31 protein-coding genes and 1 pseudogene (1 of these 32 running past the window's edge) are annotated in these 57,671 nt (G+C 65.6%); 16 read left to right on the top strand and 16 right to left on the bottom strand.

Annotated elements, in window-relative coordinates; all coding sequences use genetic code 11:
• From EPO50_RS23270 to EPO50_RS23260, 3 genes are all read right to left on the bottom strand, one after another.
• Positions 1 to 2 carry a 2-nt sliver of a DUF2189 domain-containing protein gene (locus EPO50_RS23270; RefSeq protein ID WP_296347970.1) on the bottom strand. It extends 871 nt beyond the left edge of the window, so a 2-nt sliver of its 873-nt coding sequence is all that appears in the window; only part of the start codon is in view: it crosses the left edge, with 2 bases visible at positions 1 to 2; its stop codon lies off the left edge, out of view.
• A 154-nt stretch (positions 3 to 156) separates the two neighbouring features.
• A complete protein-coding gene (locus EPO50_RS23265; RefSeq protein ID WP_296347968.1) occupies positions 157 to 1,086 on the bottom strand; it encodes an aminotransferase class IV in 930 nt (309 codons plus the stop codon).
• A gap of 14 nt (positions 1,087 to 1,100) precedes the next feature.
• Complete coding sequence (locus EPO50_RS23260; protein WP_296347966.1) at positions 1,101 to 1,874, bottom strand: GntR family transcriptional regulator; 774 nt, start codon at positions 1,872 to 1,874, stop codon at positions 1,101 to 1,103.
• 141 nt (positions 1,875 to 2,015) lie between these two features.
• On the opposite strand from EPO50_RS23260, the gene EPO50_RS23255 reads away from it, so the two are divergent.
• The 6 genes from EPO50_RS23255 to EPO50_RS23230 are packed head-to-tail and all read left to right on the top strand — an operon-like array spanning position 2,016 to position 7,899.
• Positions 2,016 to 3,326, top strand: coding sequence for an aspartate aminotransferase family protein (locus EPO50_RS23255; protein WP_296347964.1), 1,311 nt, complete (start codon positions 2,016 to 2,018; stop codon positions 3,324 to 3,326).
• The gene (locus EPO50_RS23250; RefSeq protein WP_296347962.1) at positions 3,327 to 4,298 is read left to right on the top strand and encodes an ABC transporter ATP-binding protein; all 972 of its coding nucleotides are present in this window, start codon (positions 3,327 to 3,329) and stop codon (positions 4,296 to 4,298) included.
• A 22-nt stretch (positions 4,299 to 4,320) separates the two neighbouring features.
• Complete coding sequence (locus tag EPO50_RS23245) at positions 4,321 to 5,349, top strand: extracellular solute-binding protein (protein WP_296347960.1); 1,029 nt, start codon at positions 4,321 to 4,323, stop codon at positions 5,347 to 5,349.
• 12 nt (positions 5,350 to 5,361) lie between these two features.
• Positions 5,362 to 6,180, top strand: a complete 819-nt coding sequence (locus EPO50_RS23240) for an ABC transporter permease (RefSeq protein WP_296347958.1) — start codon at positions 5,362 to 5,364, stop codon at positions 6,178 to 6,180.
• On the top strand, positions 6,177 to 6,983 hold the full coding sequence (locus tag EPO50_RS23235; protein ID WP_296347956.1) for an ABC transporter permease: 807 nt from the start codon (positions 6,177 to 6,179) through the stop codon (positions 6,981 to 6,983). Before EPO50_RS23240 ends, EPO50_RS23235 begins: the two co-directional genes overlap by 4 nt.
• A gap of 10 nt (positions 6,984 to 6,993) precedes the next feature.
• Positions 6,994 to 7,899, top strand: a complete 906-nt coding sequence (locus tag EPO50_RS23230; RefSeq protein WP_296347954.1) for a hydroxymethylglutaryl-CoA lyase — start codon at positions 6,994 to 6,996, stop codon at positions 7,897 to 7,899.
• Between the two features lie 27 nt (positions 7,900 to 7,926).
• Here the strand turns inward: EPO50_RS23230 and EPO50_RS23225 are convergent, their stop codons facing one another.
• Positions 7,927 to 8,433, bottom strand: a complete 507-nt coding sequence (locus EPO50_RS23225; protein WP_296347952.1) for an invasion associated locus B family protein — start codon at positions 8,431 to 8,433, stop codon at positions 7,927 to 7,929.
• Between the two features lie 128 nt (positions 8,434 to 8,561).
• Between EPO50_RS23225 and EPO50_RS23220 the strand changes: the two genes are divergently transcribed.
• The 4 genes from EPO50_RS23220 (at position 8,562) to EPO50_RS23205 (ending at position 34,938) form a co-directional block, all read left to right on the top strand.
• Positions 8,562 to 9,158 carry a LysE family transporter gene (locus tag EPO50_RS23220; protein WP_296347950.1) on the top strand — a complete coding sequence of 199 codons (597 nt, stop codon included), beginning with the start codon at positions 8,562 to 8,564 and terminating at the stop codon, positions 9,156 to 9,158.
• Positions 9,159 to 9,271: 113 nt separating this feature from the next.
• A complete protein-coding gene (locus EPO50_RS23215; protein WP_296347948.1) occupies positions 9,272 to 10,297 on the top strand; it encodes a GlxA family transcriptional regulator in 1,026 nt (341 codons plus the stop codon).
• A 133-nt stretch (positions 10,298 to 10,430) separates the two neighbouring features.
• Positions 10,431 to 11,444, top strand: a complete 1,014-nt coding sequence (locus EPO50_RS23210; RefSeq protein WP_296347946.1) for a hypothetical protein — start codon at positions 10,431 to 10,433, stop codon at positions 11,442 to 11,444.
• A gap of 169 nt (positions 11,445 to 11,613) precedes the next feature.
• Positions 11,614 to 34,938, top strand: coding sequence for an autotransporter-associated beta strand repeat-containing protein (locus EPO50_RS23205; protein WP_296347944.1), 23,325 nt, complete (start codon positions 11,614 to 11,616; stop codon positions 34,936 to 34,938).
• Between the two features lie 21 nt (positions 34,939 to 34,959).
• On the opposite strand, the gene EPO50_RS23200 is transcribed toward EPO50_RS23205, so the two are convergent.
• From EPO50_RS23200 to EPO50_RS23185, 4 genes are all read right to left on the bottom strand, one after another.
• Positions 34,960 to 36,177 carry an MFS transporter gene (locus EPO50_RS23200; protein ID WP_296347941.1) on the bottom strand — a complete coding sequence of 406 codons (1,218 nt, stop codon included), beginning with the start codon at positions 36,175 to 36,177 and terminating at the stop codon, positions 34,960 to 34,962.
• An 82-nt stretch (positions 36,178 to 36,259) separates the two neighbouring features.
• Entirely contained in the window at positions 36,260 to 37,174 is a 915-nt protein-coding gene (locus EPO50_RS23195) for a LysR substrate-binding domain-containing protein (protein ID WP_296347940.1), read from the bottom strand.
• Between the two features lie 88 nt (positions 37,175 to 37,262).
• The gene (pbpC, locus tag EPO50_RS23190; RefSeq protein ID WP_296347938.1) at positions 37,263 to 39,308 is read right to left on the bottom strand and encodes a penicillin-binding protein 1C; all 2,046 of its coding nucleotides are present in this window, start codon (positions 39,306 to 39,308) and stop codon (positions 37,263 to 37,265) included.
• A 9-nt stretch (positions 39,309 to 39,317) separates the two neighbouring features.
• Positions 39,318 to 44,291 (bottom strand): alpha-2-macroglobulin, encoded by a 4,974-nt coding sequence (locus EPO50_RS23185; protein ID WP_296347936.1) that lies wholly within the window; start codon positions 44,289 to 44,291, stop codon positions 39,318 to 39,320.
• Positions 44,292 to 44,452: 161 nt separating this feature from the next.
• Here EPO50_RS23185 and EPO50_RS23180 point away from each other — a divergent pair, with 161 nt between their 5' ends.
• The gene (locus EPO50_RS23180; protein ID WP_296347934.1) at positions 44,453 to 44,884 is read left to right on the top strand and encodes a DUF1489 domain-containing protein; all 432 of its coding nucleotides are present in this window, start codon (positions 44,453 to 44,455) and stop codon (positions 44,882 to 44,884) included.
• A 21-nt stretch (positions 44,885 to 44,905) separates the two neighbouring features.
• Here EPO50_RS23180 and EPO50_RS23175 read toward each other — a convergent pair whose 3' ends face one another.
• Together EPO50_RS23175 and EPO50_RS23170 are read right to left on the bottom strand one after the other, a co-directional pair.
• On the bottom strand, positions 44,906 to 46,105 hold the full coding sequence (locus EPO50_RS23175; RefSeq protein ID WP_296347933.1) for a peptidoglycan -binding protein: 1,200 nt from the start codon (positions 46,103 to 46,105) through the stop codon (positions 44,906 to 44,908).
• A gap of 6 nt (positions 46,106 to 46,111) precedes the next feature.
• The gene (locus EPO50_RS23170; protein WP_296347931.1) at positions 46,112 to 47,257 is read right to left on the bottom strand and encodes a flagellar motor protein MotA; all 1,146 of its coding nucleotides are present in this window, start codon (positions 47,255 to 47,257) and stop codon (positions 46,112 to 46,114) included.
• 175 nt (positions 47,258 to 47,432) lie between these two features.
• Here EPO50_RS23170 and EPO50_RS23165 point away from each other — a divergent pair, with 175 nt between their 5' ends.
• The gene (locus EPO50_RS23165) at positions 47,433 to 48,323 is read left to right on the top strand and encodes a LysR family transcriptional regulator (RefSeq protein WP_296347929.1); all 891 of its coding nucleotides are present in this window, start codon (positions 47,433 to 47,435) and stop codon (positions 48,321 to 48,323) included.
• Here the strand turns inward: EPO50_RS23165 and EPO50_RS23160 are convergent.
• From EPO50_RS23160 to EPO50_RS23150, 3 genes are all read right to left on the bottom strand, one after another.
• A complete protein-coding gene (locus EPO50_RS23160; protein WP_296348412.1) occupies positions 48,320 to 49,093 on the bottom strand; it encodes an inositol monophosphatase family protein in 774 nt (257 codons plus the stop codon). The genes EPO50_RS23165 and EPO50_RS23160 overlap by 4 nt on opposite strands.
• A gap of 142 nt (positions 49,094 to 49,235) precedes the next feature.
• Positions 49,236 to 49,805: an elongation factor P gene (gene efp, locus EPO50_RS23155; RefSeq protein ID WP_296347927.1), complete on the bottom strand. Its 570-nt coding sequence runs from the start codon at positions 49,803 to 49,805 to the stop codon at positions 49,236 to 49,238.
• Between the two features lie 107 nt (positions 49,806 to 49,912).
• Entirely contained in the window at positions 49,913 to 50,263 is a 351-nt protein-coding gene (locus EPO50_RS23150) for an MmcQ/YjbR family DNA-binding protein (RefSeq protein WP_296347925.1), read from the bottom strand.
• Between the two features lie 44 nt (positions 50,264 to 50,307).
• Between EPO50_RS23150 and epmA the strand changes: the two genes are divergently transcribed.
• Positions 50,308 to 51,303 carry an EF-P lysine aminoacylase EpmA gene (epmA, locus tag EPO50_RS23145; protein WP_296347922.1) on the top strand — a complete coding sequence of 332 codons (996 nt, stop codon included), beginning with the start codon at positions 50,308 to 50,310 and terminating at the stop codon, positions 51,301 to 51,303.
• Positions 51,285 to 52,232 carry a phosphotransferase gene (locus tag EPO50_RS23140; protein WP_296347921.1) on the top strand — a complete coding sequence of 316 codons (948 nt, stop codon included), beginning with the start codon at positions 51,285 to 51,287 and terminating at the stop codon, positions 52,230 to 52,232. Before epmA ends, EPO50_RS23140 begins: the two co-directional genes overlap by 19 nt.
• Here EPO50_RS23140 and thiE read toward each other — a convergent pair.
• The gene (gene thiE, locus EPO50_RS23135; protein WP_296347920.1) at positions 52,229 to 52,885 is read right to left on the bottom strand and encodes a thiamine phosphate synthase; all 657 of its coding nucleotides are present in this window, start codon (positions 52,883 to 52,885) and stop codon (positions 52,229 to 52,231) included. The genes EPO50_RS23140 and thiE overlap by 4 nt on opposite strands.
• Before the next feature lie 141 nt (positions 52,886 to 53,026).
• Positions 53,027 to 55,948: an autotransporter outer membrane beta-barrel domain-containing protein gene (locus tag EPO50_RS23130; protein ID WP_296347919.1), complete on the bottom strand. Its 2,922-nt coding sequence runs from the start codon at positions 55,946 to 55,948 to the stop codon at positions 53,027 to 53,029.
• Positions 55,949 to 56,070: 122 nt separating this feature from the next.
• Here EPO50_RS23130 and EPO50_RS23125 point away from each other — a divergent pair, with 122 nt between their 5' ends.
• Positions 56,071 to 56,472, top strand: a complete 402-nt coding sequence (locus EPO50_RS23125) for an avidin/streptavidin family protein (protein WP_296347918.1) — start codon at positions 56,071 to 56,073, stop codon at positions 56,470 to 56,472.
• A gap of 61 nt (positions 56,473 to 56,533) precedes the next feature.
• Positions 56,534 to 57,073 carry a DUF2569 family protein gene (locus EPO50_RS23120; protein WP_296347917.1) on the top strand — a complete coding sequence of 180 codons (540 nt, stop codon included), beginning with the start codon at positions 56,534 to 56,536 and terminating at the stop codon, positions 57,071 to 57,073.
• 99 nt (positions 57,074 to 57,172) lie between these two features.
• Here EPO50_RS23120 and EPO50_RS23115 read toward each other — a convergent pair.
• A pseudogene (locus EPO50_RS23115) lies at positions 57,173 to 57,671 on the bottom strand (fructose-bisphosphate aldolase); the annotation flags it as partial.

The following is a 57,671-nucleotide window of genomic DNA, read 5'->3' as shown; positions in this document are numbered from 1 at the left end:
ATGACTGCCTCCTTGCGAACGAAAGTCCGAAGGTCGCGGGCCAATCACGATCACCACGGTGATCACGACGGTACGCGATCTACCACGAGGGAGGAGTCTACGCCTGTTGGAAGGCCGAGTCGCCCCCTTCGCGTGCGCCGCGAAGGGGGCATCTCGCTACTGCGAGAACTTGAGGTACTGGGCCACGAAATCGCAGCCGACGCTCTTGGCATAGGCGTCGATCAGCTTCTTGGTGATCGGGCCCGGAATTTTGCCATCCGCCACCGGGGCGCCGTTGAAGCTCCTGACCGGCAGGATGCAAAGGCTGGTCGAGGTGAGGAACATCTCCTCCGCATTGGCGGCATCGAACATGTCGATGTCGCCCGGCGTGCAGGAGATGCCGAGCTGCTTGGCCATGTCGATGGTCATCTGCCGGCTGACGCCCGGCAGCACGTAACGCTCGGACGGCGTGAAGAGTTCGCCCTCGCGTACGATGAAGATGTTGCTGCCCAGGCCCTCGGCCAGGTTGCCGTTTTCATCGAGCAAGACCGGCCAGGCGTCTGGGTTCAGCGCCTTGATCGGCTTCTCGGCCATGATCATGTTGAGATAGTTGTGCGTCTTGGCGCGCGGCGAGAGCATCGACGGCGCGGTGCGGCGCACGGTCGTGGTCATGACGTCGGCGCCCGTCCGGTAGAGCTTGCCGCGGGTCTTGAGCGGCAGCGGCAGCACTTCGATCACGACGTTGGGGCCGGTGTGATCCCAGCCTTCGTCGCCCACGGCATCGACGCCGCGGCTGACGCGCTGGCCGATCCACCAGTCACCGGCGGCTTCGCGCAGATGCTCGTTACGCGCCACGACCTCCTCGCTGTGTGCCACCATCTCCTTGGGGCCGATGCCGGGATCGATCTGCAGGTAGCGCAGAGAGCGGTAGAAACGGTCGATATGCTCCTTCAGGCGGAAGGGGGCGCCCTCGAAGGTGCGCGTCATGTCGAAGGCGCCGTCGCCGTATTTCCAGCTCCGGTCGCGGAAAGGGATCATGACCTGGTTCTCGGGCATGAACTGGCCGTTGAACCAGGCGATACGTTGATTGCTGAGCTGCTGTGCCACGATTTCCTCCGTACTCACTTGAGATCAAGACGTTTGGGGCGAAGTTCGAGGGCCGCATTGGCTTTCCCTTTGCTGCGGCGGCTGCCGGCGGCGGACGGCAGGGCGGGGACGATGTTGCCGGCTTCATCGGCAAGGCCGGCGACATAGGAAAGCGTACCGTGAACATCGTTCTCGATTTCCCGGCGAGCTGCAACCGAGTCACGCGCCTGCAGCGCCTGAATGATCCGCAGCCGCCTTGCCGGACCAGCGGCCGAGGCGATGTAGTCGGGAAAGAGCAGGTTCATGTAGGGGCCGGTTTGCAGCCACAGCCCTTCGATCACGCGCAGCAGCGTCGGCTGGTCCGCAATCGTATAGAGAGCAAAGTGAAACTCGCTGATCTTCTCGCGATCCGCCACGCTGTCGCCGCGTTTGCGAACGGCGACGATCTCGCGCGCGATGCGGCGCAGGTTGGCGATCTGCGCTCTGCTCGCCACTTTGGCTGCATTCCCGACGGCGAGCCCTTCGACGGCGACGCGGATGTCGCGCAGCTCCAGAACCTTCGCCTTGGTCATCAGCGGAATGCGGACCGACCGGTTGGGCTGCATCTCGAAAGCGCCTTCCGCAACCAGACGGCGCACGGCTTCGCGCACCGGTGTCAGGCTGACCCCGAGGGCTTTTGCGACAAAGCGGAAGGTGAGTTTCTGCCCCGGCGCGAAACGGCCCGATGTCAGCGCTGCACGCAACGAGTCGTAGACTTGTTTGCGCAGCGATGTGTCGGTCAGCTCATCAGCGGCGGCGGCGGTTCGCATCGTGATTTCGACAATAGCCGATGCTCTCGAAATTTGTGATCACAAAAATGCATTGCTGGCGCGTGAGGTGGTCGTTAGGCTCGACGGCGTTCGTGACCACGGGCAAGACCTGTGCGGCACTATTCTTGCTGGGTGAGGGGCATGCGCAGTTACACCAAGTCGATCGCGCTCTATGAAAGGTCCCGCAAGCACATGGCCGGCGGCGTCAGCAGCAACGTACGCTATGCCAGCGTGCCGGTGCCGCTCTTCTTTGCGCGCGGCGAAGGCGCTCGCCTCTACGACATCGACGGCAACGTCCACATTGATTACGTGCTGGGCAATGGACCGGCGATCCTGGGGCACGCACCGAAGGCGGTGATCGACGCCGTGGCGGCATCGCTCGGCGAGGGGCAGGTCTTCGCAGCGCAGCATCCACGCGAGGCCGAGCTGGCGGATCGCCTTTGTCGTCTTTTGCCGGGCGCCGAAGTCGTGCGCTTCGCGACATCGGGCACCGAGGCCGTTTTGATGGCGATGCGGCTGGCGCGTGCCTTCACAAACCGGAACAAGATTTTGAAGTTCGAAGGCCACTATCATGGCTGGAGCGATCAGGCGTTCATCAGCACCAAGCCGTCGCTGAACGAGGCGGGGCCAGCGGATGCGCCGGTGCCAGTGGCAGGCTCGCCCGGCATGCCGCCCAGCGTGCTGGACGACGTCGTCGTCTGTGGCTGGAACGATCTCGAACTTCTGGAGCAGGCACTGGAGCGCCATCGCGGCGAGATTGCCGGCGTGATCATGGAGCCGGTGATGGTGAATGGCGGCGCGATCCCGCCGCTACCCGGTTATCTGGAGGGCGTGCGCGACCTCTGTCGCAAGCATGGCGCGCTGTTCATCTGCGACGAGGTCATCACCGGTTTCCGCGTGGCCCTCGGTGGTGCGCAGGCGAAGTACGGCGTCACTGCCGACCTCGTCATCTACGCCAAGGCCGTGGCGGCGGGCTTTCCTCTCGCCCTGGTCGCCGGCCGGCGTGACGTCATGGATACCCTGCTCGACAAGGGCGTGATGCACGGCGGCACCTACAACGGCAACGTCCAGAGCATGGCGGCGGCGCTGGCGGCGCTCGATATCCTCGAGGCGGACAATAGCGCGATCTATCGGGAGATGGAAACACGCGGCCAGCAGCTCATGGACGGTCTCGCTGCTTTAGGGAAGAAGCACGGACTGGCGATGCTCGTGCAGGGCATGCCAGCCATCTTCCAAACCTTCTTCACATCGGCTGGTGCGCCGCGGAACTATCGCGATTCCATGGCCACCGACCGCGACGCGATGCTCTCCTTCCACGCTGCCTTGCAGGAGGAGGGCGTGCGCGTCCAGCAGGGAGGCCGGTGGTTCCTGTCGACCGCACACGACAAGCCGGTGATCGACGAAACGCTGGCGGCTGCCGATCGCGCCATGGCGAAGATGGTGCGCCACTAGATGTCGGAGATCCGCCTCGAGGGAGTGACCAAGCGCTACGGGACCTTTGCGGCGGCCGACAATGTCGATCTCGCGGTGACCCAGGGCGAGCTGGTCACCATCCTGGGCCCGAGCGGATCGGGCAAGACGACGCTGCTTTCCTTGATTGCCGGCCTCAACAAGCCGACGTCCGGCCGTATCTTCATCGGTGGTCGCGACGTCACCGACGCGCCGGCGCAGGAACGCAATATCGGACTGGTGTTCCAGTCCTATGCATTGTTCCCGCACATGACGGTGCTGGAGAACGTGCTGTTCCCCCTGGGGGTGCGCAAGATCGGTCGCGCCGAGGCGGACCGGCTGGCGCGCGATGCGCTGAAGCTGGTGCGGCTGGACGGGCTGGAGAATCGCCGGCCGTCGCAACTTTCGGGTGGCCAGCAGCAGCGCGTGGCGCTCGCGCGCGCCGTCGTCTTCAAGCCGGATATCCTGCTGCTCGACGAGCCGCTGGGCGCGCTCGATCGCAAGCTGCGTGAAGAGCTGCAGGTCGAGTTGAAACAGCTCCAGCGCAGCCTCGGTGTGACGACCTTGCTGGTGACGCATGACCAGGAAGAGGCGTTGTCTCTGTCCGATCGCATCATGGTGCTCGACAAGGGCCGCACGCAGCAGGTCGCCGCCCCAACGGAAGCCTATCTGAAACCGGCGAACCGCTTCGTTGCGGAGTTCCTGGGCATCGCCAATTTCGTCGGTCTTCCAGATGGGGGGCAGGCGCTGGTGCGGCCCGAGAGGATCAAGATTTCAAGCAGCGGCGCCGGCAAGCCGGCCAGGGTCGTCGAGGCGATCTATCTCGGTCAGATGGTCCGCTATCACCTGTCGCTCGACGGTGAAGGGGCCAAGCCCATGGTCGCTGCGGCGCCGTTTGTCGGCCCGGCCTATGCGACAGGCGAGCGCGTGATGGTGTCATGGGATGCCGCCGACCTGTGGCCGGTGGCGAAATGAGTGATAACAGGAGGGACTCCAGATGAAGCGTCGTACGTTCGTGGGCGCGGCTGCGGCCGGTCTGCCCGCATTCAGCATCCTCGGCGCCGGCAGCGCCCGCGCTCAGGTCAAGGAAATCCGCATGATCGAAGCCGGCGGCAAGTCCGGCGAATCGGTCGAGGTGGGGTACATCGAGCCGTTCACCAAGAAGACCGGCATCAAGGTGATCCGCGAAAGCCCCAATCCGCTGGGCAAGCTGCGCGCCCTGGTGGAGAGCGGCCAGACCAGCACGGTGCTGATGGAGCTTGGCTCGGGCGGCATGCTGCAGGCCCGCAATCTCAAGCTGATCGAACCGATCGACTGGGCGGCGGTGGCGCCGCAACCGATGTTCCCGGAGGCCAAGCACGAGTACGGCTTCGGCTATCAGTACTTCTCGACCATCATGGCCTGGCGCGCCGGCGCCAAGGCGCCCAAGACCTGGGCCGATTTCTTCAATACCAAGGATTTCCCGGGCAAGCGCTGTCTGCCGGACTATCCCAACTACGCGATCTCCTTCGCGCTGCTCGCGACGGGCATCACGCCGGACAAGCTCTTCCCGCTCGACGTCGATACGGCCTTCAAGAAGCTGAACGAGATCAAGAAGGACATCGCTGTATGGTGGAAGGCAGGTGCGCAGGCACCGCAGCTCATGAAGGACAACGAGGTGCAGTACGCGATCTGCTGGTCGGGCCGCGTCGTCGGCGACCCGGCCTTCGGCGTCAACTTCGCCGGCGGCATGGCCGATCTTTCCTACTTCACGATCGTCAAGAACTCGAAGGCCGAGGATCGCGCGGCGGCCTACAAGCTGATGCACGAGATGTCGATCGCGGCCAACCAGGCCAAGGCGGCGACCGTGGTCTCCTATACCGGACCGAGTCCGGAGCTCGATGCGCTGCTGCCCAAGGACAAGCTCGCCGAGTATCCGACCAGCAAGCAGAACAAGGCCGTGCAGTGGGTCGAGAACGCCGAATGGTGGGCGGCCAACGGCGAGGCCGTGAACAAGAAGTGGGAAGCCTTCAAGCTCAGCCTCTGAGCGGAGACTTCGATGCGCGGACAGGGTTTTGGCTTCGTCGCACCGTTGCTGGTGCTGATGTTCGTCGCCTTCAACGCGCCTATCGCCTACATGCTGGGCCTCGCCTTCTGGGAGAAGGGGCGGGGCTTCACGCTCCAGCACTATGAAGGCTTGCTCGAAGCGCCGGTCTACCTGCGCGTGCTGGGCAACACCATGCGCGTCGCCCTGGTGGCGACCTTGGCCAATGTCGTCATCGGCTATCCGCTGGCGCTCTGGATGCGCGGGCTCAGCAACCGCGGGCGCATGATCGCCCTTTCGCTCGTCGTGCTGCCGTTCTGGGTCAGTATCCTGGTGCGGACCTACGCCTGGATCGTCGTGCTGGGCAATGGCGGGTTGGTGAATCGCACCCTGCAATGGAGCGGGCTCACTGATGCGCCGGTTTCCTTCCTCTACAACGAGCTCGGGGTCACCATCGGCATGGCCAATGTCCTGCTGCCGTTCCTCGTGCTGCCGCTGTTTGCCGCCATGATCCGTATCGACGACCGGCTGTTGCAAGCGGCTGCTTCGCTCGGTGCCCCGCCGCGCACCATCTTCTGGAAGGTCTTCTTTCCGCTCACCTTGCCGGCACTGGCGGCGGGTACGTTGCTGGTCTTCATCCTTTGCCTCGGCTTCTATGTGACGCCGGCCATTCTGGGGGGCGGCCGTGTGCCGATGATCTCCAACCTGCTCGACACGTTGATCAACCAGATCCCGCGCTGGGAGCAGGCTGCGGCGATCTCGACGATCCTGCTGATCGTGACCCTGCTGATCTTTGCCGCCTATCGCCGTCTCGACAGAAAGGCGGCGGCATGATCGGTGACACTCCCTGGACGCGGCGGCTCCTGACGGCGGCTGGTTTCTTCGGTCTGGCGTTCCTGACCGTACCGCTGCTCATCGTGATCCCGATGTCGTTCTCGTCAGCCAGGGCGTTGACCTTCCCACCGCCGGGCCTGTCGCTGCGCTGGTACGAGGCCTTCTTCGGCGATTCGCGCTGGATGGAGGCGATGGCAACGTCTGCGTCGGTCGCGGCGATCTCTTCGGTGGCGGCACTCGTCCTGGGCGGATTGGCTGTCTACGGCCTGCGTCGGGGTAACTTCATCGGGCGAGGGCCGGCAGAGGGCAATTTCATGGCGCCGCTGATCGTGCCCACGATCATCACCGCCATTGCGCTCTATCTCGGGCTCGCCAAGGCTGGCCTGTTGGGGTCATTCCTGGGCCTGCTGGTGGCGCACACGATCCTGAACGTGCCGCTGGTCATCATGGTGCTGGGGGTGGCGATCCGCGAGTTCGACCATCGCATCGAGCAGGTGGCCTGGAGCTTGGGCGCGTCCTGGCCCTACACCATGCGCAAAGTCGTCCTACCCAACCTGGCGCCCAGTGTCTTCGCGGCCTGGATCTTCGCCTTCATCGGCAGCTTCGACGAAGTCATCGTGACGTCGTTCATCGCCGGCAAGTACGAGACCGTACCGAAGAAGATGTTCAACGAGCTGATCCTCGAGGTGAATCCGACCATCACCGCCGTTGCAACGCTGCTGATCGCCTTTACGGTCTTGGCGCTGGCGGCCGTTGCGTTCATCCTCGGTCGGGCCGGCAAGCTGAAGCAGACGCTGGTGTAGGAACAGAGACATGAATTTTCCCAAGAGTGTGCGCCTGGTCGAAGTCGGACCGCGCGATGGGCTGCAGAACGAGGCGAAGCCCGTTCCGGTCGAAGCCAAGGTGAAGCTGATCGACGCGCTGTCGGCGGCCGGTCATTCCGCGGTCGAGGCTGGCAGCTTCGTATCGCCCAAGTGGGTGCCGCAGATGGCCAACACCGACGAGGTGATGGCGAAGATCCAGCGCAAGTCCGGCGTTTCCTATCCGGTGCTGGTGCCCAACAAGCAGGGCATGAACGGTGCGGTGGAAGCGAAGTGTGAGGAGATCGCGATCTTCACCGCAGCTTCGGAAGCCTTCTGCCGCAAGAACACTAACTGCTCGATCGACGAGAGCTTCGAGCGCTTCGCTCCGGTGATGGAAGCCGCGCAGAAGCACGGCATGAAGGTGCGCGGCTATGTATCGACAGTGATTGCCTGTCCCTACGACGGCAAGGTGGCACCCGAGAAAGTTGCAGAAGTGTCGGACCGCCTGTTCCGTATGGGCTGCTACGAGGTCTCGCTGGGAGACACGATCGGTGTCGGCACGCCAGGCGAATGCGTCGAGATGATCGACGCCGTGGCGGCGAAAGTGCCGCGTGAAAAACTGGCGGCGCACTTCCACGACACCTACGGCCAGTCGCTGGCCAATATCCTGGCGGTCATGGAGCGGGGCATTGCCGTGTTCGACACGGCGGTCGCGGGGCTAGGGGGCTGCCCTTATGCCAAGGGTGCCTCGGGCAATGTCGGCACCGAGGACGTGATCTATCTGATGAACGGTCTCGGCATCAGACATGGCGTCGATCTCGATGCCATCGCGAAAGCCGGCCGCGATATCTGCGTGGCGCTGGGCCGCGAGCCTGCGTCCAAGGTGGCGCAGGCGCTGAAGGCAAAGGCCGCCTGAGCGGCCCGTTGGGCCTGTTGCGGCGGCTTACTTCGTCGCCTTGTCGAAGGCGATGCCGAAGCCGAGCAGGGGGACATCGATGGCGATCGGCCGCTTGTTCTGGTCGAACACCGTGACCTTCAAGGTCGTGCCGGTCCGCATCGAGGCCAACAGCGGATCCTTCAGCGGAACACTGAGCAGGCAGCCGGACGCCGTGCAGGTCTGCACCGGAAACTTTTCTTCCGGCTTGGCGTCAACCTTGAGTTGAACCGGCTCAGCGAGATTGATGCCGAGCGGAAGCTGCATGCCGAGCGTCGGGACCTTGTCGGCGCCCATACGCGCGGCGAGCGAGAGAACGAGCTGCTTGTTCTCCTGGGCAAAGAGCTGCTGCACGGCGCGACAATCCAGGGTTTTGCCATCGCCTGTGCACTCGACCCGCCATGCCGGCGGCGCGGCCTGCTGGTCCTGGGCGGCGACAGGCGCAGACAAGCCGACAACGGCGGCGAGGATGGCGAGGGCGCGCTTGGAAGCGCGGAAGCGGCCGGGAGCTGACATGTTGAACGAAGCCTCGCTGAGTCTGATTGATGGCGGGTGAATAACTCCTGCACTTCGATCGTTCTGGCAAGCCCCCCTCATGCACGAACGTTCAAGACGGTTGATCGGTCATTGGCCATATCAACCGGATGGAGGCCTTGCCTGGATTCCTGATCGCCGCTCTCGCCCTGGCCGGCAGCCCGGGGCCGGCGACGCTGAGCCTCGCCGCCGCCGGTGCTGCTTTCGGTGCGCGTCGTGGCCTTGCCTATCTCGTCGGGCTCACCGTTGGAATGGTGGTCGTCATGGGCATCGTGGCGAGCGGCGTCGTCGGCCTGCTGCTGGCAGTGCCTGGCGCCGCGCCCGTCGTGACGGCACTGGCGGCGCTCTACTTCGTCTGGTTGGCCTGGCGCATCGCGACCGCGCCGCCTTTGTCGCAAGAGGGGCCGGAACGTCCCCCGCCGACATTCGTCGCGGGGTTGTTGCTCTCCCTGATCAATCCCAAGGGTTATGCCGCGATGGCCGCGCTCTATTCGGGCTTTGTCCTGGTGCCGGACCAGCTCACCCTCGACATCGCCGCGAAGGTTACCGCGCTGACGCTGGTTATCCTGGCCGTCAATGTCGGGTGGCTGTTCGTCGGCGCCGGCCTGACGCGCCTGTTCCGCGATCCACGCAGCAACCGCATCGTCAACATGGCCTTTGCCCTGCTGTTGCTCGGTTCAGTGCTCGCTCTTCCGTTCGCTACATGACGAGGATAATTGCGTTCAGACCGCGAATATCAGCGCTGGACAGGGAGCGAACATTGAATTGAATCAATGGCCCGTCGATAAGGTCGACGAACGCTTTGTTCGTAAATAGTGCGATGAACAGTCCTGTGTCGCCTTCATCTGTGTTGTCGCCCTTGATGGACGATCAATCCGAAACCCGCTTCGTCGTCATGTTGGTCTATCCAGGCGTCATGGCCATGGATGTCTATGGGCCGCTCGAAGCCTTCGCTGCGGCCAACACCTCGTCTGGTCGCATGCTCTACCGAATGGCGATCGTGAGCATCGATGGCGCGCCTGTCCCGACATCGCTCGGTGTGCCGATTGCGCCGAGCATGGCTGTCGGGGACATCAAGCAACCGATCGATACGCTGCTTGTGTCCGGCGGCCGTGGCCAGGTGGAGGCGAGGAGCGACCAGACACTGATCGGCTGGCTGCGCGCCGGCAGCCGGGAAGCCCGTCGCACCGGCTCGATCTGCACCGGCGCATTCCTGCTGGCTGCCGCCGGATTACTCGATGGCCGGCGAGCCACCACGCATTGGGCGATGGCGGCCGAACTCGGTCAGAGCTACCCGAGGGTGACCGTCGACGTTGATCCGATCTTCGTACGCGATGGCAATGTCTACACCTCAGCCGGCGTCACTGCCGGCATCGACCTGGCACTCGGCCTGATCGAGGAGGATCATGGCCGCACCCTTGCGCTGCGCGTGGCCCGCGCGCTGGTGCTCTATCTCAAGCGGCAGGGCGGGCAATCGCAGTTCAGCAATCATCTGCAGGCGCAGTTTGCCGCCAGCCCCCCGGTCCGTTCGGCGCAGGAATGGGCGCTGAACAACCTTTCGGTGGATCTCGGTGTCGAGGCGCTGGCCCGGCAGGCGAGGATGAGCGAGCGCACCTTCCGTCGCAGTTTCGTCGAAGAGACAGGGGAGACGCCGCGTGAGTTCGTCGAGCGCATCCGGCTCGAGTCGGCGCGCGACCTGCTCGAAGAAGTCCAGCTCAGCGTGCAGGCCGTCGCAACGCGGTGTGGTTTCGCCACCGTCGACAATCTGCGGCGGGCCTTCGTGCGACGCCTCGGCATCACGCCGCAGCAATATCGGCAGCGTTTCGCCAGCCAGTCGGTGGACTGACGCCCTTATCGCCGTTTGATGGACGATTTGGCCAGAAGTGCAGTCACATTGGCCAGAACTGCACCTTCTCTGGAGTAGCCTCTGCAATTTGTTAGAGCGATGTTGTCCCTGGGTGCTCGGGTGACGCCGGGCTGTGGGACGACCGGGCTTTTTGAGGGCCACTGCGGTGTTTATGTCGCGTCGGCATGCGTATCTGACCGCGCCGAGTCCTGTGCAGGGCTTGGGGTTGACGGCTGGCGAGATTGCCGCCCACCCGGCGTTGCACCGCTATATCCGGCAGCAGGCCCAGCTTCTTCTCCACGCCTACGAGGGTAATCCACGGCTTTCCTCTGTCTTCGCGACCCAGCAGCGCTGGCTGATGGGGCACATCGCGCTGGCTTTGCATTTTCGAGCCGCTGCGGCAGGCCAGAGCGGCGGTTTGACCGCCGCGAGGTTCTTCGACGATGTCGCGACGCATGAGGTGGCGAGCCGCAACACGGCGGACGCCTTCATCAAGGAGATGTTGCAGTACGGCTACGCCCAGCCGGTGATGGGCGCTGCCGACAAGCGCGTCCGTCCCCTGGAGCCGACGCAGGCCAGCATCGATGCGGTCCATGGCTGGATGGCGATCCACCTGGCGACGCTCGACAAACTCGACGGCGATTGCCGGGTGGCGACCTATCTGGGGGCGCCGGATGCGATTGCCGACCTCCAGCCGCTAGTCGCCGACGGCCTTCTTTGCTCCCGCCGGATCCGCGAACCGGAGCGGACGTTCTCGCTGTTCACCTGGCTCGACAATGGCGGCGTTGTCATGGAGTGGCTGATTTCCGGCATCGAGGAGCGCGAGGCCGGGGCCGCGCGTGTTCCGACCGGGGTCGTGTCGATTGCCGCGCTGGCGGACTGGCTCAAGCTCTCGCGGACCCACCTCGCTCGCAAGCTGCGCGAAGCCGAGGAGATGGGCAGCATCGGCTGGGAGGGCAAGCGTGGCCGTTCGGTAATGTGGGTGTCGGACGGCTTCCGTCGCGAGTACGCGCGGGCGCAGGCGGTCAAGCTCGCCATCATCGATGAAGCCTTCAATGCCCGCTTTCGGTCGAATGCCGGCCAGACGGCAGGGGCGGCGAAGGATTCACCCAAAAATAGTCAGCGTTTAGGAGGTCCTTCGAATTGATTGCGAGGTGAGCCGCAAATAGGTTCCACGCATCAAGCGGCGGCGCGAGGCGCGCCGCGGACAGACAGCCTGAAGCAGCGACATCGGTAGCGATGGGGCGCGCGTCCCGTCGACGGCGAAGCCTTGCCCGGCACAAGGGCAGCGTAAAGACGAGGCAGTGATGGTGGGAATGACGAACGCGGCACGAGCGGTACGGCCGAGACGCCTGCTGCGTACGGCATTGCTGCTCTCGACAGCGCTGACGGCAACCGCATTCGCGGCAGCGCCCGCCATGGCGCAGATCGCGACCTGGAAAACCAACGCCAACACGAGCTGGTTCATCGATAGCAACAATTGGACCCCGGCCGAAGTTCCGACCAACACCGGGTCCTTCGGCCAGTCGAGCATCAGCAGCATCATTGCCGACAGCAGCGTCGGGATCGGCACGATCCAGTTCAATTCCGACGCCCGCGCCTACAACTTCAACATCTACGGCGGTAGCACCTTCTCGCTCTCCGGCAACGGCATCGTCAACTACGGCAGCGCGGCGCAGAACTTTCAGGTCCAGAACGCCACCCTGCGATTTCATAATTCCGCAAGCGCCGGCGATAGCCTCATCACCTACGCGCTCAACAGCAGCCTGGGCGTCATCGAGTTTACCGGCAACAGCACCGCCGGTTCTGCTAACTTCACCACGACCTATTCCGGCCAGCTCGTCTTCAAGGACAGCGCTTCGGGCGGGACGGCATCCTACACCGCCGACAACTACACCGTTCTGGATATCACCGGCCTGACCACCAGCGGGACGACCATCGGTTCCATCGCCGGCGGTGGCACGATCCTGCTGGGCGGCAAGACGCTCACGGTGGGTGGCAACAACGCGTCGACCACCTACAGCGGTGTCATCTCCGGGTCGTCGGGCGGGCTGGTCAAGGTAGGTACCGGCACGCTCACGCTGACCGGGGCCAATACTTATCTGGCCGGCACGACGGTAAACGGCGGCACTTTGCGGCTGGGGGCATCCAACGTCCTGGGTTTCAATCGCCCGGTGGTGGTGAACAGCGGCGGTACGCTGGACCTCAACAACTTCAACACGACGCTCGGTCAGGTCACCGGCGATGGTTCGGTGACCTTGGGCAGCGGCACACTGACCCTCATAGCGCTGGGCGGAACCTTCAGTGGCGTCATCAGCGGCAGCGGCGGTCTGAACGTGGGCGGCGGTGCGGGAGCAACTTATACGCTCTCCGGTACCAACACCTACAGCGGCGGCACGGCCGTCAACTCCAACACCATTTTGTCCGTCTCCAGCGATGCCAACTTGGGCAACGTCAACGGCGGCCTGAACCTGAACAACGGCACGCTCGCCTTTGGCTCGTCCTTCAACCTCGCCTCGACACGCGCGGTCACGATTGGCAGCAGCGGCGGCACCATCGATGTCGGCGGCAACAACGCGACGATCTCGGGAGCCATCAGCGGGTCCGGGGGGCTCACCAAGCGGGGCGCCGGCACACTCACCCTGTCGGGGACCAACGACTTCGCCGGCCTGACAATCGTCGGCAACAATGTAGTCAGCTACGTCGCGGTCAGTGCCGACAATCAGCTCGGGACGGCCGGCGCTAGCGTGACGGCCAACACGTTGGGCTTCCTCAAGGCGACCTCGAGCTTCAGCAGCAGCCGCTTGTTCGCGCTCACGCAAGGCTATGCGGGCTTCAGCGTCGACGCCGGCGCGACATTGACGTGGGACGGGGTCATTGCCGGCACCCCCGCATCCGGCGGCCTTTCGGTGCGGGGGCCAGGCACGCTGGTCCTGACGGGAACGAACACCTATGTCGGCGGCACGGCGATCGCCACCGGCACCACGGTGCAGATTTCGAGCGATGCCAATCTCGGCAACGGGTCCAACGCAATCTCCTTCTATAGCGGCACTCTGGCGGTAACGTCGGACATGTCGACCGGCCGTTCCATCGCGCTTGAGTCGGGCTTCAACGGCACGATCTCGGTTTCCAGCGGCAAGACGCTGACCTACAGCGGGGGCATCAGTGGCGACGCGTCCTCCCGCTTTATCAAGGCGGGCGACGGAACCCTGGTGCTGACTGGTGCGAACTCCTACACCGGCGGCACGACGGTTAGCGGTGGCACCCTGGTCGGCACGACCAACACCCTGAAAGGCGACATCGTCAACAACGGCATCGTCCAGTTCAACGTAAACCTCTCCTCGACCTACTCCGGGAACATGAGCGGCACCGGCGCGCTGGTCGTTACCGGCGCTGTCGGCGGCCAGACGCTCGTGCTGACCGGTACCAATACCTATAGCGGCGGTACGACGGTGACGGGGTCGCCGTCCGTGACGGTCTCGAGCGACGCGGCGCTGGGGAGCGCCACTGGCGGCATCACCTTGAGCAACCAAGGTACGCTGAGGTTTGGCGCGAGCTTCAATCTCGCGTCGACGCGCGCGATCTCGATGGGCACCAACGGTGGCCGGATCGACACCAACGGCTTCGATACGACCATCAGCCAGAGCATCACCGGAGCGGGCTATCTTGCCAAGTACGGAGCCGGCACGCTTACCTTCACGGCCGCCAACACCTTCTCGAGCCTTGGTATCCACGGTGGCGTCGTGGTGGTCAGTGCCAACAATCAGCTTGGCGCCGGCACCAGTGCCGTATCGATCAATACCGGCGGCACGCTCAGAACGGCGTCGAGCTTCGTCGTCAACCGATTCCTCGGGGTCTACTCGGGTGCCAGTGTTCTCGACGTAACCAACGCAGCGGCGACCCTCAATTGGGCCTCGCAAATCTACGGCACCGGCGCGCTCGCCAAGGCGGGCGCCGGCACGCTCGTCCTCCATGCCGGCAACACATTCTCCGGCGGCACTATCATCTCCGGCGGCACGCTGGCCATCAACGGTGACTCGGCTCTGGGCGCCGCCAATGGCGGTCTCACTTTCGACGGCGGCACGCTGCAGTTTCTCGCGGGCTTCGATGTTGGAAGCGCCCGGGCGATCACCTTGAACGCCAGTGGTGGCACAGTCGATACCAACGGCTTCTCCTCGGGTATTTTGGGGCCGATCGGCGGCAGCGGCGGGCTGACCAAGATCGGTGCCGGAACGCTGACCCTTTCGGGTACCAACACCTACACCGGCGGGACCTTTCTCAACGCAGGCACGCTGGCGATATCGGCCGACGGCAATCTCGGCGATGCGGCCGGAAGGGTCACTTTCAACGGTGGCACGCTCCAGTTCGCAGCCAGCACCACCCTGGCCAACACACGGCCCATGACGCTGAACGCCGACGGCGTGATCGACACCAATGGGTTCGATGCGGGAATCGCAGGGTCGATCGGCGGTATGGGCGGCCTGGTGAAGAACGGCACGGGCACGCTGTTCCTGGCTGCCGGCAACACCTACATCGGCGGCACGACCATTAACGGCGGCGCAATCAGCATCAGCGCAAGTACCGCGCTGGGTCATGCGTCGAGCGTCATCACCTTCAATGGCGGTTCGCTGCTAACCCCTGTCGATATCTCCTTGAACCAGAACATCGTGCTCGATGGCAACGGGACTATCGTTAACAATGCCATAACGCGACTGAATGGAGTGGTCAGCGGCTCGGGCGATCTCATCAAGTCGGGCAGCGGCGTCCTGGGCCTGATAGCCGCCAACACGTTCACCGGCCGGTTGGTCGTCAACCAGAGCGTCGTCGTTCTCCAGGATGGCGTGCCACTCGGCAACATCGCCGTTGCCAGCGGCGCCAGCGTGAACTTCCAGGATTACACTTTTGGCCGCAACAGTACCTATGCCGGCGTGATCTCGGGGGCCGGCCGCATCTCGCAAACCGGACGCGGGACGCTGACCCTTTCCGGGACCAATACCTACTCGGGCGGCACCATCATCGGAGGCACCGACAACTCGGCCATTCTGGCCGTCTCGTCGGATGCGAACCTGGGCGATTCTTCAGGCTACATCTACTTCAGCGGCGGCAGGCTCAAGTTCCTGTCGAACTTCGACCTTGCGAGCACGCGAACCGTCAACATCAACAATTTTGGCGGCACATTCGCGCTGAATGGCGCGACGACGACGTTTGGCGGCGTGATCGAAAATGCCGGCAGGCTGACGATCGAAGGCCCCGGCACGATGACCTTCACGGGCGCCAACACCTACGGGGGCGGCACCACTGTCCGGGACGGGGCTGCCCTGGCGATCGGCAGCGACGCGAGGCTGGGCACGGGCGATCTGGCCCTCGATGGCGGCACGCTGAGATACCTCGCAACCTTCGATCTCTCGAACACGCGTCCCGTGACTCTGAATGCCGGCGGCGGCACGTTCGACACCAACGGCTTCGACACCACGATCTCGCAGGTGATCGGCGGCGCTGGCGGCCTGACCAAGGCGGGGGCCGGCACGCTCACTCTCACCGGCCTCAACACCTATCTCGGCCCGACGGCGGTCAGCGGCGGCACCCTGGTCGGTTCGACCGACAATTTGCGCGGCGACATCGTCAACAACGGCGCCGTCGTCTTCGACCAGGGCTTCACCAGCGATACCTATGCCGGGGTGATGTCCGGCAGCGGCTCCCTGACGAAGAACGGTCTCGGCGTCCTGATCCTCACGGGGGCGAATACCTATTCGGGTGGCACGACCCTCAACAACGGTACGCTCAGGGTTTCCTCGGACGCCAACTTCGGCGCCGCCACCGGCACGCTCACGCTCGCCGGCGGCCGGATGGAGTTCGACTCGACCTTCGACCTCGCCACCACGCGCAACATCGTCGTGACGGGCGGCGGCGGCACGCTCATCCTGAACGGCAACACAGTGACGGTCGCCGGATCGGTCAGCGGAGCGGCCGTGTTGAGCATGCTGGGCAGCGGCAAGCTGATCCTGTCCGGGACCAACAGCTTCGGCACTGCCGATATCAGAGGAACGGGCGCTACCTTGGCGGTATCGTCGAGTGCCAGCCTGAGTCCCAGCACTCTCCGACTCTCGCAGGGCGGCACTCTGCAGTTCCTGTCGAGCTTCAATGCTTCGTCGGTTGTCGGCTTGGCGTTGACCTTCGGCGACGGCATTGTCGACACCAACGGCCACGATGCAACGCTTGCTTCAGGGGCCTATGGCAGCGGCCGGCTGGTCAAGGCGGGCGGCGGCACGCTGACCCTCTCGGGCAACAACACCCACACCGGCGGCACGCTTCTCAGCGGCGGCACGTTGGCGGTGTCGAGCGACGCTAACCTGGGTGGTGGAGCGGGCGGGCTCTCGTTCGACGGCGGCACGCTGAAGACACTTGGAAGCGTCACGTCCGGCCGGGCGGTCACGCTCAATGCCGGCGGCGGCGCCATCGACACCAACGGCTTCAACTCGACCTTCAATGGCGTCATCGACGGCAGCGGTCACCTGACCACGACCGGCGCTGGCAAGCTCAGCCTTACCGGCACCAACACCTATAGTGGCGGCACCGTCATTTCCGGTGGCAGCACCTTGGCCATTGGCAGCGACGCGGTGCTGGGCGACGTCAACGGCGGCGTCACGTTCGACAACGGCACCCTGCAGTTCCTCAACAGCTTCAATCTCGCGAACACGCGCGCTCTTACGCTGAACGCCGGCGGCGGCACCATCGACACCAACACGCACGACATAACGATTTCGCAAGCGATCGGCGGTGCGGGCGGCCTGACGAAGAGTGGCGCGGGCACCCTGTTGCTGTCCGCAAACAACAGCTACAGCGGCGGTACGACGATCAACGGCGGCACGCTCCGCATTGGCAGCAATACGGCCCTGGGCAGCGGCTCGGGCGGCATCACCTTCAATGGCGGCACGCTGCAGTACGATAGCAGTATCAGCAACATGAACCGCGCCGTCGTGCTCAATGGCAGCGGAACGATCAAAGGCGAAGCGATCCTGCAGCTGCAGGGAGCGATCAGCGGGTCGGGCGATCTCATCAAGGAAGGCACAATGGGGGTGCTGTCGCTGACAGGCCCTCTCACTTATACGGGCCGAACGATCATCAATGGTGGTCTTGTCAGCTTCGGAACTCCGGCTCCTCAGGGCGATATCATCATCAACGACGGCGAAGTTGCCTTCGGTGGGTCAACCGCCTCGACCTACGGCGGGGTGATCTCCGGCGCGGGGTCGATGTCGCATTCCGGCGCAGACCTGACACTGACGGGAACCAACACCTACGCGGGTGGGACCAGGCTCGAGGCCGGTACGATCGCAGTTTCGCGGGAGGCCAACCTCGGCGCCGCCACCGGTGGCCTCAATTTCTCAGGCGGCACGCTCAAGTTTCTGTCGAGTTTCGATCTGTCGAGTACGCGGAACATAAACCTCTCCTTTACGGGGGGTACGTTCCAGTTGAACGGTGCCACGACGACGGTGGCCGGCAGGATCGCCGGAACTGCGCCGCTGACGATCACCGGTCCCGGCACGATGACCCTCACCTTCGCCAACACCTATACTGGCGGTACGATCCTCTCAGGTGGGGCGACCTTGGCGGTCGGCAACGATGCCGCGCTGGGCGGCGTCAACAGCGGCGTCACTTTCAACAACGGCACGCTGCAGTTCCTGAACACCTTCAATCTTGCGAATACCCGTCCCCTCACGCTGAACGCTGGCGGCGGAACGATCGACACCAACGGCTTCAACACGGAGATCTGGCAGGCAATCGGAGGTTCGGGCGGCCTGACCAAGTCCGGTGCCGGGACCCTGATCCTGAGGGGCGCCAACAGCTATACGGGCGCTACGTCAATCAATGGCGGGACCCTGGCCATTTCGGCGAGCACGACCCTTGCCAACAGCAGCGGTCTCACCATCAACGGCGGGACGCTGCGGGTGACGAATGTCGCCTCCCTCAATCAGCCGGTCACGCTGACCGGCGCGGCGACCTTCAACGTCGTCACTATTTTCGATGGCCTCAGCCTGTCCGGAAACGTCGGCGGCACCGGCAGCCTCATCAAGACGGGCGCCGGCTCCCTGACCTTGCGCGGGACTGCCGACTATACCGGCGGCACGACGGTCAGCGGCGGCTCCCTGGTCGGCTCGACTGACAATCTCAAGGGCAACATCACGAACAACGCGATCGTCTACTTCGGGCAGGACAGTGACGGCACCTATGCCGGAATCATGTCCGGCACCGGAATGCTCAGCAAGTTCGGCTCGGCAACGCTGACCCTGACCGGGCTCAACACCCATCAGGGCGGGACGCAGGTTACGGCGGGTACGCTTGCGGTCGGACAGGACGCGAACCTGGGCAGTGCGACGGGCGATATCAGTCTCAGGAACGGCGGCATCCTTCGCTTCCTGTCGAGCTTCGATCTCTCCTCCGGCCGCGACGTCGAGTTGGTTACCTCTGGCCGCCTGCAGCTCGTCAGTTCGACGAACAGGATTGCCGGCACGATCCATGGCACGGGCAACCTCGCGATCGAGGGGCCGGGCACGTTGTCCCTTACCGGAACCAACACCTTCACCGGCACGACGTCGGTCACTGGCAGCACTCTGGAAATTTCCGGAGACGCAAGTCTCGGCGACACCGCCAACGCCCTGACGCTCGACAACTCGACCCTGCGATTCCTGTCGAACTCGACGCTCGCGGGGACGCGGGCGATCACGCTGGGTACCGGCAGTGCGATCGACACCAACGGATACGATGCGACGATCGCCTCGGCGATCTCTGGAAGCAGCGGCCTCACCCAGTCCGGCGCAGGCAAACTGAGCCTCACCGGCGCCAACACGTTCAGCGGCGCCATCGCCATCTCCGGCGGCGGTACGTTGGCCATCGGCAGCGATGCGGCATTGGGCAACGTTAACAACGGCGTCACATTCGACAATGGGACGCTGCAGTTCCTGAACAGCTTCAATCTCGCGAGCACGCGGACGCTCACGCTGGACGCCGGCGGTGGCGCGATCGACACCAACGGCTTCAACACGACGATCTCGCAGGCGATCACGGGAAGCGGTCCCTTGACCAAGACCGGTGCTGGAACGCTGACCCTCAGCGGCACCAATACCTACGTCGGTGGCACAACGATCAGCGGCGGCACGGTCAGCATCGGCGCGGATGACGCATTGGGCAATGTCACTAGCGGCATCACCCTCAATGGCGGCACGCTGCAGACCACCTCCGACATAAATATGAACCGCGCCATCGTGCTCAGCGCCAACAGCACGATCGTGAACGACGGCATCTTGGGGCTCTTCGGCGCGATCAGCGGCTCGGGCGATCTTAGCAAGTGGGGTAGCAGTATCCTGGTTCTGGCGGGCAACAACACGCACACAGGCCGGCTGATCGTCAATCAAGGCGCCGTTTCCATCGTCAGCGGTTCTGCTCCCATTGGCGACATTGTCGTCAATAACGGCACGTCGGTTTATTTCTCGACCTTTTACCCCGACGACGCGACTTACTCCGGCGCGATCTCGGGCACCGGGTCCGTTGTCCAAACCGGCGACGGGACGCTGACCCTGACGGGCATCAACACGCATACGGGCGGGACCATCATCGGAGCCGGACACAGCGGCACGCTGGCGGTCGCGTCGGATGCAAATCTGGGCAATGCGTCCGGCCTTATTTCGTTCCAGGGTGGCAGGCTCAAGTTCCTGTCGAGCTTCGATCTGGCGAGCACACGGACCGTCTCCGTCACCAGTTTTGGCGGAACGTTCTCGCTGAATGGTGCGACGACGACGTTTGGCGGTGTGATCGACGATGTCGGCAGGCTGACGATCGAAGGCCCCGGCACGATGACCTTTACGGGCGCCAACACCTACTCGGGCGGCACCGCTGTCCGCGGAGGGGCTGCCCTGGCGATCGGCAGCGACGCGAGGCTGGGCACAGGCAGTCTGGCGCTCGATGGGGGCACGCTGAGGTACCTCGCAACCTTCGACCTCGCCAACACACGCCCGATAACATTGGGTGGCGGCGGCGGCACCTTCGACACAAATGGCTTCGACACGACGATCACGCAGGCGATCGGAGGTACGGGCGGCCTGACCAAGTCTGGCGCTGGCACCCTGACCCTGACGGGCGCCAACAGCTACACGGGTGAAACGACGATCAGCGGCGGCGTTCTGGCCATTTCGGCGAGCTCGCCCTTTGGCAACAGCAGCGGCCTCACGATCAACGGCGGCACGTTGCGTGTGACGAATGTCGTCACCCTCAACCACCCGGTCACGCTGAGCGGCGCGGCGACCTTCGACGTCGTCACCAATGCTGATGACCTGAGCCTGTCTGGACACCTGGGCGGCTCCGGCAGTCTCATCAAGACGGGCGCCGGTTCTCTGACCTTGCTCGGCACTGCCAACTATGCCGGTGGCACGACGGTCAGCGCCGGCTCGCTGATCGGCTCGGCCGCGAACCTCCGGGGTGACATCACCAACAATGGGCTGGTCTCCTTCGGGCAGGTGAGCAGCGATGGCGTCTATGCCGGGGTCATGTCCGGCACCGGAACGCTCAGCAAGTCCGGGGAAGGGACCCTTACCCTGACCGGGCTCAATACCTATGAGGGCGGGACGCACGTCACGGCCGGTTTCCTCGCGGTCGCGCTCGACGCAAATCTGGGCAGTGCGACGTCAGACATCCGTCTCGCGACTGGCGGCGGCCTCCGGTTCCTGTCGAGCTTCGATCTCTCCGCCGGGCGCGACATCGAGCTGGTTACCTCGGGCCGCATCTCGCTGGCCAGCTCGACGAATACGATTGCCGGAACGATCCATGGAACGGGCGACCTCGCGATCAACGGGCTGGGCACGCTGACCCTGGCGGGAGCGAACACCTTCACCGGCGCCGTCTCGGTGGCCGGCAGCACCCTGGCGGTCGCCGCCGATGCCAACCTCGGCAACACTGGCAACAGCCTCACCTTGCACGGCGGCGGCCTCCGGTTCTTGTCGAGCTTCGATCTCGCGGGGACACGGGCGCTGACGCTCAATGCCGGCGGCGGCACGATCGATACCAACGGCTTCAGTACGACAATCTCGCAGGCGATCGGTGGCACCGGTGGCCTGACCAAGGCGGGTGCCGGCACGCTCAGCCTCACGGGCGCCAACACCTACGAAGGCAACACCGTCATCTCGGGCGGCACCTTGGCCATTGCGAGCGATGCGGCGCTGGGTGACGTCAATGGCGGCGTCGCCTTCGACAACGGCACCTTGCAGTTCCTGAACAGCTTCAATCTCGCAAGCACGCGGGCGCTCACGCTGAACGCCGGCGGCGGCACGATCGACACCAACGGCAACGACACCACGATCGCACAGGCGATCGGCGGGGCGGGTGGCCTGACCAAGGCCGGCAGCGGCACACTCATCCTGTCCGGTGCCAACACCTACTCGGGCGGAACGACCGTGAGCGGTGGCACCCTGCAGCTCGGCGCCGGCGGTTCGCTCCTCTCGACCGGTGCCCTGACGATGACGGGCGGCACCTTCGACCTCAATGGCCAGAATCAGGTCGTTGGCAACCTGTCGGGCACCGGCGGCAGTCTGCTCCTGAGCAATGGCACCTTCCTGCAGGTCGGTCAGACGACCAACACCACCTTCGGCGGCACGATCGATGGCGGTGGTCAGCTGGTCAAGGCTGGCAACGGCACGCTGACGCTTAGCGGCTCGAACACCCACACCGGTGGCACGGCGATAGGTAGCGGTACGTTGTCGGTGTCGAGCGATGCGGCACTGGGCGCTGCGAGCGGTGTCCTCGCCATTCAGGGCGGCTTCCTGCGGACGACTGCGAGCTTCTCCATGGCGCGCACGACGACCCTGCTGAACGGTGGCGGTTTCGAGGTCGACAACGGCGTGACGCTGACCCACAGCGGCACGATCAGCGGCTTGGATTACCTGGTGAAGCAGGGTGCGGGCACACTCGTGCTGGAAGGCACGAACACCTACACCGCCGAGACAGTGATCGGTCAGGGCACGCTGAAGGTGACCAACAGCGCTGCCCTCGGTGCGGCGAGCGCGAACCTGCGGATCCAGGGCGGCACGCTGCTGACCGACAGCGATCTCGTTCTCACCCACGATGTGCAGAGCAACGGCAACGGCAATGCGATTCGCGTCGACGCTGGCACGACCACCCTGCAGGGCGCGTTCAGCGGCTGGGGCACCCTGACCAAGTCCGGCGCCGGCACGCTGAAGCTTGTGGGCACGAGCAGCTACAGCGGCACGACGACGGTTCTCGCTGGTATCTTGCAGGGCGACACATCCACCCTGCGCGGGACCATCAGCAACCAGGCGCAGGTCGTCTTCGATCAGGACACGGATGGCTCCTTCACCGGCGTCATCAACAACGTCGGCTCGGTCACCAAGCGCGGCAGCGGCGTGGTCACCTTTGACGCCAACCAGAGTTACGAAGGCGGCACGACCATCGCGGGCGGCACGTTGCGCCTTGGCACCGGCGTCTCGCTGTCGAGCCTCGCCAGCCTCACGGTCGATGCCGGCACCTTCGACCTGAACGGCAACAACCAGACAGTCGGCGCTCTTGCCGGCAGCGGCGGCATGGTCGCCCTGGGCAGCGGCACGCTGACCGTCGACCAGTCGACGACCACGAGCTTTGCCGGCGAGATCACGGGCTCGGGTGCCTTCGTCAAGAATGGCAGCGGCATGCTCACCCTCACGGGTGCCAACACCTACAGCGGCGGCACGACCGTCAACGGTGGCATCCTGCGCGGCACGACGGCGAGCCTGCAGGGCGACATCGTCACCAATGCCGCCGTTTACTTCTTTCAGGCCACGACAGGCACCTACGCCGGTGCGATGTCGGGCAGCGGCTCCATGTTGGTGACCGGCGGTGGCAAGGTCATCCTCACCGGCAACAGCACCTACAGCGGCGGCACCACCGTCGGCGCGGGCAACGTTCTGCAGCTCGGCAACGGCGGCACGACCGGCTGGATCGCAGGCGACGTGGTGACCAACGGTACCCTGGCCTTCAATCGCTCGGACGACGTCGTCTTTGCGGGCAACATCAGCGGCATCGGCGGTATCAGCCTGATGGGACCGGGCGTCGTTACGCTCACCGGCAACAACACTTTCTTGGGCGACATCACCGTTGGCGGCACGATCCGCGCCGGCAGCGATTCCGAGCTGGGGCCGATCGGCAATATCCTGCGTCTCGCTGGTGGCACCGTGCAGGCGACCGCAAGTTTCACCAGCACGCGGCCGTTCGAGCTGACGTCCGGCACCGGCACCTTCGACACCAATGGCAACGACCTGACGCTGTCCGGTGTCGTCTCCGGCAGTGGCGCGCTTGCCAAGGCCGGGACGGGCACCCTGATCCTGGCCGGTGCCAATACCTACACCGGCGGCACGAACGTCCTCGCCGGCATCCTGCAGCTCGGCGCCGGCGGGAGCCTCCTGGCCGGCAGTGTCCTCAATATTCTTGGCGGTACGTTCGACCTGAACGGCGCCAACCAGACGGTCGGCGCATTGTCCGGCCTGAACGGCGCGATCACGCTGGGCAGCGGCACGCTCACCGTGGACCAGACCACCGATACGGCCGTCGGCGCGGCCATTTCCGGTTCCGGCAGCCTGGTGAAAACAGGCAGCGGCACGCTCACGCTTATCGGCACCAACAGCTACACCGGTGGCACGACGGTCTCCGCGGGCACGCTCGCCGGATCGACCGACGGCCTGCAGGGCGACATCCTCAACGACGCGGCGGTGGTCTTCGATCAGACCACGGATGGTACCTACGCCGGAATCATGTCCGGCTCCGGCACGCTGACCAAGACGGGCAGCGGTAACGTGACGCTCAGCGGCGCCAACACCTATGGCGGCGGCACGACGGTTTCGGCGGGAACGCTGACCGGGACGTCGACCAGCCTGCAGGGCGCTATCGTCAACAACAGCCTGGTGACCTTCGACCAGAGTTTCGACGGCACCTATGCCGGCGTCATGTCCGGCACCGGCCTCCTGACCAAGGTCGGCACTGGAAATCTTACGCTCTCGGGTGCCAACACCTACAACGGTGGCACGACGGTTGCGGCGGGCACGCTGACCGGGACGATGACCAGCCTTCAGGGCGCCATCCTAAACAACGCGGCTGTCGTATTCGATCAGGCCTTCGACGGCACTTATGCCGGCGCGATGAGCGGCAGCGGCAGCCTGACGAAGAGTGGCGGCGGCAACCTGACGCTCTCGGGCACCAACACATACAGCGGCGGCACGACGATCTCGGACGGCACGCTGACGGGCACAACCACGAGCCTGCAGGGCAATATCGCCAACAGCGGCGCGTTGTTCTTCGACCAGGCGACCGCTGGCACCTATGCCGGCATCCTGTCGGGCAGCGGCAATCTCATTGTCGCGAACGGCGATGTGACTTTTTCGGGCGTCAATACCTACTCCGGCACCACGACGGTGCAGAGCGGCGCGACCCTGCGTCTCGGCACCGGCGGCAGCCTCGGCGCGACGCGTCTGCTGGATGTCAACGCGACCGGTACGTTCGACCTCGCCGGCAGAACGCAGACAGTCGGCGGCCTGACGGGCGCCGGCAGCGTTCTGCTCGGCACCGGCGGCGCCTTGACGGTCGACCAGGCCACCAACCAGACCTTTGCTGGCGTGATCTCCGGTGACGGTTCGCTGATCAAGAGCGGCGGCGGCACGCTCGTCCTGACGGGCGCGAACACCTACACCGGCGGCACGGTCGTGAACGCTGGCGTTCTGCAGATGGGCGCGACCAATACGATGCCGCTCTTCCGCCCGCTCACGGTGAACGGCGGTACGTTCGATCTCAATGGCTACAACCAGATGGTCGGCACCCTGTCCGGCAGCGGCGGCACCATCGATCTCGGCACGGCCACGCTGACGCTGATTCAACGGGGAGAGGCGGTCTACAACGGCGCCATCGTCGGCACTGGCGCTCTGGATGTGCAGGGTCAGGGATCACAGCTCACGTTGACAGGCGCGAACACCTACAGTGGCGGGACGACCCTGGATAGCGTGTGGTTCATCGGGACGACGGACAGCCTGCAAGGCAATATTGCCGCTAGCGCCAGTGCGCTGGTCATCTTCGATCAGGGGACATCCGGCACCTATGCCGGCGTGATCTCCGGCAACGGCGGGCTGGTGAAGAAAAGTGGAGGCACGGTCGTGCTGACCGGCGCCAATACCTACACCGGCGGCACGAATGTCTATGGCGGTATCCTGCAGCTCGGTGCTGGCGGCAGCCTGTCGGCCAGCGGCTCCCTTCATGTCAATGGCGGCACGTTCGATTTGAACGGCGCCAGCCAGACGGTCAGTGAACTCCGCGGCGACTACGGCACGATCACGCTGGGCAGCGGCACGCTCACCGTGAACCAGACCACGGACACGTCGACCGGCGTGGACGTATCCGGCAGCGGCAGTCTCATCAAGACGGGTAGCGGCCGACTCACGCTCACCAACACGAACAGCTACACCGGCGGTACGACCGTCTCCGGCGGCACGCTGCAGATCGGCTTCGACAATATCCTGGCGGCGACGGGTGCCCTCACGGTGACCGGCGGCACCTTCGACCTCAACGGCTTTGACCAGACGGTGAGCGCACTGGCCGGCGCGGGCGGTACGGTGGCGTTGGGCACCGGCAGCGTGCTGACGGTAAACCAGAGCAGCAGCACCAGCTTTGCCGGCGCCATCGGCGGCAACGGCAGCCTGGTCAAGACGGGCAGCGGCACGCTGACCCTGATCGGCACCAACACCTACAGCGGCGGCACGACCGTTTCGGGCGGCACGCTGATCGGCACGGCATCGAGCCTGCAGGGTAACATCGTCAACAACGCTGCGGTGGTGTTCGACCAGTTGTTGTTCGAGACTTATGCCGGCAACATGTCGGGCAGCGGCACGCTCACCAAGACCGGCAGCGGGACCCTGATCCTGAGCGGCACCAACAGCTACAGCGGCGGCACGACGGTGTCGGGCGGTATGCTGGCCGGCACGACGGCGAGCCTGCAGGGCGCCATCCTCAACAACGCGTTTGTGTCGTTCGATCAGGACACCGACGGGACCTATGCCGCCGTCATGAGCGGCAGCGGTGCGTTGATCAAGGCAGGCCTCGGCATGCTCACGCTGACGGGCGCCAACAGCTATGGCGGCGGCACGTTCATCAGCGGTGGCACGCTCTCGGTCGCCAACAACGCGGCACTCGGTGCGGCGAGTGGCGGTCTCTCCTTCGATGGCGGCACGCTGCAGACCACGGCCAGCTTTGCGATGGCGCGTGCCACGATTCTGGAGAACGGAGGCGGCAGGTTCAATGTCGACAACGGCACGACCCTGACGCAAGACGGCGACATCACGGGTGCCGGTCGCCTCACCAAGCAGGGCGGCGGCACGCTCATCCTGGGGGGCACCAACAGCTACAGTGGTGGCACGACGGTATCGGGCGGCACGCTGATCGGCACGACGACGAGCCTGCAGGGCAACATCCTCAACAACGCGGCCATCGTCTTCGACCAGAGCACCGATGGCATCTATGCCGGGGTCATGAGCGGCGGCACCGGCGGCAGCTTGACGAAGAGCGGCGCTGGTAACCTGACGCTCACCGGCGCCAATACCTATCGCGGCGGCACCACCGTCTCCGGAGGCACGCTGACCGGCACGACGACCAGCTTGCAGGGCAACATCGTCAACAATGCCGCGGTGGTGTTCGACCAGGCGGTCGACGGAACCTATGCCGGCAACATGTCCGGCAGCGGTGCGCTCACCAAGATCGGCAACGGGAACCTGACGCTGAGTGGTACGAGCAGCTATTCCGGCGGCACGACGGTGTCGGTCGGCACGCTGACGGGCACGACCAGCAGCTTGCAGGGTACCATCGTCAACAACAGCATCGTTGTTTTCAACCAGAACACGATCGGAACCTACGCCGGCGACTTGAGCGGCAGCGGTGCGCTCACTGTCAGCGGTGGCGGCGCTGTCCTGCTCACCGGCACTGTAAGCCATACGGGCGGCACGACCATCGCGGCCAACACCATCCTGCAGATCGGCAACGGCGGCACGACCGGTTCACTCGCCGGCAATGTCGTCACCAACGGCACGCTGTCCTTCTATCGTTCCGACGACATCGTCTTCGCTGGCAACATCAGCGGCAGCGGTGGCGTGACCCTGATGGGCAGCGGCAGCGTCACACTGACCGGCACAAACACCTATACCGGCGCCACCACGGTGGGCGGCGGTGTGATCATCGCCAGCTCGGACGCCAACCTCGGCCCGACCGGCAACCTGCTGATCCTGAATGGCGGCGCCGTGCAGACGATCGCCAGCTTCTCGACGGCGCGGCCGATCGAATTGGGTGCCAGCGGCGGCACGTTCGATACCAACGGCTACACGCTGACGCTCGCAGGCACGGTCTCGGGCGATGGCAGGCTGACGAAGAGCGGCGCCGGCACCCTGATTCTGACCGGCACCAACACCTACTCGGGCGGCACGACGGTGAACGGCGGCATCCTGCAGGGCACGACCGACAGCCTGCAGGGTGACATCACGAACAATGCCGTTGTTGCCTTCAACCAGATCACGGCCGGAACCTATGGCGGTGCCATCTCTGGCGCGGGCGCTGTCACGATCGACGGCGCCATCACCTTTACCGGCACGAACACTTACACGGCCGGCACCACGATCTCGACGGGTTCGTCGCTGACGCTGAGTGGCTCCGGCTCGATCCAGGGCAATGTCACCAACGGCGGCATCCTGCAGTTCGCGGGCACCGGTACCACGGCCGGCGGCGCGATCTCGGGCAGCGGCGCGGTGCAGCAGGTGAGCGGCACGACGGTGTTGACCGCCGCCAACAGCTATACCGGCGGCACGACGATCAGCGGTGGCACCTTACAGCTAGGAGCTGGCGGCAGCCTGGCGTCGAGCGGTGCGATGACCGTGAATGGCGGCACGTTCGACCTGAACGGCAATGCCCAGACGATAGCCGCGCTCTCCGGTACGGGCGGCGCGGTGGCGCTGGGCGATGGCGGCGTGCTGACGGTGACCCAGAGCGGCAACACCAGCTATGCCGGCATCATTGGCGGCAACGGCAGCCTGGTCATGAACGGCAGCGGCACCTTCACGCTCACACTGGCGGGCGCCAACACGCACGCCAACACCGTGGTGAATGGCGGCGTCCTGCAGCTCGGCGCAGGCGGCTCGCTGGCTGCGACCAGCACGCTCACGGTCAATGGTGGCACCTTTGACTTCAACGGCAACACGCAGACGATTGGCGGGCTGGCCGGTACGGGTGGCACCGTGGCGCTGGGCAACGGCGCATTGACGGTCGATCAGGCTGGCAACACGAGCTATGCCGGCACGATCGATGGCACAGGCAGCCTCACCAAGGCCGGCAGCGGTACGCTCGTTCTCGCCGGCGTGAACAGCTACACCGGCGGCACGACGGTCAGCGGCGGCACCCTGCAAATGGGCATCAACGGTGCCCTGGCCGCAGGCAGCGCGTTGACGGTGAACGGCGGCACCTTCGATCTCAACGGCTACAACCAGACGGTCGGTACACTTTCGGGCACGGGCGGTGCAGTCGCGCTGGGCAGCGGCACGCTGACGGTCGATCAGAGCAGCAACATGACCTATGCCGGCTCGATTGGCGGTGCGGGGACCCTGATCAAGGCGGGCAACGGAACGCTGATCCTGAGCGGCACGAACAGCCTGACCAACACGGTCGTGAGTGGCGGTGTCCTGCAGGGCACGACCGCGAGCCTCCAGGGCGGCATCGTCAACAACGCTGGCGTCGTCTTCAACCAGAGCACGACCGGCACCTACGCCGGGACCATGTCCGGCACCGGCTCGGTGACGGTGAGCGGCGGCGGCATCGTCGTCGTGACGGGCACCAACACCTACAGCGGCGACACGACGATCGCGACGGGCAGCACGCTGCAGCTCGGCGTCGGCGGCACGACCGGCATGATCGCGGGCAGCGTGGCTGTCGACGGCACGCTCACCTTCTATCGCTCCGACAATATCGTCTTTGCCGGCGACATCAGCGGCAGCGGCGGCATCAAGCTGATGGGCACGGGCTCGGTGGACTTCACCGGCACCAACACCTTCACGGGTGGTGTTTCCGTCGGCGGTATCCTGCGCGCCGGCAGCGACAGCCAGCTCGGTCCGGCCGGCAGCACGCTCACCCTCGACGACGGCACGGTGCAGGCCACGGCGAGCTTCAGTTCCGGTCGGCAGATCGTGCTGGCGGGCAGCGCCGGCACGTTCGACACGAACGGCTTCACGCTCACGTTGACCGGCGTCCTGTCGGGCAGCGGCAACCTGATCAAGACCGGCACCGGCACGCTCGTGCTCGATGGCACGGCGTCCTACACCGGCGACACCTTCGTGAGCGGCGGCACGCTGCAGGGCACGATGGCGGCGCTGTCGCGCAACATCACCAACAACGCCACCGTCACGTTCTCCGACTCCGGCGTCTACGGTGGGATCATGTCGGGCACCGGCGCGCTGCTGGTCGCGAGCGGCACGACCATCGGCTTCTCCGGTGCCAACACCTATACGGGCGGCACGATCGTCCAGACGGGCGGCACGCTCGACCTCGGCACAGGCTCGATTGCGGGCGACGTGGAGAACGAAGGGCTGGTGCGCTTCGTGAACAACAGCCCGATGAGCTTCGGCGGCAGCATCGCCGGCAGCGGATCGCTCCTCGTCGACGGTTCGCTCGTTCTGACCGGCGCCAACAGCTACACCGGCACGACGCAGATCGAGGCCGGCCTGCTGCAGCTCGGCCTCGGCGGCAGCCTGTCGTCGAGCACCTTGCTCAACCTCGGCAACAACGGCGGCACCTTCGACCTCAACGGCCAGACGCAGACGGTCAGCGGCATTGCCGGCGATGGCTCGACGAATATCCTGCTGGGATCGGGAGCGCTCACCGTCGATCAGGCCACGAACGGATCGTTCGGCGGCCAGATCAGCGGCAGCGGCAGCCTGATCAAGGCCGGTGTCGGCACGCTCGCCCTGACGGGCAGCAACACGCACGCCAGCACGATCGTCAACGGCGGCACCTTGCAGCTCGGCGCTGGCGGCAGCCTGGCGGCGACGAGCGCGCTGGCCGTCAACGGCGGCACCTTCGACCTCAACGGCCAAAACCAGACGGTCGGTGCGCTCTCCGGCACCGGCGGCACCGTCGGCCTGAATGGCAGCGCGGCGCTGACGGTCAACCAGAGCACCGATACGAACTACGCGGGTGCCTTCACCGGCAACGGCAGCCTGATCAAGGACGGCGGCGGCACGCTCAGCCTGACCGGCGCCAGCAGCCATAGCGGCGGCACCGTGATCAACAACGGCACCTTGCAGCTCGGCACCGGCGGCAACCTGACCGCGACCGGCGCAGTGGCGGTGAATGGCGGTACGTTCGACCTGAATGGCCAGACCCAGACGGTTGGCTCTCTTTCGGGCACCGGTGGCACGGTCGCACTCAGCAACAACGGTGCATTGACGGTCAACCAGAGCACGGACACGAGCTATGCCGGCACCATCGCCGGTACTGGCAGCCTGACCAAGTCGGGCGACGGCACGCTCACGCTGACGGGCACTAACAGCTACACCGGTGGCACGACGGTTTCGGGCGGTACACTCGCCGGCACGACGTCGAGCCTGCAGGGCAACATCGTCAACAACGCCAACGTGACCTTCGATCAGGTGGGCGCGGGCGTCTATGCCGGCGCAATGTCTGGTACGGGCACGCTGACCAAGAGCGGCGTGGGTACCGTCGTGCTGACGGGTGAGAACACCTTCACCGGCGGTACGATCATTGCCGGCGGCATCCTGCAGATCGGCAACGGCGGCACGACCGGCTCGCTGGCCGGCAACGTCCAGAACGACGGCACGCTGGCCTTCTTCCGCTCCGACAACATCACCTTCGGCGGCAACATCAGCGGCACCGGCGGCTTGCTATTCATGGGCAACGCCACGGTGACGCTCACCGGCAACAACACCTTCACCGGCGGCATCGCCATGGGCGGCGGCACGCTCGTGGTCGGCGCAGACTCCGAGCTGGGCGGGGCCGGCAGTACGCTGACTCTGGCCGGCAGCACGGTGCAGGCGACGGCGAGCTTCACCAGCAACCGCTCCATCGTGCTTTCGACCGGCGGCGGCACCTTCAACACGGGCAGCAACGTTCTCACGCTGGCCGGCGTGGTCTCCGGCGTGGGCGGCCTGGTGGTGGGCGAGGGGAGCTCGGTCGTACTGACCGGCGCCAACACCTACAGCGGCGGGACGACCATTTCGACCGGCGCACTGCTGAGCCTCGGCGGCTCCGGCTCGATCCAGGGCGATGTCGCCAACAGCGGCACGCTACAGTTCGCCGGGACGGGCACCACGTTCGGTGGCTCGATCTCGGGCAGCGGCACGGTGCAGCAGGTGAGCGGCACCACGGTGCTGACGGGCAACAGCCTCCATACCGGCGGCACGACGATCAGCGGCGGCACGCTGCAGCTCGGCATCGACAATGCGCTGACGACGACAGGGTCGCTCGCGATCAACGGCGGCACGTTCGACCTCAACGGCAACGCCCAGACTATCGGCGCGCTGTCCGGCACGGGCGGCGGCGTGACGCTAAACGGCGGCACACTGACGGTGAACCAGACGGGCGATACGACCTATGCTGGTATCGTCAGCGGCGCGGGCAGCTTCATCAAGGACGGCAGCGGCACGCTGATCCTGACGGGCGCCAACACCAACGCGAACACGATCGTGAACGGCGGCATCCTGCAGGGCACGACGGCCAGTCTGCAGGGCAACATCGCCAACAACGCCACGGTCGTGTTCGAGCAGACGGCGACGGGCACCTATGCCGGCAACATGTCGGGCAACGGTGGAATGACCAAGAGCGGCGGCGGCGCCCTGATCCTGAGCGGCGACAACAGCGGCTACACCGGCACGACCACGGTCGCCGCGGGTCTGCTGCAGATCGGCGACGGCGTGGGCGGCACGGCCATGGCCGGCAATATCGTCAACAACGCCGCCGTCGCCTTCATGGCGGGCGGAGCCGGCCTGTCCTATGGCGGCTCGATCTCGGGCAGCGGTGGCGTCAGCGTTGCGGGTACGGCGCAGACGACTTTCACCGGCATGCACAGCTACACCGGCGGCACGACGGTCACCTCGACGGCGGGCCTCAATATCGGCAGCAGCACGACGACGGCCAAGATCGTGGGCGCGCTGATCGCCGATGGCGGCTTTGCCAACTTCGTCAATGCCGACATGTCCGGCATGGGCTCCATCACGGCCCGCAACGGTGGCCTGCTCGGCTTCTCGAGTTCGGCCAGTGCGGCGGCGACGGCGCTCCTGGTGGCCGACGCGGCAAGCGCGCTGGCGTTCTCGGATGCCAGCACTGCTGGCACATCGACGATCACCAACAGCGGCAATGTCCGTTTCACGGGAAACAGCAGCGGTGGCACCGCACGCTACATCGGCAGCGGCGGCGATCTTTCCATCGCCGGCATCGCGGGCAGCAGCACGACCATCGGCTCGATCGAGGGTTCCGGCACCGTCTCGCTCGGCAGCAAGCAGCTTGCGGTCGGCGGCAACAACCAGTCGACGCAGTTCAGTGGCGTAATCGGCGGCGCGGGATCTCTGCTGAAGCAGGGCACCGGCACGCTGACCCTGACCGGCAACAACACCTACAGCGGCGGCACGACGGTCACCGGCGGTCTGGTCAACTTCACGACGCTGGGCAACTTCGGCACCGGCAACGTCACCCTGAACGGCGGCGGCGTGCAGTGGGCGGCCGGCACCACGACCGACATCTCGGCGCGGCTGGCGGCGTTTGGCGTCAACGGCGGTACGCTCGACACCAACGGCAACAACGTCACATTGGCGAACGGCATCTCGGGCACGGGCAGCCTGACCAAGGCCGGCAACGGCGTGCTTACGCTGGCGGGCAACAACACCTACACCGGCGGCACCTTCGTCACCGGCGGTTCGATTGCACTCACCGGCAGCATCGCTGGCCCGGTCGGCGTGAGTGGTGGCCTGTTCTCAGCCAACGGCACGATCGGCGGGACGGTGACCGTGAGCGGCACCGGCACCCTGAGCGGCACTGGCACGGTCGGTGGTATTGCCATGACCGGCGGCACGGTGGCGCCCGGTAATTCGATTGGCACCCTGAACGTGGCCGGCAATTACGTGCAGTCGGGCGGTATCTACCAGGTCGAGGTCAATTCCGCCGGCCAGGCCGACCGCATCAACGTCACCGGCACGGCCACGCTTAGCGGCGGCACGGTGCAGGTGGTGGCCGATCAGACCGGCACCTACGCCCGCAATACGTCCTACACGATCCTGACGGCGACCGGCGGCATCACGGGCACCTACTCGAACGCCACCAGCAACCTCGCCTTCCTGACGCCGACGCTGAGCTACAGCAGCACCAGTGTGACCTTGATGCTGGAGATGCTGCAGAGCGCCTTCCGGAATGCCGCGCAGACACCGAACCAGGCGGCGGTCGGCGCCGCGCTCGACGCGGCAGCGCCCACGGCGACCGGCGACTTCGCCAACGTGATCAACGCCCTTTCGGTGTTGAACACGCAGCAGGGGCCGGCGGCGCTGACGGCGATCAGCGGCCAGAACTACTCGGCGCTGAGCTCGGCCAGCGTGCAGTCGGCTCAGCTGTTCATGAGCAACTTCGCCAACCAGGCGAGCGGTGCCACGCGCGGCGGCAGCACGGCGCAGGCCGCGGGCGCCACCAGCCGCGTCCAGCTCGCCGAAGCGTGCAGCGTCGCCTGCGATACGACGGCGACCGGCACCTGGGGGGCCTGGGGCGGTGCCATTGGTGGTTTCGGCACGATCGGCGGCAACAGCAACTCGAGCACCGTCACCTATAATCTCGGCGGCTTCGCCGGCGGCATCGACCGCCAGGTCACCGAAGAGCTTCTGGTGGGCTTCACCCTTGGCTATTCGAGCGGCACGCAGTGGACCTCGGGCTTCGCGGGCCGCAGCACGTCAAACACCTACCAGGCCGGCCTCTACGGCTCGTTCCTCAAAGGCCCGGTCTACGTCGACGGCCTCGTGGGCTACGCCTACTCGGACAACCAGATGCTGCGGCAGATCCAGATCCCAGGTCTGAATTCGCGGGTCGCCACCGGCCAGACCGGTACCAACCAGTTCTTTGGTCAGATCGAAGCCGGCTATCGCATCGATCTCGGCACGACGGCGAATGCCTACCTGACGCCGTGGGCCCGCCTGCAGGGCTCGACCGCGACACAGAACGGCCTCACCGAGAGCGGTGCGGACTCGCTCAACCTCATCGTCGCGTCGCAGACGACCAACTCGCTGCGCTCGGTACTGGGCGTCACCCTGGGCGGCGAGATGGACATCGGCTCGGGCAACAAGCTCGCCGGCCAGTTCAAGGTGGGCTGGGCGCACGAGTTCGCCAATACCGACCGGCCGGTGACGGCGTCGTTCCTCGGCGCGCCGGCCCTGCCGTTCACGACCTACGGCGCCGCGCCGCAGCGGGACGGTGTAATCCTCGGCATCAACGCCACGGCGAACCTCGGCGAGCGCACCAACCTGTTCCTCCGCTACGAGGGCGAGTTCCAGGGTATCGACAACTCCCACGCCTTCTCGGCTGGCATCCGCTTCACCTGGTAGCGCGGCAGCCAGCCGCGTCCGTTACGCCAGGGCGGGCCGGACGACCGGCTCGTCGCGAATGGGGAAGTGCAGTAGGGCGGCGACGCCGCCTGCTGCAGCCGTCGCGAGCCAGATCGGGTCGAACGAGCCGGTCTGTTCGAACAGCCATCCGCCGCTCCACGCTCCCAGGAATGCACCGATCTGGTGGTTGAGGAAGCATAGGCCGAACAGCATGCCGAGATTGCCGGTGCCGAAGATGCGCGCGATCAACCCGCTGGTGAGCGGCACCGTGCCGAGCCCGAGCAGGCCCAGAACGCCGGCAAAGGCCAGGGCGACGAACTCCGTCTTGGGCAGGAACACCAGCGCGACGATAGCCAGTCCGCGCGCGATATAGATCCAGGCCAGCACGAGCTGCGGGCGGTACCAGGTTCCCAGCAGGCCACACAGCCAGCTTCCAAGGGCATTGCAACCACCGAACACCGCGAGCGCCGCCGCGCCGAGCGCCACTGGCAGATGGCAGGTGACGAGGTAGCTCGGAAAATGCACGGCGAAGAAAGCGAGCTGGAAGCCGCAGGTGAAGAAGCCCAGGGTGAGCAGGATATAGCCGCGATGGCTGACAGCCTCCTTGAGGGCTTCGCCGAAGGAGACTTCGCGCTTGAGCGAGACGGGCGCCCGCAAGGCCTGACGATCGGTGCCGAGAAAGACGAAGGCCAACGGCGCGGAGATCACCATCGCCAAAGCGAGGCTGAGCACAGCCGCACCAACGCCGCTCGCTTCGATCATGAACTGCGTCAGGGGCACGACGATGGCGCCGCCGATGGAACCGATGGCGCTCGCCGTTCCCATCATCGCCGTGCGGCGCTCCGGTGGCGCAGCGCGTCCGACCGCCGCCAGCACCGTGCCGTAGCTCGTGCAACTGAGACCGATACCGACCAGCACGCCCGTGCCAACCATAGCCGGCCAAAGTCCCGGCATGGTCGCGGTCATCGCGAGGCCCAGCGCATAGGCGATGGCGCCCGCGATGACGACGGGTGCGGCGCCGTATCGGTCGGCGATTGCGCCCGCAACCGGTTGCGCCAATCCCCAGACGAGATTGTGGAGTGCAATCGCCAGCGCGAACATCGAGAGCGACAGGCCCCATTCCACCGAGGCAGGGTCCAGGATGAGGCCGTAGCTCTGGCGAATGCCCATCGCGACCGACATGATCACCGCACCCGCGACGATCGTCAGGTACACACCGCGCGATACTCGTGAAGTCATTGTGCGCTCCGACAAAGGGGAGCCCAGAAGTGTCTCCTCCCATTATCGCGAACAAACGAAAACCCGTTACGCTGCGTGAGCGTTAGTCACTCGTGCGCTGCGGGTCGAGTGGCCGGAATTCGGACAGCAGCCAGCGACGGAACGCCACGACCTCCGGCCGCTTCATCGTGTCGGGCAGGCCCACCAGCCAATAGCCTGTCTTCGCGACGACAACGGGATCGCAGAACGTCACGAGCTTGCCGGCGTCGAGCTCAGGCCGCGCAAAGGGCAGCCGTCCAATCGCGATCCCCAGACCGCGACAGGCTGCATCGATGGCCATGTCGATGGTATCGACCATCAGGCTGCGTTTCGCGTCGACAATGCCAAGGCCGCTGTCGCGCAGCCAGGCGGCCCAGTCGTCTGATGTGCTGGTCAGATGGATGAGAGGGGCGGCTCGTAACCGGGCGCCGAGATCGGCAATCTTGCCGAGCGATTTCAGGAAATCGGGCGAGCAGACCGGGACCAGTTCCTCAGAAAGGAGGCGGGTTGCTTCCAGGTTCGGCCAGTTGCCGGTGCCCATGCGAATGGCGAGATCGACCCCATCATTGGGGAAATCGACCTGCCGATGATTGGTGTCGATGGCGATGCTGATGTCCGTGTGCAGCCGGCGGAAGCCCGCCAATCGCGGCAGCAGCAGGCGGCTTCCGAAAGCGGGCGCAACGCTGAGCGCAAGGCTGCGCCGTGCCGGCCGGCCCGGTACGCGTTCGCTGGCGGCGGCCAGGATCCCCAACGCCTGTCGGATCGACGGCAGATACGCTTCGCCGGCTTCCGTCAATGTCAGCCGCTTGGTGCCCCGGACGAAGAGGGGAACACCCAGCCATTCCTCCAGCGATTGAACGCCCTTGCTGATGGCGCTCGGCGTTACAGCGAGTTCTACCGACGCCAGCTTGAAGCTCTGGAGACGGCCGGCGGCTTCGAACAGGCGCAATGTGCTGAGAGGCGGGAGTCGGAGGGCCATCAGGCGACAGTAGCAAGCGCCCGACAGTCCGACGCCGGGGTGATCCGATGAAATCTGCTCATCCGCGGATGAGCGGCGCTACGGTGGTTCAGCGCCGTTCAATACGGACGGTCACCGCACTCGAACGGCCGGCTTCGTCGACCACGGCGAGGCGGACGAGGCCCGCACCATCAGGCACCCATCGCGTGCCGTCGAGGGGGCGCCCATCGACCAGCCAGCGCAACTTGCCCTGGCCGCCGAGCGCATTCAGCGAGACGGCCTCGCGCGCCGCCACCTCGATGCGGGCGTCGGCCGGCGGATAGGCGATGCGCGGGCCACCATTCGCATCGGTCGTCGGCCCAAGGGTGCGCATGCGCGGCGGCAGCTCGCGATAGGAGGCGACGCGGATCGTGTCGATCGGCGCTGGGCGGGCGCGGTTGTCCTCGCCGGGCAGGCGGCCGAAGGCTTTGAATAGGATGGGTAACGCCGAGAGTCGGCCGAGCTGGCCGGGCCGCGGTGTGCCGTCGGCATGGCCGACCCAGACCACGACCGTCCAGTTGGCGCTGTAGCCGGCCGCCCAGGCATCGCGATAGCCGGCCGATGTTCCCGTCTTGAAAGCGATGCGGCGATCACGCAGCGCGACGGGAAGGGAGGCGAAGCCTTCCGGCAGCGGCGCGTCGGCCAGCACGTCGCCAACATACCAGGTGGCGGCAGAGCCCAGCAGCTTCACCGTTGCAGGCTTGGGCTGGTCACGCCTGATCTGCGGGAGCGCGAAGCGGCCTTCGTTGGCGAGCCCCATGTAGAGACCAGCCATTTCAAGCGGGGAGACCGTGGCGCTGCCGAGTGCGATGCCCAGCGAATTACCGGAATCGCCCGGCGGCAAGCCCGGTTGCACGCCGGCCTGCCGCAAGGTCGAGAGGAACCGCAGCGGCCCGACTTTCTCCAGAGCCAGCACCGCCGGTACGTTCAACGATTGCTGCACGGCACGACGCACGCTGACAGCGCCCTGATGGTCGCGATCGAAGTTGCGTGGCAGCCAGTCGCGGAAGCGCACGGGTACATCCTCGACCAGCGTGTCGGGATGCAGGGCGCGGTCGTCGAAGGCCATGGCATAGATCAGCGGCTTCAACGCCGACCCCGGCGAACGGCGCGCACGCACGAGATCGACCTGCCCGGCGCGGCCGAAGAAATCGTCGCCGCCTAGCCAGGCCACGACCGTGCCGCTGCGATTGTCGATCGCCAGCATCGCGACCTGGGCCTTGTCGGTGAACTGGCCGCGCTCGTCGCGCAGGAGCTGCGCCAAGGTGGATTGCAGCTCGTAGCGCACGGTCGTCGGCACGACCATGCCCGGCGATTGCCCCGCAAGCCAGGCCGAGAGATGTGGCGCCTGCATCGGCAGGTTGAGCCGCCGGTCGGGCGAGGGCCGGCTGATTGCCATCTCGAACTGCGGCCGGTCGATCACGCCATGCTCCAGCCCGCGCTCCAGCACGCGGTCGCGGGCGCTTTGCGCCAATGCCGGCGCACGGTCGGGGCGGCGGCGCTCGGGCGATTGCGGGATGGCGACGAGGAGGGCTGCTTCCGCGGCGCTGAGCTGGCGCGGCTCCTTTCCGAAATAGGCGAGCGACGCGGCACGCACGCCCTCCAGATTGCCGCCCATCGGGGCCAGCGTCAGGTAGATCGCCAGCACGTCGCGCTTCGAGTAGCGCCATTCGAGCTGCAGGGCGCGCGCCGACTGGATGAGCTTGGTGGTGAAGCTGCGCGATCCCGGCCGAAGGCTCGGCTCAAGCAGGCGCGCGGCCTGCATGGAAAGTGTAGAGGCACCGGAGACGATGCGACCGCGCTCGGCAAGCTGCTGGGCGGCGCGGACAGCGGCCAACGGATCGACGCCCCAGTGAAGATCGAAGCGGCGATCCTCATAGGCCTTGAGCAGGGAGAGATAGAGTGGATCGACATCGTCGACCGAGGCTTTGAGCCGCCACTTGCCGTCTTCGGTCGTGAAGGCGCGCAGCAGGCGGCCCTTGTCGTCGACCACTTCGGTCGACCGGTCGAGATAGCGCTGGAGATCGGGCGGGAAGAGCCGGTCGAGCGTCAGCCCCGTCGCCGCCAAGGTCGTAGCGGCAACGGCGAGGCTCGCAAGGAGGCTCTTCAGCTTCACGGCGTCGGCCTAGCGCGCGGCCGGCGCGATCGTGACGCTGCCCATGGCGGTCCGGCCAAAGACGCGCGGGGCGTACATGTCCGAAATGTTGGCCGCGGGCAGGGCGAAGGTGCCGGGCGTCACCGCCCGTACGATGTAGGCGACATGGTAGGAGTTGCCGTGCTTCGGCGAATTGTCCCACCAGGTCCGGTAGGGGCGCGTGCCGAGGCTGATCGAGGCGAAGAAGCGGTCGTCGCGGGCCTCGGCGATGCGGGTTTCGCTCAACTCGGACAGGAAGGGGAAGGACTTCACCGTCTCGTCGTTGAGTACCGCCTCGATCTCGAAGCCGGCCGGCAGCAGATCGAGCAGCGCGGTTTCGTGATAGCCACCTTCGAGGTTGCGGCCGCTGATCGAGACGATCAGCCGGTCGTTCTGGCGCACGCTATTCAGCCTGGCGGGCTCGCCTCCCAGGGTGAGATAGCGCCGCTCGACGCTCAGCCCCTGCGTCGCCGCCGGCTGCGGATCGAGCGGCACGCCGCGCGCCGTCACCTGCATCCAGATCGGCCGTTCGCCGTCGTTCTTCAGGCGAAGGCCGCGCGCGATCGTGGCGGCATCGGGGTTGATGACCACCGGCTCTGCCGTGGCCTTCTTGGCCTCGCCATCGACCGAGTAGGCGAGCTCGCCACCGGCGCTCATCGCGCGGGCGGCCAGCACGAGCCATGCCTGTTCCTGCGTGGTCGTGTAGTCGATGCGCGAGGCCATGCGCTCACCGACCAGGCTCGTCACTTCGGTCAGTGCCTCGCGGCCGCCGGCTTCGACAGCGAGCGTCAGCAGGGCGGCTCGGTTGCGCAGCGGCGAACCGTAATAGTCGGAGGGATCGCGCTCATCGATGTGCTGACGGGCCATCGTGAAGGCGAGGCGGGCACGGCCCGGTTCGCCGACCTGGTTCAACGCCGCCGCGAGCATCGCCCACCCGAGGCCACCCTTCATCTCGGCGGCCTTCGTGTCCTGGAAGTAGCGGAGCCTGCCGGGATCGGCGAGGCCCGACTTGGCCAGCACGTACCAGGCATAGGCCTGGGCGTTGGGCGAGAACTTGTCGGCGTTGCGGTTCAGCCAGGTGAGGCCGCGTTGCAGCGACGCGGCAGGAACCGCCATCTGCTGCTGGTTGGCACGCACCAGGAAATCGAGCACGTAGGCCTGCAGCCACTCCGCTGCCGGCGTGGCCTGCGGTCCCCACATGCCGAACGAGCCGTCGATGATCTGCATGTCGACGATGCGGTAGATCGCATCCTGCACGCGGTCGGAGATGCGCGGATCGGCAGGCCCGTAACCCAGCAGCGCCACATTGTTGTAGTAGAGCAGCGGCAGGGCGCGGCTGGTGGTCTGCTCGACGCAGCCGAAGGGATACTTGTCGAGCGAGCGCAGCAGCGCCGCCACGTCGATGCCCGGGATGCGGGTGAGCGACGTGCTGACCTGTGCCGTTCCCGGCGCGAAGGTCGCCGTGACGTTCCGGTCGAGCGTCAATTCGCGGCCCGGCTGGAGTTGCGAGACCGTGTCGACGGCGCTGGGCGTCTGCGCCGCCCGCACCTGGATTTCCCATTCGCGGCGCACCGAGAAGTTGCCCGGTCCCTGGACCGCGACCGTCACCTTGCCGATGCCGGTATCGCCGGCACGCAGGTTCCAGGTCATGAGTTCGCGCTGGTTGGCGGCGAGCCGTTTGGTTTCACCGACGGGGCGCTCCAGCGAGACGGCGCCGGTGGCTTCCAGGGTCAGGCGGTAGTCGCCGGCCTGACCATCGACATTGTGCAGCGACAAGGCCACGCGACCCACGTCTTTCGGGGCGAGGAAGCGCGGCAGCACGACGTCGGCGGTGACCGCATCGCGCACGAACAGCCGCTGCTCGGACGAGCCGACGCGCGTCTTCTCGTAAGCGACCGCCATCAGGCGGAGCTGGCCGACAAAGTCGGGGATTTCGAGGGCGATCTTGGCTTCGCCCTTGTCGTCTAGCTTCACCGGACCGCTGAACAGCGCCACCGTGCGCGTCGGCACGATGTCGAGGCCGCCGATATCACCGGAATCGCCACCGACCCGGATCTGGCCGAGATCGTCGGCGCGCGTGTCGAGCAGGCGGCCATAGTCGTCGCGCATGGCGAGGCCGAGCTGACGCTTGCCGAAATAGTAGTCGGCCGGTTTGGGCGTCTTGAAGCGCGTGAGCTGAAGGATGCCCTCGTCGACCGCAGCCAGGGTGACGAACGCTTCCTGACCGCCCGCGAGGTTGGCGACCTTGATGGGCACCTCGACACGCTGCCGGGGCGTTACCTTCTCTGGCGTGCCGATCTGGATCGCGAGGGTACGCAGGCCGGGATCGAGCGCCAACCAAGCCGTGCCGATCGCGCGGGTCGGCGTGCGCTCTGCGGCCGTCGAGAGTGGGCGCCACGCCGTCACCAACGCATAGGCGCCGGCGCCCCATTCGGCTTTCACCGGAATCTCGACCGTGACGCCACCGGCCGGCACCTGCACTGACTGGGTCGAGACGATGCGGTCCGTGGCGATGGCGATCATCGCCTCGCCGGCGAACGGTGCATCGATGCGCAGGCGCGCGTTCTCGCCGGGCTTGTAGTTCTGCTTGTCGCTGGCGACGCGCAGCGTGTCGGGCGTCTCCTCGGCATTGGTGCCGCCGTACCAGCCGACATAGAAGACGAGGCTGGTCTCCGTGTTCTTTTCGCTGTCGATCACCGTGAGGCGGTGCTCGCCCCAGCTCAGTCGCTGGGTCAGCCGCGTTGGTGCGTCGGTCTTGAGGGTGATCTTGTCGGCCGTCACCAGCCGCGTGTTGGGCGTCGACTGCCAGCGCCAGCGGCCATCCACCTGATACCACTGGTAGCCATAGCGGATGCTCTCGATGCGGTATTCGACGCTCGAGCGCGCAATCTGCTTGCCGGCGTCGTCGACCGCGACGATGTCGAACTCGGTATCGACGCCTTCGCGTGAGTAGCGCCCTTCGAAAGTGGGGCTGATGCCGATGTAGGTGTCCCGCGAGCGGACCGGCACGGTCTTGTCGGCCTTGGTGGCACGGCCGCCGCCGGGCTCGAAGACGCGGACCTGCACCTGGGCCCGCAGCGGCAGGACGGTGTCCTTGATCTGGTCGCCGCCCCATTCGAGGCGCGACTTGCCGGCTTGGTCGGTTTCCGGTCCTTTCAGTTCGATAAAGGGCGGCTCGAACTTCGAGCGCTCCTCGTCCGGGCCGAACGTATACTTGGCGAAGGCCGGGAAGGGCTGCGCATCCACCGTCACGCGCATGTCGGCTTCGACCGCGAGGTCGGCCGCCGGTGCGCCGTAGAGGAAATCAGCCTGGACGTCGAAGGCATTGAGCTGGCCGGTGCGCAGGATCTCGGCCTGCGATGTCACCTCGACCTTGAGCTTCTCAGGGACAAAATCCTCGACCGAGAATTCGACGCGGCCGACGGGTGCTGCCTTGGGATCGATGTGCGCCGCCGCCGACCAGCGACCGCGACGTGAGGATTTCGGCAGGTCGATCGCCTGATGCAGCGCCCCCGAGCCCTGCAGGGCATGGGTGAAGCGTGTGAACTCGCTACCGTCCGGCCGCTTCACGATCAGGGTGACGGGCATGTTGGCCAGCGCATTGCCGCTGTCGTCGCGGACCATCGTCATGAGCTGCACGGTCTCGCCGGGTCGGTAGACGCCGCGCTCGGTATAGAGAAAGGCATCGACCGGGCCGGGCTGGGCACGGCCATCGACGCCGCGATCGGACAGATCGAAAGCGGACTTAGTGAGTTCGAGGCGCGAGAAGTCCTTGCGGGCGGCATCCTGCGCCATGACCGCGACCGGCTCGGCGGCGCCACGGCCTTTCAGCAGGCCGGCCGGGAAGGAGGCGCGGCCATCTTCTGCCGTGATCGCCTTGCCGAGCGGTTCGTTGCCGCGCGACAGCACCACGACCTCGATGCCGGCCAGCGGCTGGGCGGTCTGCAAGGAGCGGGCGAAGATGTTCAGCCCGTCGTCGCCGGTAAAGCTCGTGAGGCCGATATCTGTGTCGATCACCCACATGCCGGCGGCGACGCCGTCATTGTTCTCGTCGTCGTAGCTGCGGGCCGGCGGCTTGGCGGCGTTCCAGACCACGACGAAATAGGCGCCGGGCTTCCAGTCCTTGACGGTCTCGCGGATCGGGAAGGCGGTAACGACGGCCTGGTTGGCCACGTTGCGCACTTCCATCGTGCCGCTCCACTGCTCGGCACCGTTGCTGCCGTTCAGCCAATTCATCAGCGACCACGGCTCGGTGATCGGTTCGGATCCGGGAAAGCCGACGTCGTAATAGCGATCGGCGGAAAAGCGGTCGATGCCGCGCTCGTTCACGCGATAGACCGAGATGGCAACCTTGGAGACGTTGATGCTGGTGACCGGCAGGCCCGCGGCGCTGCCACGCGGCAGGATGAAGCCCTTGCCCGGCAAGGTGACGACGGCGGGACGGGCACCGAGCGCCACGCTCACGACCTGCTCGTCCTTCAGCTTCTCGCCATCGCGGCCGGGCAGGCCGGCGAGCAGCTTCACTTCGTAGTCCTGGCCGTAGGAAAGCCCCGCGATGCACAGGCGATCGTCGACGACACGCACCGCGGTGCGGGCCTCGGGCGAGAGGCGGACATAGTCGCCGTACTTCACGTCGCCGGTGGCCAGCGGCTTGTTGAAAGCCAGGCATGCTTCTGCTTCGGCGCGGCTGCTGTCGACGCTGTAGCGGCGATAGGCGAAGCCATCGCCGGCGAGCGCCGGAGGCTGTGCGATCGGCGTCGGCGCTGCGTTGGCCGGCGTCGGTGCAGCGGGGGTAGGAGCTGGTGCGGGGGTGGCTGGCGCGGGCGTGCCGGGCGTCGTCGTCGCTGCGGTGCGCGGGGGTGTGGGACGGTCGACCGAATCACCCGGCCTTCCGATCAGGTATCCCGCGATGCCAGAGCCCAGCATCAGGGCCACGACCAGGGCAGCCAGCGTCGAACGATTCATCAAGAACCCCCGCTAAAAAGCGATCGGACCATAGACCGTGGATTGTGCAAACTCTGTGGAGTCTAAGGGCCGGCGCGTAATTCTCGCAGGCTGTGGCGAGAAGGTCACGCTGTGGATAGGCGGTGCTTGAGCAGGTGGCATCGCCGTACTAAGCGCGAGCCATGGCGTTGCATCTCATCAAGCTCGCGGTCGGCGTCGACGATCTTCCGCACATGAAGAAACTCCAGGCCGCCCGCCGCAAGCAGCGCCGCCAGTCGCCGCGCTCGCCGCACTGGGTCTATACCCGCAACACGCCGCGCCGCTCCGAGGAACTGCTCGACGGCGGCTCGCTCTACTGGGTGGTGCGTGGTGTCATCCGTTGCCGCCAGGAGCTGGTCGGATTCGAAGAGGATATCGATAAGGAGGACGGCAAGAAGTACTGCAAGATCAAGGTTAAACGCACCTTGATCCAGACAGCGCCGCGCGCCTGCAAGGCTTTCCAGGGATGGCGCTACCTCGAACTCGAGCGCGCGCCGCCGGACCTCTCGCGTGGCGACACGGCGGACATGCCGAGTGAAATGGCAGCGGAACTGAAACGACTCGGGCTGCTGTAAACGGGAAGCGCCCGATAAGGCTTAGCGGTTCGTCAGCTTCAGCTCGATGCGGCGGTTGCGGGCGGTGTCGATGGAGGAAAGCGGCTGGTATTCGCCGTAGCCCGCCGCCACCAGCCGGTCGTTAGGAATGCCCTGGCTGTGGAGGAACTTCACCACGGCGATGGCGCGTGCGGCCGACAGTTCCCAGTTCGATGGATAGAGGGCGCTCTTGATGGGCTTGTCGTCGGTATGGCCATCGACCTGCAGCACCCAGTTGATGTCCTTGGGAATACGCGAGGCAATGTCGACGAGCCGCTGGGCAACGCTCGCGAGCTGCTTTTCACCGCCGGGCTGAAGCTGCGCCGAGCCTGACGGAAAGAGCACTTCGGACTGGAACACGAAGCGGTCGCCGACGATCTGGACGTCGCGTTGACCGCTCAGCGCTTCACGCAGCTTGCCGAAGAATTCGGAACGATAGCGCGCCAGCTCCTCGACCTTGCTGGCAAGTGCCCGGTTGAGCCGCTGGCCGAGATCGACGATCTGCGCCTGCTGCTCCTTGGCCTTGACGTCGGCAGCGTCCAGCGCGGCGTTGAGGCGGCCGAACTCCTCCTTGAGGGCAGCCAGCTCGGCGGTCAGGCGTACGACGGCGGCCTTCTGTTCTGCTGTGAGCTTCTGCTCTTCGGTGAGGTCGCCGAACAGCTTGCCTTTTTCCGTGTTGGCCGCGGCCAGCGAGGCCGCGAGCCGGGTGAGCTCCAGTCGCTGGCGCTCGACCTCCTTCTGCAGGTCGGCGCTCTTGATCTCGGCTGCCTTGGCGTTTTCCTGCAGCGCGGTGGTGAGCCGTTCGCGTTCGGCCAGCATCGACGTCAGGCGCTCGGTGAGCTGATCGCGTTCGACCTTCAGCGCATCAGTGGCGCTGCGCTGGCCGGCAAGGTCGGCGCTCAACCGGTCGCGCTCGGCCTGGCTCTGGCGAAGCTGCAAGGTGAGCTGTTCGAGGTCCTTTTGCAGGCTCTCGCCAGCCTTCTTCTCGAGCGACAGCATACTTGCCAAGTCGCCGACCTGCTTGTTGAGGCGGTCGATCGCGTTCTCGCTGTTGTTGAGTGCGTCAGAGAGCGTGAACTGCGCGACGCTGAACAGAGACAGCAGGAAGATCAGGACCATCAGCAGCGTGGTCAGCGCGTCGACATAACCTGGCCAGGTGTAGTCGGCGCTGCCGCCGCGGCGGCGTGAGGAGATGGCCGCCATCGGGCGCTATCCGCCGGCCGTTGGCGGGCCGGCGCGGCCGGCCATCGTTCGGGCCAGCAGACGCAGTTCGCCGCGCAACTCGTCGGTCAGTGCCACGCGACTGCGCACACTTTCCTCGACCAGCCGGGCGAGGCTCGCCTCGATATTGCGCTGGTGGTTCGCCAGGGCTTCGGTATCGGCGCCGGGCCCACGCTCCGAGAGGCGCGTGACAGTGCCGCGCAGCTCGATCGAATGTTCGGCGAGGCGTGCCAGCAGGGTCTGCTGCGTGCGCATGCTTTCGGCCAGCGACGACAGCCGTTCGACCAGGGTGACGTTCGCTGCGGCCGCGGCCTCGCGAGTCTCCTCGCTACGGCGAAGCGTGCGGGTGAGCTCGTCCAACCCGTCGGCAGTGCGCTCCAGCAGGGCTTCGACATAGGCCGAGACGCCTTGTTCGCCTTCGGTCTGAAGGGCGCCACTGGACAGCCGCGTGGCGCCGGCCAGCCATTCCTCGAGTTCGGTGTGGAAGCGGCCCTGCGCCTGGCTCGCCTGCAGTTCGAGGAAGCCCAGAACCAGCGAACCCGAGAGGCCGAACAACGAGGCGCCGAACGCCGTCGCCATGCCCTTGAGCGGTCCTTGGATGCTCTCTTTCAACTTGGCGAACATCTGCACGGCGTCGCCGCCGGTGACCTGCATACCGCCGATGGCATCGGCGACGGCGCCGATCGTCTCGAGCAGGCCCCAGAAGGTGCCGAGCAGGCCGAGGAAGATCAGCAGGCCGATCATGTAGCGGCTGAGTTCACGCCGCTCGTCGAGGCGGCTGGCGATACCGTCGAGCAGGGCACGCGTCGCAGTCGGCGACAGGCGAAAACTGTCCTGGCGTTCACCCAGCATGGCGGCCATAGGCGACAGCAGGTCGATGGAATAGGTGTCGAGCGGCGGGGCGCCCGGCTCGCGCGCCTGGAACCGCCGCAGCCAGCGCACTTCCGGCCACAAGGACAGGACCTGGCGCATGACGAAGAAGATGCCGATCACCAGGACGCCGACGATCACGCTGTTCAGGATCGGCGTGTTCAGGAACACCCGCAGCAGGTCGTGGTGCAGCAGGTAGGCTATGATCGCGACGGCTGCCAGGAACAGCAGCATCCGGACCAGATAGGGCAGGGGATTGCTCACGCGGTCATGCCCCGCAGAGCGAGGACGAGGTTGCGCGCCGCGAATGAAGACAGAGGCACAACCGATTGCCTTTCAAAGAGAATTGCCGTCCGACCATAACCAAAGGTCGATCTCCGCTCAACCGGTGACGGCTGTGCCTGCTAGAATGGTCTTGCCTAGAAATGGACGGATTTGGATGGACCTGAAGGGGGTACGGGCTTTCTGCAGCGTGGCTCATGGGGGCAGTTTCAGCCGGGCTGCGGCGGCCGACGGCGTGGCGCAATCCGTACTCAGCCGTCAGGTCTCCGCCCTGGAGCAGGAACTGGGCGGCCGCCTGTTCCATCGTACCGGGCGTGGCGTAAAGCCGACGGAATTCGGCGAAGCCCTGTTGCCGCGGGCCCGCGCGCTGCTGGCCGAGGCCGATCAGCTCGCTGCCGAAGCACGTGGCGAGAGCTCCAGCCCGGCCGGCAGCGTCGATCTCGGCATCGTGCCGGGGTGGGCGCAGCCGCTGGTGAGTGCGCTGACCGCGCGCATATTGGCCACCCATCCCCGTATCCGGCTGCGCGTGCATGAAGCTTACAGCGGCCAGATCGAAGCCTGGATCGCCAACGGCCGTGTCGAGATCGCCGTGTTCAATCGCTACCGCCGCGGCGTGGTGCGTGGTGCCGAGCTGGTGTCGCGCTGCGACATGATGCTGGTGGGGCCGCGCGGTCATTCGGCGTTGAAGCGCCGTGAGATTCCCTTTCGCGCCCTCGATGGCGTGGCGCTTTGTGGTCCGGTGCATCCCAGTAGCCTCACTGCGGTGATGGGGGAGGTGGCGGCCCGCCACGACGTCACCCTCAACTTCGTTCTGGAAGGCAGCTCTTCGTCGATCCTGCGTGAGGCCGTGCTGCGCTGTGGCCTCTGTACGATCTTTCCACGACCCTATGTCGAACGTGAGATGTCGGGACCCGGCTTTGCCTCGGCGCGCATCGTGAAGCCCAGCATTGAACAATCGACCTGGCTCGGCGTTGGCACGCATCGGCCTGTCACCGTTGCGGCCCGCACCGTCGTGCGCGTCGCGCGAGAAATCCTGCGTGGCCGTTAGGCGTTGGACAGGATCTCGACCATGGAGTCGCGCAGGTTGAAGTTGCTGGCGAGCAGTGAGCGGCCACCGAGTTCGTAGGGCTGGCCAGCGATATCGCACACCACGCCACCGGCTTCCTTCACCATCAGGAGGCCCGCCGCGACATCCCAGGGCGCCAGACCGAACTCGAAGAAGGCGTCGTAGCGACCGGCCGCGACGAAGGCCAGATCGAGGGCGGCGGCGCCCCAACGGCGAACACCGGCAGTACGTTCGGTCACGGCCGCCAGTTTGGCGAAGTAGGCAGGATGATCGCCCTTGCCAATATGGGGAATGCCAGTGCCGATCAGCCCGCGCGCGGGGTCCTTGCGACCCGAAACCCGCAGCCGGCGCGAGCGCGCGCTGGGCGTGTCGATGAAGGCGCCATTGCCCTTCTCGGCCCAGAACAGCTCGTCGGAAATCGGCTGGTAGATGACGCCGGCGATGATCTCCTTTTCACGCTCCAGCGCGATCGAGATCGCGAAGTGCGGCACGCCGTGCAGGAAGTTGGTCGTGCCGTCGAGCGGATCGACGATCCAGCGATTGCGGCCGTCTCCCTTGGTCTCGCCACCCTCTTCGCCGAGAAAGCCGTAGTCCGGCCGCGTGCGCGAGAGCTCGGCACGCAAGATACGCTCGGCCTTGATGTCGGCGTGGCTCACGAAGTCGCCCGGACCCTTCTCGGAGATCTGCAAGTGCTCGACCTCGCCGAAGTCGCGCTTCAGGTTCTTTGCCGCCGCGAAGGCGGCACGGATCATCACCGTGATGGTGGCGGAGCGCGGTGCCAGCGACTTGCGTTCGGGCGGCCCCGAGCGTTCGCGGCCTTCGCCCAGGGGCGCACGGCCGACACGGGCGACGGGTCTATCGCGGGGGGGACGATCGGTTGGGAGGGCCACTCACTCAGTCCTTGGCGCGTTCCATGTAGGTGCCGTCCTCGGTGTTGATCACCAGGCGCGTGCCGACACCGATATGCGGCGGCACCATCACGCGGACGCCGCCTTCGACGATGGCCGGCTTGTAGGACGAAGAGGCAGTCTGGCCCTTCACAACGGCATCGGCCTCGACGACGGCGAGGACAACGGTCTTGGGCAGCTCGGCGCCGACCGGCGCGCCTTCGTAGAGCGACACGGTGACTTCCATGCCGTCCTGCAGGAACTTGGCCTGGTCCTCGTCGAGCACGTCGGCGCCGACGGTGAGCTGCTCGAAGTTCTCCTTGTCCATGAACGTGTAGCCGTTCTCGTCCTTGAAGAGATAGGTGCACTCGCGCTCGTCGATATGGACGCGTTCGATGGTCTCGCCCGAGCGGAACCGCTCCTGCAGCTTGTTGCCCTCGCGCAGCGCCTTGGCCTCGATGGCCACGAACGCGCCGCCCTTGCCGGGGCTGATATGCTGCACCTTGGCCGCGACCCAGAGCTTGCCATTGTATTCAATGACGTTGCCGGCGCGGATCGAATTGACTTGGACTTTCATGGATTTACCGCTGGGTCGGAAAAATGGAATTCGGCCCCGTCCGCGGGAGCGGGACGAGGCCGGCGCGGCCTTCTATCAAAGGCAGCCGGGGGTCGCAACCGGGGGCTTCAAAAGCCCAATTCGACCCGCTTTTTCCGGGGTAATGCCCCGGCGATCACGGCATGGGCCCGCTTGAGGTAGGCCTTGGTCTCCATTGGCGACAGGACCTTGGGATCGTCCAGGGCGACCCATTTGGCGCGGGCCAGGTAGGGCGCCGGCCGGAAGCCCTCGGACCGGGAGAGCGCGTCGTAGTGCTCGGGCGCACATTTGAAGGAGAGGCGCGCCACCGAATGCTCGGGCGGGGCGATCAGGCAGAACATCTTGCCGCCGACCTTGAAGACGGTCACGCCTTCCCACTGCACGGTGCGTGTCGCGCCCGGCAACTTCGAACAGAAGGCGTCGATCTGCTTGGGTGTCATGGCGACACCCTACACGCCGACTTCGCCGCATGCGATGTTGGGGCATGACCGAGTGGCGCCCCGACAAACTTGCCCGCCGCCTGCCAAACCTGCAGGCGCGCAGCCGTCTGCAGGCCGCTCTTCGGCAGTGGTTCGCCGGCGAGGGCTTCGTCGAGGTCGAGACGCCGATCCTGCAGGTGGCGCCCGGTGCGGAAGTCCACCTCACCGGCTTCATGACCGACTGGGAACTGCCTGATGGCGAGGAACGAGAACGCTGGCTGCACAGCTCGCCGGAGTTCGCCATGAAGAAGCTGCTGGCGGGCGGTGTGCCCAAGCTCTTCCAGTTCGCGCGCGTGTTCCGCAATGCCGAGGGGTCGGCGCTGCATCATCCCGAGTTCACGATGCTCGAATGGTATCGTGCCGGGGCAGGCTACGAAACCATCATGGCCGATTGCGCTGCGCTCCTGCGGCAGACCGGCGTCAAGGAACTGCGCTGGGGCGAGCATGTCTGCGATCCCCTGGCCGAGCCGGAACGGCTGACCGTGGTGGAAGCGTTCCAGCGCTACGCCGGCGTCGATCTTTTCGCCACGATCGGCAATGCCGATGCGCTTTCGGCGGCGTCGGGCATCGCCATGCATGCCGGCGACAGTTGGGACGATGTCTTCTTCCGCGTGATGTTCGAGAAGATCGAGTCCCGCCTTGGCATGGGCCGTCCGACGATCCTCTGCGAGTATCCGATCTCCATGGCGGCACTGGCGCGCGCCAAGCCCGGCGATCCACGGGTGGCCGAGCGCTTCGAGCTCTATGTCTGCGGCGTCGAACTCGCCAACGCCTTCGGCGAACTCACCGATCCTGAAATCCAGGCGGACCGACTGGAAGCCGACATGGACATGAAGGAAGAGCTCTACGGCGTGCGTTGGCCGGTCGACGACGATTTCCTCGCCGCCCTCGACCACGGGCTTCCGGATTGCGCCGGTATCGCGCTCGGTTTCGACCGCCTCGTCATGCTGGCAACCGGTGCAAAGCATATCGAGGATGTCTTGTGGCTGCCGGTGCGCTGAACGCCATACCCGAAGCTCATCGCGAGACCGTACAGGCAGCGCTCGCTGCCTGCTTCGGCGCGATGCCCATCTATGCCATCACACCCATAACCGCCGGTGCGTCGGCCGGCGCGATCCTGCGGATCGAGGCGGGCGGACGGCGCTATCTGCTGCGTGTCGAAGGGCCACGCAGCCCGCTGCGCTATCCGCACCAATACATCTCCCTGCGCATGGCCGCGGAGCAGGGGCTCGCGCCCAAGGTTCACTATGTCGACGAGACCGCGGGAGTCGTGGTGACGGATTTCATCGAGACGCAACCGCTGCACACCTATCCAGGCGGCATGCCCGCGCTCGTGACGGCGATGGGTGAACTGCTGCGTCGCCTGCATGAAACGCCGGTCGTTCCATCGTTCGTGCCGTATCCGGAGATCGTCGCGCGCCTGTTCGCTCACGTGCGGCGGACAGGTCTCTTCGCGCCCGGCGTGCTCGATCCGCACCTGGATCATCTGGAACGGCTTCGCGCCGCCTATGCCTGGGATCCGGCGCATGCGGTCTCCTGTCACAACGATTGCCTGCCGGCGAACATCCTGTTCGACGGAAAACGCCTGTGGCTGATCGACTGGGAGTCGGCTTATCCCAACGATCCGCTGGTCGATGTCGCGATCCAGCTCGACAATCTTGCGCGCTCGCCTGAACTCGCCGGCGTGCTGTTGCGGGTGTGGCTTGGCCGCACACCGGACGACACAATCCTGCGGAGGCTCGCGCAGGCGCGTGCCTTGAACCGGCTCTACTATGCAGGAGTCCTGTTGAGCGCCTCGGCGACCCGGCCGCGCGCCACGCCCGATGACAGTCTTGCTGTTTCCACGGACGAGCCGATGACCGGACACATGCGCGGCAAGCTCTATCTCCGCGGCTTTCTCACCGGCGAGACCGTGCCGGCGATAGCCTAGGTCGAGCTGCTCGCGAAGATTTCGTTGAAGGCGCGGACGGCGGCTTCGGGGCCGTCCTTGTGGCTCCACACGCCACCCGCGACGGCGAGGAAGTCGGCGCCGGCCGCGATCACGGGCCTGCAGTTCTCGACGGTGATGCCGCCGATCGCCACGCAGGGTACTTCCATCAGACTGCTCCACCATTCGAGGATCTCGAGTTCGGCGGGCGTCGTCACGGACTTGGTGCCGGACGGGAAGAAGGCGCCGAAGGCGACATAGTCAGCGCCGGTTTCGGCGGCTTCCATGGCGAGGTGTCGCGACGCCTTGCAGGTGACGCCGACCTGCCGGTCCGGACCGACGATGCGCCTTGCCTCGGCGTAGGGCATGTCCTCCTGGCCGACATGCACACCGTCGCAATCGAGCTTCACCGCGAGGTCGGGTCGGTCGTTCATGATGAAGGCGACGTCGCGCTGCTGGCAGATCGGTCGCAGCGTATCGGCGGCGCGGATGATCGCCTCGTCGTCGACGTCCTTCAGCCTGAGCTGGAACGCCGCAACATCACCGCCCGCCAGTGCCGCGCGCAGCTCGTCGGCGAACAGCGCCGGATGGTCGATACGCTCCGGCGAGATGAGGTAGAGCCGGCAGCTTGGGGCCGCCGGTACGCGGTCGGTCATATCGGGACGTACCTTCTGTTGGTCAGCCCGATCTCTAGAGCATATTCCGCCCGGCTGGAAACAGGCGGACGGATTATGCCTTTGAGTCGCAGCGCCCAGATCAATGCGGTTCCGTTTGATCGGAACGCGCACTAGCACCAATTACCAGACGATGCGCACGCCCGCCGTGAGGGCATGGGCGCTGTCCTGTCCCGAGATGTCGCCCTCATAGCGCAGAAAGGCGGTCGTTCCCTGGGCGATGGCGGTATTAGCGGCAAAGCCCAGCACGACGCCATCGCGTTGCGGCGAGGCGCCGTAGGTCGTGAATGGCATAGCCGCAGCACCAGCGAAAGTGGCGGTCACCGGCCGCGCCACGTCGCCGAACTCGTGACTCCAGCCCAGCCGGAACTGCATGGCGAGACGTTCGCGCCAGCCCATGTCCATCGAGGCGCCTAGCTGGGCGCCCAGCACCGTGCGCAGCGAGTTGGTCGTCTGCGAGGCGACGCTAAGGTTGAGTGCGCTTGCATTGGTCTCGGTGAAGGCGTTCTGGGTCGCCGTAAAGGCCTGCAGGCGTGCGAAGGGGGTGACGAAGGCGCTGCTCTCGCCGCCGAAGTCGAAGCGATAGCCGCCCTCGATCTGGCCGTAGAACTGGTTGGCGCCGGTGATGCCCTGTGCCGTGCGCGTTGCGAGGCCCGGGACGGCGATGTTGCGCCACATCTGGTTGGAACTGTAGGCGTAGCCCACGATGGCGTCGGCGTAGAGCTTGCCTTCGTTGTAATTGGCGTAGAGGCCGGTCTGGATCGTGTCGGAAACGCTGCGTCCGTCGAAGCCTGCGACCCATTGCGTGCCGCTGGTGTAGCCCACCGTGACGCCGGCACGCAGGCCGGGTGCCACCAGACGGTCGAGACCGGCGGCGAAGCCTCCGACATTGTAGGTGACGGCGCCCGTGTTCGCGCCGTTGCCGACAGTGCCTAGGCCGCCGAGCGCGCCACCCCAGGCGCCCCACACCGCAGGCGTCGTCGTATCGCACGCGACGGTGCAGGCCTCGGCCAGCGCCACGCGGTTGCTGCCGCGAAGACTGCCGCCACCGCCCGCCTGGGCGGAGAAGTTGCTCATGAAGAGCTGTGCGTTTTGCACCATGGCGCTGGAGAAGCCGGCATAGTTCTGGCCGCTGATGGACGTCAGGACGGCCTGGCCCTGGGCGGCGGTGAGCGTGGAGAGCGCGCCGAGCACCGTGGCGAAGTCGCCGGTTGCGTTGCCGGCGTTGGCGTCGAGCACGGCGCCGACTGCGGCTTGCGTCGGCGTCTGCGCGGCCTGGGCGAAACCGCCGACCTGCAGGGTCAGATAAACGTTGTTGGCATCGTAGCTCAGGCTGGGCTGCAGGAAGGGATAGTTGCTGACGGCATTCGCGTAGGTGCCGATGATGCCGCCGCCGGCGCTCAGGATGGTGTAAGTCGTGCGCGGGGCGTAGGCGCCCGGCGCAGCGGCAACACCCACCGTGCCGCCTTGCAGCGTCGCCGTCCCGGTGACGTTGATCTGGTCGCTGATCGTCGAGCCGCTCACTTCGGCGAGATAGGTGAAGGCGCCCGGCGTTTGCGTGTAGTTGCCGACGATGGTGATCGTTCCAATCGAGTTGCCGGGCGACAGCACGCCGCTGTGCACGACATTGCCGATGAGAGTGCCGTTGCCGCCCAGCACGCCTTGGGGGCCGATGGTGATGGTCGTGGCCGACAGGCTGGTGTTGATCGTCGCCTGACCCTGCTGGACGGTGAAGTTGCCCGTGCCGAGTGTGACGGGCGCGTTGAAGGCGACCGCGCCGCTGCCGACGGTGAGATTGTTGGTGGTGCCCGTGACCGACGCGCCGAACGTGCCCGAGCCTTGCTGCAGCAACGTGGTGTCGCCGGCCAGAAGAACCGGCAGGGTGGTGGAGAAGCCGCTGGCCAGGTTGACGGTGCTCTGCAGCGACAGGACGGGCGTCGTGCCGCCATAGGCGCTGCTGACTTTGCCGTTCCAGCGATAGCCGACATAGCCGCCGGCCGCGTCGTAGAGATAATCGAAGCCTTCGAAGAACTCGCGGCCGGTGTTCACATAGACGGCCGATCCGCCGACAACGTCGACGACGTTGGGCTGCAGCGCATTGCCGGTCGTGCCGGTGGTGAAGGTGTAGAACGCCGGCTGCACCGTGCTCTGTCCCGGAAGGTAGATCGATATCTGAGCGTTGCTGCTGGGGACGACGCAGTTCTTGCCACCCGGCGGGGTGGGACATGCCGCGGTCTGCAGCGTGGCGCCCGCGGGTGGCGTCAGGAACATGTAGTTGATGCCGCTGTCCTGCAGGATGGAGCCGCTTCCCGTCGCACCACCGGCGGAGACCGTCATCGTGGCAGCGTTCCAGACTTCCGACGGCATCGTGGTGTTAGGCGTCAGCTTCACGAAGGCGAAGTTCTTCGTGAGCTGCGTGGACATGCCGAGCGTGACGCTGCTGTCGGTGATGAGATAGCCCGGACGGACGGTGCTCACGGGCTGGCCCGATGCCAGCGATGTGAGATTGAGAAAAGGATTCATGTTGGCGGTGGAGGGCACCGATTGGGCCGAACCGCGATCGAAGCCGATGCCCATGAAGGCGGTGCCGGTCGGATTCGGATTGGCGGTGCAGCCGCGGGCGTTGGGCTGGCAGGTGATGCTGGTGACCTGCAGGACCTTCACCTGCGCCGTCGCGACCGTGTTGCCCGAACCGTTCTGGATATTGACGTTGGTCAGCCAGTAGGTGCCGTTCTCGATGATGCCGCTGCTGTTGTAGATGAGCTGGCCGGGGCCGAGATTCTGATCGTTGGGACCGGGCGTGTAATTGTCCGGCGTCGCCGTGATCCCGGTAGAACCGGTGTCCATGGTGAACTTGGTCGGCGAGCCGTTTCCGACCTGAAGGTAAATCTGTCCGGGGTTGCTGGCCGTCATCGCCCCGCTGGCGAAGGGGATCGTGATGGCGGTGTAATTGTCGTAGGTGTTCCACGATTGCGCCTGGGCGGACCCGCAGAGAAGCCATCCCGCGACGAGACCGCAGGCTGCGGCCGAAAGCTTTACGTTCACTGAGTTTTCTTTCCCCCGAAATCGCCGCGAAAGTACAGGATCGGCAATATCAGCACAATAGATGCAAATAGAATTGGCGCGGGATAAGGTAATCTTTCCAAACAGACTACGAGAACTCAGACATGATCCGGCTCTTCGCCTGCGTTGCGGTACTGTTGTCGATGTCAGTTGCCGCCCAGGCCCAATCCGGCGGGCGTGAGGGGACCTGGGTAAACGATCACGGATCACAGCTCGTCATTCGCTCGATCGGCCCGGACGGCAGCATCTCGGGCACCTATGCGAACAATTCTCCAAGCTACGAGTGCCGCGGCATCACCTTCCCGATCGTGGGCTGGCTCGATGGCGACATGATTTCTTACACGGCGAAGTGGAAGAGCGGAGCGTCGGACTGCAAGTCGATCACGTCGTGGACGGGATACTTCCGGGACGGCCGGCTCGCCGTCGAATGGGTGCTTGTCTATCACGACGCAGCCGAAGGGCGACCCAAGGTTCGGGCGGGTCAGGACTCGTACAGGCGCAGTTAGGGTGCAGGCGAGAGAACGTGTTTCTTAAGTCGAGATACTAAGGAACGGGAGAAGCAACAAGATGGGGGCGTTCTCGCTGTGGCACTGGGCCATCGTTCTGATTGTTCTCGGCGTTCCGGTTTGGATTCTCGTTCGTCATCTACGCGAGCGGCGTACGTCACCTTCGAATACCGAGCCGTCCGGGATTGGCGGCTGGCTCGCATTCATGGCCTTCGGACTGTGCTTGGGGCTTTTCCGGAATGTCGTGGGAGCGGTGGGATCGTTTTCCACTTACATGTCGGGCTTTCGGAATCCCGACGGTCATCTGCAGCTTATCGTCGTTGGGCTTTTGACGGTCGCGTACCTGATCGTAAGTCTGCTGGTCATCGTTGCGTTGTTTCAGAAAAGACGGGCAACGCGGCACCTCTTTCTGGTTTTCTGGATTCTCACCGCGCTGGTGCCTTTGAGCTTGCTGCTCATGCTGACCGTCCCGGGTGTCAGACTGGAGAAGATCTACTCTGCCGAAGATATCGGCTGGAACGTCGCGAGGGTCGCCCTTGTCGGTCTTTGGTACTGGTATCTGTGCGTGTCTGTCCGAGTGAGGAACACGCTGACGAACTAGCCTCATGTGCGCTCACGACAAAACAAAAGGGGTTAGCCTTTTCAAGCTAACCCCTTGTTCATTTAGGCGGAGCGAAGAGAACCGCCTCTGCAACTCGCCTTACATCTTGCCCTGATAGATGCCGATGATCTTGTCGAGCATGTCGAGCGCCTGGTCGCGCGGGCGCTGGAAGGTGTTGCGGCCGATGATCGAGCCGTTGGCGCCGCCGTCGCGCAGGCCGCGGATTTCGGTGAACAGGCCTTCGAGGTCCTTCGCTTCGCCGCCTGAGAAGACGACGATGCGGCGGTTGTTGAAGGTCGCCTGCATGACGTGCTTGATGCGCGCCGCCATCGTCGACTTGTCGACATTGGCCTTCTCGTAGGCCGCCTTCGCCTCGGGCTGCCACAACACGTCCGTCGGCGGCTTCACCTTGATGATGTGGGCGCCGAGCAGGGCGGCGATGTGGGCCGCATAGGCGCAGACGTCGAGCGCCGTCTCACCCGCCTTGTCGAGCTTGCCGCCGCGCGGATAGGACCACATGACGACGGCGAGGCCGACCGACTTGGCCTCCTCCGACATCTCGCGGATCTCTTCCATCATCTCGTACTGGTCTTCCGAG

Source organism: Reyranella sp., from assembly GCF_004297405.1.
Classification (GTDB): domain Bacteria; phylum Pseudomonadota; class Alphaproteobacteria; order Reyranellales; family Reyranellaceae; genus Reyranella.
Note: the sequence above shows the minus strand (reverse complement) of the source record. Positions and strands in the feature narration are given on the sequence as shown.

Excerpts from the sequence above, each read along its gene's own strand:
- EPO50_RS23260 (WP_296347966.1), bottom strand. The coding sequence starts at position 1,874 with ATGCGAACCGCCGCCGCCGCTGATGAGCTGACCGACACATCGCTGCGC.
- EPO50_RS23255 (WP_296347964.1), top strand. The coding sequence starts at position 2,016 with ATGCGCAGTTACACCAAGTCGATCGCGCTCTATGAAAGGTCCCGCAAG.
- EPO50_RS23250 (WP_296347962.1), top strand. The coding sequence starts at position 3,327 with ATGTCGGAGATCCGCCTCGAGGGAGTGACCAAGCGCTACGGGACCTTT.
- EPO50_RS23245 (WP_296347960.1), top strand. The coding sequence starts at position 4,321 with ATGAAGCGTCGTACGTTCGTGGGCGCGGCTGCGGCCGGTCTGCCCGCA.
- EPO50_RS23240 (WP_296347958.1), top strand. The coding sequence starts at position 5,362 with ATGCGCGGACAGGGTTTTGGCTTCGTCGCACCGTTGCTGGTGCTGATG.
- EPO50_RS23235 (WP_296347956.1), top strand. The coding sequence starts at position 6,177 with ATGATCGGTGACACTCCCTGGACGCGGCGGCTCCTGACGGCGGCTGGT.
- EPO50_RS23230 (WP_296347954.1), top strand. The coding sequence starts at position 6,994 with ATGAATTTTCCCAAGAGTGTGCGCCTGGTCGAAGTCGGACCGCGCGAT.
- EPO50_RS23225 (WP_296347952.1), bottom strand. The coding sequence starts at position 8,433 with ATGTCAGCTCCCGGCCGCTTCCGCGCTTCCAAGCGCGCCCTCGCCATC.
- EPO50_RS23220 (WP_296347950.1), top strand. The coding sequence starts at position 8,562 with ATGGAGGCCTTGCCTGGATTCCTGATCGCCGCTCTCGCCCTGGCCGGC.
- EPO50_RS23215 (WP_296347948.1), top strand. The coding sequence starts at position 9,272 with ATGAACAGTCCTGTGTCGCCTTCATCTGTGTTGTCGCCCTTGATGGAC.
- EPO50_RS23205 (WP_296347944.1), top strand. The coding sequence starts at position 11,614 with ATGACGAACGCGGCACGAGCGGTACGGCCGAGACGCCTGCTGCGTACG.
- EPO50_RS23200 (WP_296347941.1), bottom strand. The coding sequence starts at position 36,177 with ATGACTTCACGAGTATCGCGCGGTGTGTACCTGACGATCGTCGCGGGT.
- EPO50_RS23195 (WP_296347940.1), bottom strand. The coding sequence starts at position 37,174 with ATGGCCCTCCGACTCCCGCCTCTCAGCACATTGCGCCTGTTCGAAGCC.
- EPO50_RS23185 (WP_296347936.1), bottom strand. The coding sequence starts at position 44,291 with ATGAATCGTTCGACGCTGGCTGCCCTGGTCGTGGCCCTGATGCTGGGC.
- EPO50_RS23180 (WP_296347934.1), top strand. The coding sequence starts at position 44,453 with ATGGCGTTGCATCTCATCAAGCTCGCGGTCGGCGTCGACGATCTTCCG.
- EPO50_RS23175 (WP_296347933.1), bottom strand. The coding sequence starts at position 46,105 with ATGGCGGCCATCTCCTCACGCCGCCGCGGCGGCAGCGCCGACTACACC.
- EPO50_RS23165 (WP_296347929.1), top strand. The coding sequence starts at position 47,433 with ATGGACCTGAAGGGGGTACGGGCTTTCTGCAGCGTGGCTCATGGGGGC.
- EPO50_RS23160 (WP_296348412.1), bottom strand. The coding sequence starts at position 49,093 with ATGATCCGTGCCGCCTTCGCGGCGGCAAAGAACCTGAAGCGCGACTTC.
- efp (WP_296347927.1), bottom strand. The coding sequence starts at position 49,805 with ATGAAAGTCCAAGTCAATTCGATCCGCGCCGGCAACGTCATTGAATAC.
- EPO50_RS23150 (WP_296347925.1), bottom strand. The coding sequence starts at position 50,263 with ATGACACCCAAGCAGATCGACGCCTTCTGTTCGAAGTTGCCGGGCGCG.
- epmA (WP_296347922.1), top strand. The coding sequence starts at position 50,308 with ATGACCGAGTGGCGCCCCGACAAACTTGCCCGCCGCCTGCCAAACCTG.
- thiE (WP_296347920.1), bottom strand. The coding sequence starts at position 52,885 with ATGACCGACCGCGTACCGGCGGCCCCAAGCTGCCGGCTCTACCTCATC.
- EPO50_RS23125 (WP_296347918.1), top strand. The coding sequence starts at position 56,071 with ATGATCCGGCTCTTCGCCTGCGTTGCGGTACTGTTGTCGATGTCAGTT.
- EPO50_RS23120 (WP_296347917.1), top strand. The coding sequence starts at position 56,534 with ATGGGGGCGTTCTCGCTGTGGCACTGGGCCATCGTTCTGATTGTTCTC.